The sequence below is a fragment of the Aminobacter aminovorans genome, from assembly GCF_900445235.1.
Lineage (GTDB): Bacteria > Pseudomonadota > Alphaproteobacteria > Rhizobiales > Rhizobiaceae > Aminobacter > Aminobacter aminovorans.
The window spans coordinates 2,872,103-2,926,053 of the sequence record NZ_UFSM01000001.1 but is presented as its reverse complement, the minus strand read 5'-3'; the positions used below and the strand labels follow the sequence as shown (position 1 = coordinate 2,926,053).

General features: G+C 62.0%; 61 protein-coding genes, 1 tRNA gene and 2 pseudogenes. 31 read left to right on the top strand and 33 right to left on the bottom strand.

What is annotated here, in order from left to right:
• Positions 1-25 precede the first annotated feature (25 nt).
• The 4 genes from DY201_RS14425 to rpiA form a co-directional block, all read right to left on the bottom strand.
• On the bottom strand, positions 26-1,399 hold the full coding sequence (locus DY201_RS14425; RefSeq protein ID WP_115731790.1) for a class II 3-deoxy-7-phosphoheptulonate synthase: 1,374 nt from the start codon (positions 1,397-1,399) through the stop codon (positions 26-28).
• 158 nt (positions 1,400-1,557) lie between these two features.
• Positions 1,558-2,952: a glutathione-disulfide reductase gene (gene gor / locus DY201_RS14420; protein ID WP_115731789.1), complete on the bottom strand. Its 1,395-nt coding sequence runs from the start codon at positions 2,950-2,952 to the stop codon at positions 1,558-1,560.
• Positions 2,953-3,131: 179 nt separating this feature from the next.
• A complete protein-coding gene (locus DY201_RS14415) occupies positions 3,132-3,689 on the bottom strand; it encodes a DUF2059 domain-containing protein (RefSeq protein ID WP_115731788.1) in 558 nt (185 codons plus the stop codon).
• An 18-nt stretch (positions 3,690-3,707) separates the two neighbouring features.
• Complete coding sequence (gene rpiA, locus DY201_RS14410; RefSeq protein WP_115731787.1) at positions 3,708-4,406, bottom strand: ribose-5-phosphate isomerase RpiA; 699 nt, start codon at positions 4,404-4,406, stop codon at positions 3,708-3,710.
• A 144-nt stretch (positions 4,407-4,550) separates the two neighbouring features.
• Between rpiA and DY201_RS14405 the strand changes: the two genes are divergently transcribed.
• From DY201_RS14405 to DY201_RS14395, 3 genes are all read left to right on the top strand, one after another.
• Complete coding sequence (locus DY201_RS14405) at positions 4,551-5,234, top strand: phosphoglycolate phosphatase (protein ID WP_115731786.1); 684 nt, start codon at positions 4,551-4,553, stop codon at positions 5,232-5,234.
• Positions 5,235-5,301: 67 nt separating this feature from the next.
• Positions 5,302-5,376: transfer RNA gene (locus DY201_RS14400), tRNA-Val, on the top strand.
• Between the two features lie 115 nt (positions 5,377-5,491).
• The gene (locus DY201_RS14395; protein ID WP_115731785.1) at positions 5,492-5,866 is read left to right on the top strand and encodes a thermonuclease family protein; all 375 of its coding nucleotides are present in this window, start codon (positions 5,492-5,494) and stop codon (positions 5,864-5,866) included.
• A 96-nt stretch (positions 5,867-5,962) separates the two neighbouring features.
• Here DY201_RS14395 and DY201_RS14390 read toward each other — a convergent pair whose 3' ends face one another.
• The 3 genes and pseudogenes from DY201_RS14390 to DY201_RS29495 form a co-directional block, all read right to left on the bottom strand.
• Positions 5,963-6,613: a BA14K family protein gene (locus DY201_RS14390; protein WP_165915873.1), complete on the bottom strand. Its 651-nt coding sequence runs from the start codon at positions 6,611-6,613 to the stop codon at positions 5,963-5,965.
• Positions 6,614-6,869: 256 nt separating this feature from the next.
• The gene (locus DY201_RS14385) at positions 6,870-7,103 is read right to left on the bottom strand and encodes a hypothetical protein (RefSeq protein ID WP_115731783.1); all 234 of its coding nucleotides are present in this window, start codon (positions 7,101-7,103) and stop codon (positions 6,870-6,872) included.
• Between the two features lie 398 nt (positions 7,104-7,501).
• Positions 7,502-8,146, bottom strand: a pseudogene (locus DY201_RS29495) (phosphatase PAP2 family protein).
• A 1,316-nt stretch (positions 8,147-9,462) separates the two neighbouring features.
• Here DY201_RS29495 and DY201_RS14365 point away from each other — a divergent pair.
• The 3 genes from DY201_RS14365 to DY201_RS14355 are packed head-to-tail and all read left to right on the top strand — an operon-like array spanning position 9,463 to position 12,181.
• Positions 9,463-11,358 (top strand): LTA synthase family protein, encoded by a 1,896-nt coding sequence (locus DY201_RS14365; protein WP_115731780.1) that lies wholly within the window; start codon positions 9,463-9,465, stop codon positions 11,356-11,358.
• 46 nt (positions 11,359-11,404) lie between these two features.
• Entirely contained in the window at positions 11,405-11,821 is a 417-nt protein-coding gene (locus DY201_RS14360; RefSeq protein ID WP_115731779.1) for a glycosyltransferase family 25 protein, read from the top strand.
• A gap of 57 nt (positions 11,822-11,878) precedes the next feature.
• A complete protein-coding gene (locus DY201_RS14355; protein WP_131922292.1) occupies positions 11,879-12,181 on the top strand; it encodes a hypothetical protein in 303 nt (100 codons plus the stop codon).
• 79 nt (positions 12,182-12,260) lie between these two features.
• Here DY201_RS14355 and DY201_RS14350 read toward each other — a convergent pair whose 3' ends face one another.
• On the bottom strand, positions 12,261-14,126 hold the full coding sequence (locus DY201_RS14350) for a L,D-transpeptidase family protein (protein ID WP_115733796.1): 1,866 nt from the start codon (positions 14,124-14,126) through the stop codon (positions 12,261-12,263).
• A 276-nt stretch (positions 14,127-14,402) separates the two neighbouring features.
• On the opposite strand from DY201_RS14350, the gene DY201_RS14345 reads away from it, so the two are divergent.
• From DY201_RS14345 to DY201_RS14335, 3 genes are all read left to right on the top strand, one after another.
• Positions 14,403-14,798 carry a rhodanese-like domain-containing protein gene (locus tag DY201_RS14345; protein WP_115731777.1) on the top strand — a complete coding sequence of 132 codons (396 nt, stop codon included), beginning with the start codon at positions 14,403-14,405 and terminating at the stop codon, positions 14,796-14,798.
• 71 nt (positions 14,799-14,869) lie between these two features.
• On the top strand, positions 14,870-15,673 hold the full coding sequence (locus DY201_RS14340; protein ID WP_115731776.1) for a MerR family transcriptional regulator: 804 nt from the start codon (positions 14,870-14,872) through the stop codon (positions 15,671-15,673).
• A 14-nt stretch (positions 15,674-15,687) separates the two neighbouring features.
• Positions 15,688-16,617, top strand: a complete 930-nt coding sequence (locus DY201_RS14335) for a hypothetical protein (protein ID WP_115731775.1) — start codon at positions 15,688-15,690, stop codon at positions 16,615-16,617.
• 24 nt (positions 16,618-16,641) lie between these two features.
• On the opposite strand, the gene DY201_RS14330 is transcribed toward DY201_RS14335, so the two are convergent.
• Positions 16,642-17,547, bottom strand: coding sequence for an alpha/beta hydrolase (locus DY201_RS14330; RefSeq protein ID WP_115731774.1), 906 nt, complete (start codon positions 17,545-17,547; stop codon positions 16,642-16,644).
• A 48-nt stretch (positions 17,548-17,595) separates the two neighbouring features.
• Between DY201_RS14330 and DY201_RS14325 the strand changes: the two genes are divergently transcribed.
• Complete coding sequence (locus DY201_RS14325; protein ID WP_115731773.1) at positions 17,596-18,045, top strand: MarR family winged helix-turn-helix transcriptional regulator; 450 nt, start codon at positions 17,596-17,598, stop codon at positions 18,043-18,045.
• 4 nt (positions 18,046-18,049) lie between these two features.
• Here the strand turns inward: DY201_RS14325 and DY201_RS14320 are convergent, their stop codons facing one another.
• From DY201_RS14320 to DY201_RS14310, 3 genes are all read right to left on the bottom strand, one after another.
• Positions 18,050-18,934: a protein-methionine-sulfoxide reductase heme-binding subunit MsrQ gene (locus DY201_RS14320; protein ID WP_115731772.1), complete on the bottom strand. Its 885-nt coding sequence runs from the start codon at positions 18,932-18,934 to the stop codon at positions 18,050-18,052.
• Between the two features lie 135 nt (positions 18,935-19,069).
• A complete protein-coding gene (locus DY201_RS14315) occupies positions 19,070-19,681 on the bottom strand; it encodes a pyridoxamine 5'-phosphate oxidase family protein (protein ID WP_115731771.1) in 612 nt (203 codons plus the stop codon).
• Between the two features lie 67 nt (positions 19,682-19,748).
• Positions 19,749-20,102, bottom strand: coding sequence for a gamma-butyrobetaine hydroxylase family protein (locus DY201_RS14310; protein WP_115731770.1), 354 nt, complete (start codon positions 20,100-20,102; stop codon positions 19,749-19,751).
• 207 nt (positions 20,103-20,309) lie between these two features.
• Between DY201_RS14310 and moaA the strand changes: the two genes are divergently transcribed.
• From moaA to DY201_RS14250, 12 genes and pseudogenes are all read left to right on the top strand, one after another.
• Complete coding sequence (moaA, locus tag DY201_RS14305; RefSeq protein ID WP_115731769.1) at positions 20,310-21,305, top strand: GTP 3',8-cyclase MoaA; 996 nt, start codon at positions 20,310-20,312, stop codon at positions 21,303-21,305.
• 80 nt (positions 21,306-21,385) lie between these two features.
• On the top strand, positions 21,386-22,372 hold the full coding sequence (locus DY201_RS14300) for a hypothetical protein (RefSeq protein ID WP_115731768.1): 987 nt from the start codon (positions 21,386-21,388) through the stop codon (positions 22,370-22,372).
• Positions 22,373-22,547 (top strand): annotated as a pseudogene (locus DY201_RS29490) (GTP 3',8-cyclase MoaA); the annotation flags it as partial.
• A 48-nt stretch (positions 22,548-22,595) separates the two neighbouring features.
• Positions 22,596-23,066: a hypothetical protein gene (locus DY201_RS14290; RefSeq protein ID WP_131922293.1), complete on the top strand. Its 471-nt coding sequence runs from the start codon at positions 22,596-22,598 to the stop codon at positions 23,064-23,066.
• 92 nt (positions 23,067-23,158) lie between these two features.
• Positions 23,159-24,079 (top strand): DMT family transporter, encoded by a 921-nt coding sequence (locus DY201_RS14285; protein ID WP_165915875.1) that lies wholly within the window; start codon positions 23,159-23,161, stop codon positions 24,077-24,079.
• 2 nt (positions 24,080-24,081) lie between these two features.
• The gene (gene mobA, locus DY201_RS14280; RefSeq protein ID WP_115731765.1) at positions 24,082-24,705 is read left to right on the top strand and encodes a molybdenum cofactor guanylyltransferase MobA; all 624 of its coding nucleotides are present in this window, start codon (positions 24,082-24,084) and stop codon (positions 24,703-24,705) included.
• Positions 24,705-25,217 carry a molybdopterin-guanine dinucleotide biosynthesis protein B gene (gene mobB / locus DY201_RS14275; RefSeq protein WP_115731764.1) on the top strand — a complete coding sequence of 171 codons (513 nt, stop codon included), beginning with the start codon at positions 24,705-24,707 and terminating at the stop codon, positions 25,215-25,217. The genes mobA and mobB overlap by 1 nt, the downstream gene beginning before the upstream one ends.
• 160 nt (positions 25,218-25,377) lie before the next feature.
• Positions 25,378-26,154 carry an ABC transporter substrate-binding protein gene (locus tag DY201_RS14270; protein ID WP_115731763.1) on the top strand — a complete coding sequence of 259 codons (777 nt, stop codon included), beginning with the start codon at positions 25,378-25,380 and terminating at the stop codon, positions 26,152-26,154.
• A gap of 133 nt (positions 26,155-26,287) precedes the next feature.
• Positions 26,288-27,001: an ABC transporter permease gene (locus DY201_RS14265; protein WP_115731762.1), complete on the top strand. Its 714-nt coding sequence runs from the start codon at positions 26,288-26,290 to the stop codon at positions 26,999-27,001.
• Entirely contained in the window at positions 26,998-27,828 is an 831-nt protein-coding gene (locus tag DY201_RS14260) for an ABC transporter permease (RefSeq protein WP_115731761.1), read from the top strand. Before DY201_RS14265 ends, DY201_RS14260 begins: the two co-directional genes overlap by 4 nt.
• A gap of 109 nt (positions 27,829-27,937) precedes the next feature.
• The gene (locus DY201_RS14255) at positions 27,938-28,807 is read left to right on the top strand and encodes an NAD(P)-dependent oxidoreductase (protein WP_115731760.1); all 870 of its coding nucleotides are present in this window, start codon (positions 27,938-27,940) and stop codon (positions 28,805-28,807) included.
• A 9-nt stretch (positions 28,808-28,816) separates the two neighbouring features.
• A complete protein-coding gene (locus DY201_RS14250; protein WP_115731759.1) occupies positions 28,817-29,515 on the top strand; it encodes a DNA alkylation repair protein in 699 nt (232 codons plus the stop codon).
• On the opposite strand, the gene DY201_RS14245 is transcribed toward DY201_RS14250, so the two are convergent.
• The 4 genes from DY201_RS14245 to DY201_RS14230 form a co-directional block, all read right to left on the bottom strand.
• Positions 29,516-30,007 carry an Lrp/AsnC family transcriptional regulator gene (locus DY201_RS14245; protein ID WP_067961212.1) on the bottom strand — a complete coding sequence of 164 codons (492 nt, stop codon included), beginning with the start codon at positions 30,005-30,007 and terminating at the stop codon, positions 29,516-29,518.
• Between the two features lie 108 nt (positions 30,008-30,115).
• Positions 30,116-30,733 (bottom strand): uracil-DNA glycosylase family protein, encoded by a 618-nt coding sequence (locus tag DY201_RS14240; protein ID WP_115731758.1) that lies wholly within the window; start codon positions 30,731-30,733, stop codon positions 30,116-30,118.
• Positions 30,734-30,735: 2 nt separating this feature from the next.
• Entirely contained in the window at positions 30,736-31,347 is a 612-nt protein-coding gene (locus tag DY201_RS14235; RefSeq protein WP_115733795.1) for a glutathione S-transferase, read from the bottom strand.
• Between the two features lie 47 nt (positions 31,348-31,394).
• Entirely contained in the window at positions 31,395-32,012 is a 618-nt protein-coding gene (locus DY201_RS14230) for a thermonuclease family protein (RefSeq protein ID WP_115731757.1), read from the bottom strand.
• Positions 32,013-32,089: 77 nt separating this feature from the next.
• Between DY201_RS14230 and DY201_RS14225 the strand changes: the two genes are divergently transcribed.
• Positions 32,090-33,604 carry a sensor histidine kinase gene (locus tag DY201_RS14225; RefSeq protein ID WP_115731756.1) on the top strand — a complete coding sequence of 505 codons (1,515 nt, stop codon included), beginning with the start codon at positions 32,090-32,092 and terminating at the stop codon, positions 33,602-33,604.
• Positions 33,605-33,764: 160 nt separating this feature from the next.
• On the opposite strand, the gene DY201_RS14220 is transcribed toward DY201_RS14225, so the two are convergent.
• Positions 33,765-34,760, bottom strand: a complete 996-nt coding sequence (locus tag DY201_RS14220) for a nicotinate-nucleotide--dimethylbenzimidazole phosphoribosyltransferase (protein WP_115731755.1) — start codon at positions 34,758-34,760, stop codon at positions 33,765-33,767.
• A gap of 186 nt (positions 34,761-34,946) precedes the next feature.
• On the opposite strand from DY201_RS14220, the gene DY201_RS14215 reads away from it, so the two are divergent.
• Together DY201_RS14215 and DY201_RS14210 are read left to right on the top strand one after the other, a co-directional pair.
• Positions 34,947-35,177: a DUF1289 domain-containing protein gene (locus DY201_RS14215; RefSeq protein ID WP_115733794.1), complete on the top strand. Its 231-nt coding sequence runs from the start codon at positions 34,947-34,949 to the stop codon at positions 35,175-35,177.
• A 15-nt stretch (positions 35,178-35,192) separates the two neighbouring features.
• Positions 35,193-35,894 (top strand): TIGR02281 family clan AA aspartic protease, encoded by a 702-nt coding sequence (locus DY201_RS14210; RefSeq protein ID WP_115731754.1) that lies wholly within the window; start codon positions 35,193-35,195, stop codon positions 35,892-35,894.
• A 4-nt stretch (positions 35,895-35,898) separates the two neighbouring features.
• Here DY201_RS14210 and DY201_RS14205 read toward each other — a convergent pair whose 3' ends face one another.
• The 3 genes from DY201_RS14205 to fmdA all read right to left on the bottom strand — a co-directional run bounded on the left by DY201_RS14205 (position 35,899) and on the right by fmdA (position 38,112).
• Positions 35,899-36,198, bottom strand: coding sequence for an FmdB family zinc ribbon protein (locus DY201_RS14205; RefSeq protein ID WP_115733793.1), 300 nt, complete (start codon positions 36,196-36,198; stop codon positions 35,899-35,901).
• A gap of 105 nt (positions 36,199-36,303) precedes the next feature.
• Entirely contained in the window at positions 36,304-36,816 is a 513-nt protein-coding gene (locus DY201_RS14200; protein ID WP_115731753.1) for an AmiS/UreI family transporter, read from the bottom strand.
• 69 nt (positions 36,817-36,885) lie between these two features.
• Positions 36,886-38,112 carry a formamidase gene (gene fmdA, locus DY201_RS14195; protein ID WP_115731752.1) on the bottom strand — a complete coding sequence of 409 codons (1,227 nt, stop codon included), beginning with the start codon at positions 38,110-38,112 and terminating at the stop codon, positions 36,886-36,888.
• 364 nt (positions 38,113-38,476) lie between these two features.
• Between fmdA and DY201_RS14190 the strand changes: the two genes are divergently transcribed.
• Positions 38,477-39,214 (top strand): response regulator, encoded by a 738-nt coding sequence (locus DY201_RS14190; protein ID WP_115731751.1) that lies wholly within the window; start codon positions 38,477-38,479, stop codon positions 39,212-39,214.
• Here DY201_RS14190 and DY201_RS14185 read toward each other — a convergent pair.
• From DY201_RS14185 to DY201_RS14170, 5 genes are all read right to left on the bottom strand, one after another.
• Positions 39,199-40,206 carry an ATP-binding protein gene (locus DY201_RS14185; RefSeq protein ID WP_245431999.1) on the bottom strand — a complete coding sequence of 336 codons (1,008 nt, stop codon included), beginning with the start codon at positions 40,204-40,206 and terminating at the stop codon, positions 39,199-39,201. The two genes, DY201_RS14190 and DY201_RS14185, sit on opposite strands and share 16 nt — an antisense overlap.
• A 22-nt stretch (positions 40,207-40,228) precedes the next feature.
• Positions 40,229-40,393 (bottom strand): hypothetical protein, encoded by a 165-nt coding sequence (locus DY201_RS29485; RefSeq protein WP_245431998.1) that lies wholly within the window; start codon positions 40,391-40,393, stop codon positions 40,229-40,231.
• A complete protein-coding gene (locus DY201_RS14180; RefSeq protein WP_115731750.1) occupies positions 40,390-43,023 on the bottom strand; it encodes an ATP-binding protein in 2,634 nt (877 codons plus the stop codon). The genes DY201_RS29485 and DY201_RS14180 overlap by 4 nt, the downstream gene beginning before the upstream one ends.
• A 269-nt stretch (positions 43,024-43,292) precedes the next feature.
• The gene (dusA, locus tag DY201_RS14175) at positions 43,293-44,249 is read right to left on the bottom strand and encodes a tRNA dihydrouridine(20/20a) synthase DusA (protein ID WP_425358729.1); all 957 of its coding nucleotides are present in this window, start codon (positions 44,247-44,249) and stop codon (positions 43,293-43,295) included.
• Positions 44,250-44,742: 493 nt separating this feature from the next.
• Positions 44,743-45,144: a c-type cytochrome gene (locus DY201_RS14170; RefSeq protein WP_115731748.1), complete on the bottom strand. Its 402-nt coding sequence runs from the start codon at positions 45,142-45,144 to the stop codon at positions 44,743-44,745.
• 176 nt (positions 45,145-45,320) lie between these two features.
• Between DY201_RS14170 and DY201_RS14165 the strand changes: the two genes are divergently transcribed.
• Both DY201_RS14165 and DY201_RS14160 read left to right on the top strand, forming a co-directional pair.
• A complete protein-coding gene (locus tag DY201_RS14165; protein WP_115731747.1) occupies positions 45,321-46,157 on the top strand; it encodes a universal stress protein in 837 nt (278 codons plus the stop codon).
• Positions 46,158-46,327: 170 nt separating this feature from the next.
• A complete protein-coding gene (locus DY201_RS14160) occupies positions 46,328-46,558 on the top strand; it encodes a hypothetical protein (protein WP_115733792.1) in 231 nt (76 codons plus the stop codon).
• Positions 46,559-46,847: 289 nt separating this feature from the next.
• Here DY201_RS14160 and DY201_RS14155 read toward each other — a convergent pair whose 3' ends face one another.
• The 3 genes from DY201_RS14155 to DY201_RS14145 all read right to left on the bottom strand — a co-directional run bounded on the left by DY201_RS14155 (position 46,848) and on the right by DY201_RS14145 (position 49,122).
• Complete coding sequence (locus tag DY201_RS14155; protein ID WP_115731746.1) at positions 46,848-47,513, bottom strand: phosphoribosyltransferase; 666 nt, start codon at positions 47,511-47,513, stop codon at positions 46,848-46,850.
• Positions 47,514-47,519: 6 nt separating this feature from the next.
• On the bottom strand, positions 47,520-48,038 hold the full coding sequence (locus DY201_RS14150; protein ID WP_245431997.1) for a DUF2267 domain-containing protein: 519 nt from the start codon (positions 48,036-48,038) through the stop codon (positions 47,520-47,522).
• 259 nt (positions 48,039-48,297) lie between these two features.
• On the bottom strand, positions 48,298-49,122 hold the full coding sequence (locus DY201_RS14145) for a universal stress protein (protein WP_115731745.1): 825 nt from the start codon (positions 49,120-49,122) through the stop codon (positions 48,298-48,300).
• 204 nt (positions 49,123-49,326) lie between these two features.
• Here DY201_RS14145 and DY201_RS14140 point away from each other — a divergent pair, with 204 nt between their 5' ends.
• Complete coding sequence (locus tag DY201_RS14140; RefSeq protein ID WP_115731744.1) at positions 49,327-49,758, top strand: potassium channel family protein; 432 nt, start codon at positions 49,327-49,329, stop codon at positions 49,756-49,758.
• 365 nt (positions 49,759-50,123) lie between these two features.
• Here DY201_RS14140 and DY201_RS14135 read toward each other — a convergent pair whose 3' ends face one another.
• Both DY201_RS14135 and DY201_RS14130 read right to left on the bottom strand, forming a co-directional pair.
• Positions 50,124-50,819: a VIT1/CCC1 transporter family protein gene (locus DY201_RS14135; protein ID WP_115731743.1), complete on the bottom strand. Its 696-nt coding sequence runs from the start codon at positions 50,817-50,819 to the stop codon at positions 50,124-50,126.
• A 4-nt stretch (positions 50,820-50,823) separates the two neighbouring features.
• Positions 50,824-51,342 carry a cytochrome b gene (locus DY201_RS14130; protein ID WP_115731742.1) on the bottom strand — a complete coding sequence of 173 codons (519 nt, stop codon included), beginning with the start codon at positions 51,340-51,342 and terminating at the stop codon, positions 50,824-50,826.
• A 76-nt stretch (positions 51,343-51,418) separates the two neighbouring features.
• Here DY201_RS14130 and DY201_RS29055 point away from each other — a divergent pair, with 76 nt between their 5' ends.
• Positions 51,419-51,739, top strand: coding sequence for a hypothetical protein (locus tag DY201_RS29055; protein WP_115731741.1), 321 nt, complete (start codon positions 51,419-51,421; stop codon positions 51,737-51,739).
• Between the two features lie 130 nt (positions 51,740-51,869).
• A complete protein-coding gene (locus DY201_RS14120) occupies positions 51,870-52,568 on the top strand; it encodes a CBS domain-containing protein (RefSeq protein ID WP_115731740.1) in 699 nt (232 codons plus the stop codon).
• Between the two features lie 113 nt (positions 52,569-52,681).
• On the opposite strand, the gene DY201_RS14115 is transcribed toward DY201_RS14120, so the two are convergent.
• The 3 genes from DY201_RS14115 to DY201_RS14105 form a co-directional block, all read right to left on the bottom strand.
• Positions 52,682-52,945: a DUF6455 family protein gene (locus DY201_RS14115; protein WP_115733790.1), complete on the bottom strand. Its 264-nt coding sequence runs from the start codon at positions 52,943-52,945 to the stop codon at positions 52,682-52,684.
• A 95-nt stretch (positions 52,946-53,040) separates the two neighbouring features.
• The gene (locus DY201_RS14110) at positions 53,041-53,517 is read right to left on the bottom strand and encodes an NUDIX hydrolase (protein WP_115731739.1); all 477 of its coding nucleotides are present in this window, start codon (positions 53,515-53,517) and stop codon (positions 53,041-53,043) included.
• Between the two features lie 66 nt (positions 53,518-53,583).
• A complete protein-coding gene (locus DY201_RS14105) occupies positions 53,584-53,925 on the bottom strand; it encodes a cation-transporting P-type ATPase (RefSeq protein WP_245432130.1) in 342 nt (113 codons plus the stop codon).
• Positions 53,926-53,951 lie beyond the last annotated feature (26 nt).

Below are 53,951 nucleotides of genomic sequence, written 5' to 3'. Positions count from 1 at the left end.
CTAGCTTGGGATCACGTCTCGCGGATCAGGCGTTGACGGCCTTCTTTGCCGGCGTCGGTGCACTCTTGCGCAGCAGTTCCGAAACCAGGAACGCCAGCTCGATCGCCTGGTCGGCGTTGAGGCGCGGATCGCAATGTGTGTGGTAGCGGTCCTGCAGTTCCTCGGCCGTGATGGCGCGGGCGCCGCCGGTGCACTCGGTGACGTTCTTACCGGTCATCTCGACATGGATGCCGCCCGGGTGCGAGCCCTCGGAACGGTGGATGTCGAAGAAGCTCTGCACTTCGCTCAGGATGCGATCGAACGGACGCGTCTTGTAGCCAGCTGCCGTGATCGTGTTGCCGTGCATCGGATCGCACGACCAGACGACCTTGCGGCCTTCCTTTTCGACGGCGCGGATCAGCTTCGGCAGATGTTCACCGACCTTGTCGTGGCCAAAGCGTGCGATCAGCGTCAGGCGACCAGCCTCGTTCTCCGGGTTCAGCAGGTCGATCAGCTTGAGCAGGTTGTCAGGCGTGATCGACGGGCCGCACTTGAGGCCGAGCGGGTTCTTCACGCCACGGCAGTACTCGACATGCGCGTGGTCGACCTGGCGGGTACGGTCGCCGATCCAGATCATGTGGCCCGAGGTCGCGTACCAGTCGCCCGAGGTCGAGTCGACGCGGGTCAGCGCCTGCTCGTAGCCGAGCAGCAGGGCTTCGTGGCTGGTATAGAAGTCGGTCTCGCGCAGCGCGTAGTTCGTCTCCGAGGTGATGCCGACGGCCTTCATGAAGTCCATCGTCTCGGTGATGCGGTTGGCCAGCGCCTCGTAGCGCTCGCCCTGCGGGCTGTTGGAGACGAAACCGAGCATCCACTGGTGCACGTTCTCGAGGCTGGCGTAGCCGCCCTGGGCGAAGGCGCGCAGAAGGTTCAGCGTCGCCGCCGACTGGCGGTAGGCCATTTCCTGGCGCGCCGGATCCGGAATGCGCGACTTCTCATCGAAGGCCGGGCCATTGATGATGTCGCCGCGGTAGCTCGGCAACGTCACGTCGCCCTTGGTCTCGTTGTCGGCCGAGCGCGGCTTGGCGAACTGGCCGGCGATGCGGCCGACCTTCACCACCGGCTGTGCGCCGGCGAAGGTCAGCACGACCGACATCTGCAGGAAGACGCGGAAGAAGTCGCGGATGTTGTCGGCGCCGTGCTCGGCGAAGCTCTCGGCACAGTCGCCACCCTGGAGCAGGAAGGCTTCGCCATTGGCAACGGCAGCAAGCTGCTTCTTCAGCTTGCGCGCCTCACCTGCAAAAACCAAGGGGGGAAAAGATGCGAGACGAGCTTCCGTTTCCACGAGCGCCGCAGCGTCCGGATAAGCCGGGACCTGCTGGATCGGCATGCTTCTCCAGGAATTCGGGGACCATTTCGTCATGTTCGCACCTAAAAAAGTTCGCTAACGGGCACCTCACCCGCGCCACAACCCGCCATTGCGGGAACGCGGCTCTTTACACGATGAGGAGCCCCTAATCTACCCCGGAACGCGCCTGAGATCGAACGTTTCCCTGCGGCAGGTTCCGAGTGGCGGCCGCGTCAGTTGTCGGCGCGCACGCCGTCCTTCACCAGATAGGTCGGCTTGTACATCGTCACCAGCTCTTCGGCTGCCGTGGGATGCACCGCCATGGTGCGATCGAAGTCGTCCTTGGTCAGCCCGGCCTTGAGCGTGATGCCCAGAAGCTGCGCCATTTCGCCGGCGTCGGGGCCAAGCACGTGAGCCCCCAGGACCAGGCGCGTTTCACCGTCGACGACCAGCTTCATCAGCATCTTTTCCTGCCGGCCCGACAGCGTATGGCGCATCGGCCTGAAGCTGGTGCGGTAGATTTCCAGATGCTTGAACCGCTTGGCGGCATCATCCTCGGAGAGGCCGACGGTGCCGATTTCGGGCTGCGAGAACACGGCGGTCGGGATGCATTCGTGATCCGGCTCGGTCGGGTTGTCCCTGAACGCGGTCTCGACGAAGCACATGGCCTCGTGGATGGCGACCGGGGTCAGCTGCACACGGTTGGTGACATCGCCAACGGCCCAGATGTTATCGACGCTTGTGCGCGACAGTCGGTCGACGACGATCGCACCCTGCTTGTCCATCTCGACACCCGCCGCTTGAAGACCGAGGTTCTCGGTGTTGGGCGTGCGGCCGATGGCCAGCAGCACCTGGTCGACGGTCAGCGTCTGGCCGGTGTTCAGTGCGACGTCGAGACGGCCGTCACTGCGCTTGCTGACCTCCTGCGAGACCGAATGCAGCAGGATCCTGATACCCTTCTGCTCCATCGTCTCATGCAGGGTGCGCCTGAGGTCCATGTCGAAGCGGCTGAGAATCTCCTTGCCGCGATAGACGAGCGTGGTTTCGACGCCGAGACCGTGGAAGATGTTGGCAAATTCGACGGCGATGTAGCCGCCGCCTTCGATCATGATGGCCTTGGGCAATGCGGCAAGGTCGAACACCTCGTTCGAATAGATGCAGTGCTCGTGTCCCGGCAGGGCCGGATGAGCGGCCGCCCGCCCACCTGTCGCAATCAGGATCTGATCCGCGGTGACGGTGCGGTTTTCATCAACGATGCGGATGGTGTGGCGGTCGATAAGTTCGGCGCGTGAATGGATCGTCTCGCCGCCGGAACCCTCGACGTTACGCTTGTAGATCGCCTCGAGCCGTGAAATCTCGCGCTCCTTGTTGGCAACCAGCGTCTTCCAGTCGAACTTGGCCTCGCCGACGGTCCAGCCATAGCCGGCGGCGTCCTCGAAATGCTCGGGAAACTGCGAGGCGTAGACATAGAGCTTCTTGGGCACGCAGCCGCGGATGACGCAGGTGCCGCCGAAACGGAACTCTTCGGCAAGTGCTACGCGCTTGCCGAGCGCTGCGGCAACGCGTGCTGCACGCACACCGCCCGAGCCGCCACCGATGACGAAGAGATCGTAGTCGTACTGGGCCATGGGCGTCCTTCCCTGCGGTAGAGCAGCGCGCTTGCGGCGCGCAACGATTGCTCTAAGTCCTTGAAACTGCGCACCGCGTTCGATGCGCCTGTGATGCGGTCACAGGTAGTGGCAGCGGCATCAAAAGAAAAGCCCGGCAAATGCCGGGCTTTTGCATCGTGACCGTTGGTCGCGGTGGATCAGTTGGCGGGCGCTGCCGGTGCAGCGGGGGCGGCGCCCTCGGCCGGAGCCTTGGTGCCGATGACGGCCTTGAGCTTTTCGCCGACCTGCTCGGCCAGATCACGCGCGATGCCGTTCTGCCAGATCTCGGCAGCCTTGACCAATTCGCGCGAGGCGATCGGGCCGCTCTCGATCAGCTTCTTGCCCGCTTCCGAATTGTAGAAGGCGGCAATGTCGTTGAGGTTCTGCTCGGAGAAGGCCTTCGCATATGCAAGCGCCGATTCCTTTTCGAGGTCGGCGCGACGTGCGGCCAGCGCCAGCGTCTTTTCGTCCACAGTCTGGGTGATCACTTCCTGCATGTCAGGGTTCTGTTGGATCAGCTGCTGCTTCAACGCGGCAGCAGCCTGCGGCAGGATCGAATCAAAGGAATCGGTCGCATGGATCGCCGAGATGGCGGCGTGCGCTGCCTTCAGGTGTGATTCCGCGATTTCCTGCGCCTGGGCCGAGAATGCGACGGCCGCGAATGCCGAAGCCGCCACCATGACGGAGAAGCGGCGAAGCCGGTTTGTCAAAATCATGATGAATAGAACTCCTGTTTAGCGTGCCGGATGAACGGTTCTGACCCCGTCCGCGCCGGCGATGACGGCAACGGTAGCCAAACCCAGAAAGAGACCGTGCTCCACGACGCCGGGAATGGCGTGCAGGGCATCTGAAAGCGCTCTTGTATCTGGAATGCGGCCAAAAGATGCATCGATAATGAAATGTCCACCGTCGGTCACGAAGGTCTCGCCGCCGGCTTTGCGCAGCACCAGAGGCCCGGAAAGCCCGAGCTTGCCGGCAGCTTTTGCGATGGCGATTTCGGTGGCCTTGAGACCGAACGGATTGACCTCGATCGGCAGCGGGAAACGCCCGAGCGTGTCGACAAGCTTGGTCTGGTCGGCGATGACGACCATGCGCGTCGACGCCGCAGCGACGATCTTTTCGCGCAGCAGCGCACCGCCGCCGCCCTTGACCAGCGTCAGCTCGGGATCGATCTCGTCGGCGCCGTCGATGGTGAGATCGAGCTCAGGAGTCTCGTCGAGCGTCGACAGCGGAACCGACAGCTCGCGGCAAAGGGCGGCGGTACGTTCCGAGGTCGGTACACCGATGATCTGCATGCCGGCCGAGACCTTCTCGGCCAGCAGCCTGACGAACTCCTCGGCCGTCGAACCGGTCCCGATGCCAAGGCGCATTCCGCTCTCGACATACCCCAAGGCAGCGCGCGCCGCCTCGATCTTCAAAGCCTTGGCATCCATGACTTGTTCGCAAAATCCTCGAATATCAGGCTTGGCTCCTAGCATTTTTGCCCGTTGGGTCAAAGGCTTTATGGCTCGGGCTTGCTTCGTGCCGGGTCCGGGGCTATCGGCTCTGGCAACGCACAACTCCACAAAGGCGGAGCCATGTCCAAGCCGATCATCGTTTTCGACCTCGACGGGACGCTCGTCGACACCGCCCCCGACCTGTTGGACAGTCTCAATCACACGCTGGTCGCCGGCGGCCTTGCCGAAGTCGACGACAGGGCATTCCGTCGCTTCGTCGGCCAGGGCGGCCGCATCATGATCGAGCGCGCCTACACCGCCCAGCAAAAGCAGCTGGCCGCTGTCGAGCATGACCGCCTGCACGACATTTTCCTCGATCACTACACGGTCAACATTCCGGGCCGCTCGCTGCCCTATCCCGGCGTGGTCGCCGCGATGGACCGTTTCACTGATGCCGGCTATCTGCTCGCCGTCTGTACCAACAAGTACGAAAACCTCGCCAAGGGCCTGATCCAGGCGCTCGGCCTCTCCGATCGCTTCGCAGCCATCACCGGCCCGGAGACCTTCGGCATGCGCAAGCCCGATCCGCGCCACCTCACCGAAACCATCGCCAAGGCCGGCGGCGACACGTCCCGCGCCGTCATGGTCGGCGATTCGGTCACCGACATCGACACGGCAAAGGCCGCCGGCATTCCGGTGGTTGCCGTCGACTTCGGCTATACCGACCGGCACGTCAGCGAATACGAGCCTTCGGTGGTGATCTCGCACTATGACGAACTGACGCTTGGCATGGCCCAGAAGCTGATAGACGCGGCAAGTCGCTAAAGCCGCCTTGACACCACTCCCGCCCCTCCCCTATATCGCCGTCACGTTCGGCCCTCGGGCCTCGGACGGGCGATTAGCTCAGCGGGAGAGCACACCCTTCACACGGGTGGGGTCATAGGTTCAATCCCTATATCGCCCACCATTTCTTTTCAAAGACTTAGCTGATTTTCGTTGCGACACCGTAATGGTTCACTTGAACCACTTGGCCGAGCAATTCGCGCTTTGTTCTTGTCCCGTTCTCGCGATACCGTCGCCCCATGATTTCCCTGCTAGCCGCCACCATCCTCTCCTGTTCCACCCTGTCCGCAGTTGATATCCGCTGCAACGGCCAGAACATGCGCCTGATCGGCGACGGCGTTCCGTTCAAGACAGGGATCGACACGCCCGAGATCGGCCGCGCCAAGTGCGAGCGTGAGCGGATGTTCGGAAGAGAGGCGAAGAAGCGCCTGGCCGAGCTTATCCAAGACCCCGGCTTGCGGATCGAGGACACCGGGCAGCGGGACAGTACCTCAGACCGCCGGCAGCTGGTGCGCATCAGGCTATCGGATGGACGGCTGGCCGAGAACGTGTTGCTGGCCGAGGGCTTTGCGATCATCTGGCGGCCAAAGGTCAAGCGGCCCTGGTGTGGATGATCAGCGGTGCGCATCTTTGGGCATCACGCACACACGAACCCCTTCGGGTCTACATCGTGGAACTGGTTGGTGATCCGGCGGGACAGGTTGGCTTTGTCACCGGCATTGCCTGCGAGCACCACCGTCGTATGGCTGGTAGGTGTTGTCCTCTGGTCGATATGAGCGATATCTGCTGAAGCAGTATTCCATGTGATCCGTGCTGACGTAATTCTGGTCGTCTGCATAGACCACCTCTACTCGTCCCTCAGACGGTCGATAGGTGGCTTGGTCGTGATCGTACCTATCCACGACATCGCTCGTACCGGAATATGGCGAGACGCAGTTGCGTCGACCACCGCCATAGGGCGTGTAGCTGTCATCATCGGCACGATAAGAACGGTAACGGTCCGAACACCACGCGATATGAGCGGCAATCGTTTCGGGCAGCATGACTGGTTGGCTGTCGGGCTCGGCGCTGACAACGGGTTTTTCCAAGGCGGCAACGGCAGGTTTACGTCCTGGGTCTACGGTTTGCGCAGCAGTTTGCGTGACAGATTGCGCTGGTACTGGACGCGCAGCCAGACGATCGAACGATTGGGCTGACGTGTCCACCTTGACAGGATGGTCGGTCCAGACATCGGTTTCAGTGGCCAAAGTGAGCTGCCGTTTCGGCTCCGCCTTGAAGAAGGCAGTAGCTGCAACCAGACCACTTAAGAACATGACCAGTGCAAAGCCAAGGCCACTCATGGCAATCAGCAGAGATCTCATATCGCGCTCCATCGGCGGCTGTCTTAAGGCACAAATGCACGACGTCGAACGTGGTTCCGCCGGAAAAAGGCGCGGGTTCCGATGTGGCGCTGGTGCTGCAGGGACAGTCCCGCAGAAAAGAGAGTTGCCTTGTCTTGCCACCCTTACCTCGGAGTCTCACTCACGAGGTGAGTTCGGGCAGGCCGTAGCAGTGGCGTAACTGGCTCCATGCTCTAGACATCAGGCTGGTTACAAGTCCGCTCAAGCGGATGGGAGGCTAGCTGTCGATCAAACCAGCACCGTTCATGTAGGCCCCTTCAGAGGTGCTGTGCTGCCGCTCAAACACCAGCGGCTCTCCGGTGCACTGCGCGACATCGAGGACGTAACTCAAGATATCTTCGAAGGCCACATTCTCCTGCGGGTTCTCGCTCTGAACGGTCTGCGCGATCTCAACCACGTTGATTGGGCTCGAGGATCTGGCGGCTGCGACGGCCGCCGATATGCTGTTCATCAAATCTCGGGGATCGAAGTGAATGCCTTCGAACTCGGTTGCAACGCATGGCCGAAGCCAACGCCGCCGCAAAGGCATTCTAAGCCGCGGCAAAGGAAGCCGGTTCTGCGGCAACACTACCCTTCAGATCCACCCTCACCTCAATACGCTTTGGGCACGCCCCCGAGGATCTGGCCATGGGCGACAGTCAATACCTCAATCACAAGCTGGAATGTCCCTTTTGCGGGGACCATTCGCCTGCGTATTCCTGATGACGTATAGGCGGATACTCCGATCTCTTGTGAGAATTGCGGCCGACATCTTGGCTTTGGGACGAGTTTCAATCCGACTTCGAACGGCAAGGTGCAACAACAGGTGTATTCCGCATCGACAAGGGCCGGATCGAGCGCCTAGCGTAGCTAGTTGAGGCCTGTTGGGCGCTCCGTCAAAGAAGCAGCGCGCTTCACGGGCTCCAGATAGTCAAAAATTGCCAACGCAACACACCAGGCCGCGAGCGTGATGACCACGCCAGCAATCATGTCGACAAGATTGTGGCCACCGTGGATCAAGATTGCAGGTGCCAGGAACACGTTCAGGACAAGCACGAAATAGCGCACAATGCGGTAGGGCCAGACCACGATCAGGGCCATCAGCCCCAACACCGTGTGAAACGATGGGAACCCGATCAAGCCTGTCACCTGAAGCGAATTGACCTCAAGCACGCCCTCCGCGTAGAGGCGCTAAAGCATGGCGCCATATTCCGATCCTACGACCGGTCCAACGATGCGGTCTATCTCAGGATCGAGCAGCCAGTAGGCCGACGCTCCGGCCGAAGGGAACATCGCCCAGGTGCAAACGACGACAATCGCCGCCATCGACATCGCCAAGGCGGCACCGTGTAGCCGCCTGCGGTCGAGAACCATCGCCAGGAACATCAAGGCGAAGTAGAGTTTTGCCAATGTCACGAGGTAGATCGCGCGCAAGATCGCGTTGAGGGTCGGATAGTTGGCAACCCAACTGGTCAACTCCGGCCAGGAATAGCCCAACCAGGCATCGGCCTCCACCAGCAGGGCGTCGATCGGAGTCGTTGAGCGCGGCAGCAACAACACATTGAACAACGCACAAAAGGTGGAAAACAGGACGACAAGCGCGATTGCATGCAGGACCAGTGCAAGGCGCTCGCTGTCACGCCAGCGACGATAAAACTGACCAAGTGCAACAAACAAGATTGCCAGAATTCCTGGCGCATAGAAGAATTCCGCCTGGACGATAATATTTATACTTTATATACTTGATGCTTAAATCACAGATTATTAAGCTGAAGTGACGCGCGGCTCCGTCGCTGCTGCTCGCAAAAGAGACGGACGCAACATTGCGCTAAGTCGACCGGCCAATCCCGGCGACACCTTGCGTGCAGCGTGACGAGCTCTGGAAAGCGTTGGATCTCCTGCACGCGGATAAATCTGCAACGCCGAGAGGCGCTGACAGCAAGGCTGCGGTGCGGCGCATAGAAAGCATTGCTCCCCGACAAATCGACATGCTGATCAGGGCAGCTTGAAGCCGCCGCCCATCATGAAGCCACGATGCACGAGATGATGCCGTCGATGATCAGGCGGACGGATCCAGTTGAGCGTTCCGTCGAGCCTGGCCGCCGCCGCGCCTGGCGGACTGGGAGCCTGAACCAAGGTGGCGCTACGGAAAAACCGCCCCCTCTGGTTCGGGCTCAGTCGGCGTCACAGGCTTTTCCCTGACCTGCCTCTCCGGCCGATCGCTGCCTTCTGCTGGCTTTGCCGCACGCCCGCAGTTATCGCTCTTTCGATAGGTGGCAGCGCCGCCCGTTTCGGTTTCGCACCGCCGCCTATCGGCCTGGCAGGCCGTCAACAGCATAAGTGACGAAAGGACGAGATTAATCTTCAGTACAGAAGGCATGCACTCCTCCAGACACACAGCGAACTCTCGCCGGCACCTTAGGCACAACACATTCCCACAAGATTACATTTTCAAATAATGTTCAAATAACATTTCGTAATACGCATAACAATATTTATCATTACATATTTACTCTCAACCATAACGCCGATCATATTTGTTATCCGAATACACAATTGAACAGCGGCAATGCCGCTCTCCCTTACACGTCCCGGATCACTGGCGACGAACACTACGCTAACTGCCCCGATCGGGAGACAAACGCAGCCTGCGGCAAGATGGGACCAGAATTCGTCGTTTCGCCGTTACGATATCCGTGTCATTTGCCGTGCGACGGCAACGAGTTCAACTTTCTGGACTAAACATCGAGCCCGGCCAATACATTGCCACGCTTGATTCGACTGACCTGAGAGATTCTGTTTTTTGATGCGATTTTCCAGACGACCTGCAGATGAAACTTACCGATAGTCTTTTGAAGCGAAGCTACGCGCTCTATTTCGTGGCTATCTACGTTTTATATCTCGCCCTCCTGCTGATTGCCCTGCGAGAGCGGAATCCGGCATTCGCCGTCGACGTCACCACAATCTTGCTGCCGGCGATCGAGCTCGCGTTCTTTTGCATGCTGGGACTTGTTGCCTGGCATGCCCAGCGCAGTGGCTGGGTGGCCTTGCCGGCATTGTTCGTCTCTCTCGCCGTGCCCCTGCTGGTGATGCTGATCTATCTGGTGCAGGGATTTTCCGCCTATCTGTCGGGGCACTACATCTCCGTTCTGGCGTTGGAAAACTACACCGACGGCAGCCAGTATGCGGCAAAGCCCCTGTTCTTCGTCATCGCAGTCCTTGGCTTCGGAAGCTGGATCTGCCTTTCGCTGTTCGCCCTCCAGGCGCGCAAGCAAGCGGCGCTCCACCGGCCCGGAAAGGGCTTCGTTTTCGCCGCGACACTTGCCTGCCTGCTCTTTGCCGGCATGTTCGACAGCTCTTCCTTCACCGAAAGAACCCTCGATCTCCGTCCGGATATGGCTCCGGCCACATCTCTTGCCCGCAAATTTCGCGAGCTGCGCAAGGCCCGCAACAACCTCTCTGACATGGCCGACACGCTGGATCGGCAAGGCATCAGCCTGCCGATCAACGAGCACTACCCTCTGTTGCGGGATCAGGCCTATTCCAGCCCTTTGTCGTTTGGCACAGCACAATCGGCGGCAGATAGCCCGAACGTCATCGTGATCTTTGCCGAAGGGCTGTCTGCCCGCTTTCTGGGAACCTATGGCGGCAAGCATCAGGGATTGATGCCGAACATCGACCGCTTTGCCGCGCATTCAATGCCTGTCTACAACTACTTCAGCCACACAGCGGCAACCTATCGAGGGATTCAGGGGCAGCTGGTTTCCGGATACCCCAGAAACGGTGGCGCTGAAAGCGGCGGCTGGGAGGCCGAAGGTGAGAACAACACCGCGCTGCTCACCAGCATCAACTACCGGACGATACCTGATATCCTGCAGGACCGCGGATACAAGACGGCGTTTCTGTCCTCGAGCTCTGAGGGCGCCAGTTTCAACGTCATGTTGAAGTCGCTTGGGTTTGAAACGGTCTACGCTGTCGAGACGCTGCCTGAATTGTTGGGTGGCAGACCCGCAGCACTCAGTGCCGGCACGTCTGACGCAGCCGACGCGGAGATATTTTCCGGCCTGAAAGGCTTCCTGGAGAAGCAGACCTCAAGCGGCGACAAGCAACCGTTCTTCGTCGCGACATACAATATCGGCACCCACGCGTTCCTGGATTCTGACAGCGCCGGCACGACCTACGGCAGCGGTGATAACCCCGTTCTGAGCAGGATGCACAATTTCGATGCGCAGCTGGGAAAATTCCTGGACTATTTTCAGAACTCGAGTTTCGCCGGCAACACGATCCTGATCATCACGGCCGATCACGCGACCTATCCTGAACCCGCCGTGGTCAAGGCCTTGCAAGGGGACGACTACCAAGCCTATTTCGTCGACCGGATCCCGTTGATCATTCATCACAAGGGAATGGCGCTACCGACGACCTTCGACGCTGACTATCGTACATCGGTCGATTTCGCCCCCACGCTGCTGCATTTGCTATCAGTTCAGAAAGTTAAAAACGCCTTCATCGGATTTTCGATTTTTGAGCAGGCACCCGCGCACCATATGCCGTTGGCCGCGATGGGAGACGAGTTCTATTACATCAGCCCGAAAGAGATTTCCAAGGCGCCAGCGGCAGGAGATGTGAGCGGGAAACACCTTGCCTATCAAAACTACGTAAGGATGTACTACTGGCTCGAAAGCCAAAATCGGGTGTTCCCGCCTGGAGAGACAGCATCGAATTGACCGACACCAACCGTTCTGCGATCAGCAGGCGAGCGGGGAAGATCCAATGCGGTGCTTCGTCATCAACCTTGATCGGGAGACTGGACGGCTGGCCTGGATGACCATGGCCTTCCGCCGGATGGGCTTGGCCTTCGAGCGCTTAAGCGCCATCGACAAGACCGCGCTTGATGACGACATCATCAACCGGCTTGTCCTAGGCGATCACCACAATTGGTCACCGGGCGAAATTGCCTGTTTCATAAGCCATATCGCCGTCTGGCGACGGATTGCCGAAGGCAGCGACGCGCATGCGGTCGTGCTCGAAGACGATGTCTATTTCAGCCGGGATGCCCCCGTTTTTCTGAGCGACGACGCGTGGATTCCTGCTGGTGTCGAGCTGATCAAGCTCGAAACGACGCTGAATCCCGTGTTGGTCGGGCGTCGCGGCCGCAAGATCAGGGCACACCGCCTGCTGCCGCTGTAGAGCTTCCACAATGGCGCGGCTGCCTATGTCATCTCCAGGCGTTTGGCCGCGCGATTGGTGACGCTGGCCAGCAAGATCGAGCGTCCGGTGGACGATTTTCTCTTCGACATGACCAGGCACGAGACGCCCTGCTGGCAACTGTCGCCCGCCATCGGCATCCAGGAAATGTTCCTGCCCGACCAGGAGATCACGCTGCCGAGCGATCTCGAGCCGGAACGACTGGCGACACCGCGCCTGCCGCGGCCGAAAGTGCGCCTGCCGGGATCCCAAAAGGCAATCCGCGAAATTCGGCGGCTGTTGTGGAGGATCCAGCACCTGCCCAGGCGCGTCACCATTCCGATGGGCGCGCAGGACAGGTAATCTGGTCAGGGCACGCGGATGCTCGGCTGAGCAGATGTTCGCTGACCCGGCCCCCGACCCTGTGCCTGCATGCAGCCGATCAGATGCTGGGTGCCCTCGCCGCATCGGTACGAGCCATGGCGTCCTTGAGCTTGGCGTCGCGATCATAGACGTCGCCGAAATACTCGACCTTGCCGTCGAGATCAGGCCAGGCGGTGAAATAGGCGACGTAGACCGGGATCTTGCGCGTCACCTTCTCGAAGGAATGGCCCTGCTTCAGCTTGGCCGCGATGTGATCGACGTCGGTGCCAAGCACGGCGGCCGCCATGCCGCGCGGGTCGGCCAGGCGGATGCAGCCATGGCTGAAGGCGCGGTTGTCGCGGTCGAACAGCGCCTTTTGCGGCGTGTCGTGCATGTAGATGGCGTGCTTGTTGGGGAACAGGATCTTGAGCTCGCCCAGCGCATTGGCCTCGCTCGGCGCCTGGCGCACGCTGTAGGGCACCTTCGAGCCGTACTGGCCCCAATTGATCGCCGACGACGGAATGCGCTGGCCGCGCGAATCGGTGACTTCATAGCCGGCGCGGTCGAGATAGCTGGGATCGTTGCGCAGGCGCGGCAACATCTCGTTGACGATGATCGACTGCGGCACGCCCCAGTACGGGTTGTAGTCGACCTGCTCGATCTCGTCCTGGAAGAAGCTGGTCTGGTTGGTGGTCTTTCCGATCACCGTCCGCATCTTGAGCTTTTCCATGCCGCCGTCGATGTAGCTTGCGGTATAGGCCGGCTGGTTGATGAAGACGCGCGGACTGCCGAGGTCGGATGGCAGCCAGCGCAGCTGTTCGAGCGCGACGACGACTTTGTCGAGGCGATCGGCCTTCGACGTGCCGGCAAGGGTTGCCACCGTGCGCGGGCCGACGACGCCGTCGGCCTTGAGCCCGGCACGCTTCTGCACCGCCTCAATGACCGGCACCAGTTCGGGCGTATAGGTTTCGCTGTTGCCGAGCCTGGCCAGCGTTTCGCCGAATTCGCCGCCCATCTCGTCGTCGAGATCGCGGGCGATGAGATGCAGCAGCTTGGGCAGCTCCGGGCTGGTCTCGCCGGGCTTCAGCAACAGCTTGGCGTCAACGACGATGTCGTTTTCCTCGCTCGCCTTGAGCGCCTCGAGTTCGACGCGCAACGCCTTGTATTCGGGATTCTGCGGATGGAATGCCTCAAGCAAGGCCCGCACCTCATCCGACTGGCTGAGGCTCTTCAGCATGCCGGCCATGTCGAGCGGCTTGGCGGCGAAATCATAGTAGCCGGAGATGCGGTTCGGATCGATCCGGCCGCCTTGCGCATCATGCACGTAGCGCAACACGCGTGCCGACATCGCCATCTCGAAACGGATGAGTGTCTTCATCCGGCCGACGGTGTCGTCAAGCGCATAGGCTGCCGGCGGCACGGAGACCGCATAGTCGGCCGGCATCAGCCCGTGGCTGGCGGCATCGCTCAACGTCCTGATCGCCTCTTCGGCGCGGCTGTTGGCGGTCTGGCCGGTGACCCAGATGAAATCGGGATTGGCCACATAGTAGTCGAGCAGCCCCTTGGCGATGTCCTTTTCGGCAACCAGGTCGAAGGCATCGAGCCCGGCAAGCGCTTCGCGGAACGCCGTACCGGCAAGCGACGGCTCCAGCGACACCGACTGCGTGCCGGCGATCAGCTTGGCAAAGTCGACGGTCACCATCGAGTCGGTCTTGTAGGTGTAATAGGACGGCGCGCTGATCTTGGCCGCCGCCACCGGCGCCCGCTTCTTCTGCACCGGAGCCGGCGGAAATTCGCCCTGCTGCTGGCGCGGGGCGCGGTTGCCGCCACCGAACAGGATGTCGAAGAAGTTCTGCGCACCCGCCTGCGGCGCGCCAAGCGCCACTGTTGCAGCAAGCACAGCCAGCGGAAGCGAGATCGGCCTGCTCAGGAGAGAAAATTTCATAAAGACACCATCCCTGCCCGGAAACTGCTCTGGAATCGCCATGCGCCGGTGGAAGAATTCCTGTCCACAAATGGCTGATGTAAGGCGCTGCTCTCTCGATTCATACCGATAACGTTAAGCTTTCATAAATTTCCCGGCAGCTGTTGCCGAACAGTTTCACATCATCGTGAGACAAGCCGGCAGGTGGCACAATTCATCGGCGATGACAGCCTCGCCGCTTCATGCGATCACTTGGCCTTGCAAGCTGAATTTGGGCCGAATTGACGCGAGGGCAAGGTGAAGAAGGGTTACAGGGAACTGCTCGACGAGGCCAATGCAGTGGTCGAGGTGGTGTCGCCCGAGGAAGCGGCAACCCTGCTCGACGACACCGATACCATCTTCGTCGACCTGCGCGATCCGCGCGAGGTCGAGCGCGAAGGCAGGATTTCGGGCGCCCAGCATTGCCCGCGCGGCATGCTCGAATTCTGGATCGACCCCGACAGCCCTTATCACAAGCCGTTCTTTTCCAGCGGCAAGAACTTCGTCTTCTTCTGCGCCGGCGGCTGGCGCTCGGCGCTCGCTGCCAAGACCGCGCAGGAGATGGGGCTGGAGCCGGTCCGGCACATCCTTGGCGGGTTCACTGCGTGGCGCGCGGCGGGCCTGCCTGTAGAGCCAGGCAACAGGAAAGGCTGATCAGCCGGGCAGAGACGACAGCAAATCGCGCGCTTGACCTCGCCCCTGGGGCCAGCCCTAGACACGGCGTCATGATCGATTCCTATCTCCTCGCCGGCCGTTTCGGGGCCGCCACGCGACTGTCGCCAAAGGCATTGCGGCTCTATGCCGAGCAAGGCCTGCTGGCGCCGGTCCACGTAGATCCACAGACCGGCTATCGCTACTATGCCTCTTCGCAGGCGCCAAGGGCGCGTCTGATCTCGCGGCTGCGCCGGCTGGGGCTGCCGATTACCCGCGTCACACAGCTGCTGGAGCTCACGCCGGAAGCACGCGTCGTCGAACTGCAAAGCTGGCTGAGCGCGCAGAACGACAGGCTTGCCGACCAGACCGAACTCGTGCGCGCGCTTTCCCGGCAAGCCGAAGGCGGCGAACCGGCATTGACGGCGACGATCGGCCTGCGTGAGGTACCGGCTGCAAAAGTCGTGTCGCGACAACGCCAGATCGGTGTGGAAGGGCTGGACGATTTCATCGCCGGGGCCGAAGCCGACATCCGGACGCACTTGCGCGCCTCGGGATCGGCTTGCGACGGATTGATGAGCGTGCATTTTCACGACCTTGTCAGCCGCGACAGCGAAGGTCTCGTCGAGGTCGCCATCGCCTGCGCGGGAAGGCTCGAGCCGGCAGGCGACCTGCTCATCAGACTGCAGCCGGCGCGGCGCGAGGTCTATCTGCCGGTGCCCATGGCCTATGAGAATTTTCCCCGCGTCATGCACGTCTACGACGCCCTTGAAGCGTGGCTCGACGCGCGGAGCGAGCTGAGCTGCGCCGGCAGCCCCTGCGAAACCCATCCCGGAACCCAAGGCGCCCGTTTCGACGTCGCCTATCCCCTCATCTGACAAGAGATCCAGACATGAAGCACTTTGCCTACACGGGCTCGGGCCCGTATTGCTATGCCAATTCCTTCGCCATGATGTTCTGCGCCGATGGACCGTCGACCGCCGTCATCGAGGTGGCCATTGGCGGCCCGTTCGGCATGCAGCTGATCGGCGGCACGTTGCCTTTCTTCGACCCCTATGGCTGGGACCCGGAGAAAGGTTTCGAAAACGCGCTTTCAACGCTTGGCTGGACATCTGATGTCACGCAAGGGGGCGAAGCCGAAGAGGCCCTGGCGCGCCTCAAGGCGGCATTGGCCGCCGGCCCGGTCTGGATCGGCCCAGTCGAGATGGGGCATCTCAGGCATCAGCCACGCATGCGCGGTCCGATCGAGGCCGATCATTACGTCGTGGCGCTCGAAGTCGACGACGAGAGCATCCTGATGCACGATCCACAGGGCTATCCCTATGCCCGCCTGCCCCTCGCCGACTTCATGGCCGCCTGGAGCGCAAGAACGCTGATCTACGGCACGCCCTATACGATGCGCACCGCCTTCAGGCGGATCGCCGACGTCGCCGAAGTGGACATGATCAGGGCGTCGATCCCTTCGGCGATACGCTGGCTGTCGATGGCGGGTGAGCACGACATGCCTAGGGGAAGCTCGGGCAACGCCACCGCCGCCGAAGCGCTGGCGCGGCTGATCGAGCGCGGTTGCGGCGACGATCTTCGTGGCCACATGATCCATTTCGCCGTCCGGGCAGGCGCTCGCCGCGCGACAGACGCCGCGACCTGCCTGGAACGCGCGGGATACGCCGAGGCGGCTCGGATTGCGGGACGGCAGGCCCGGCTCATCGGCGCGCTGCAATACCACCTTGTTGCGGGCAAGGATGGCGAGGCGGCGGCCTCGCTTCGCGAACTGGCGCCGACCTACGACATGCTGAGGGCCGCGCTGGAGGGCCAGGGCTGAGCCCTGGCGATCGGCGTGGCGCGCTTAGTGGACCGTGTCGAGTTCGCGCGCGGCCTGGAGAAAGCCAACTGCCTCGCCCACGACCTTGGCGCTCGATAGAATGCGCCGGTGACCGAGGCCGTCGGCCCAGAACAGCCTGACATGGCCGCCGGCGCCGGCCATGGCGCGCGCTTCGTTGGCCGACACTTCCCTGTCGTCGGGAGCGTGGATCACAAGCGTCGGAGTGGCCAGGCGCATCAGCAGCCTGGAACCGACGAACTGGCCGATCGGCGTGCCGGTCACACGCTGCACCTGCCCCGAGATCGAGCGCTGCGTCCTGGGGCCGAGGTTCAGATAGCGACCGAAATCGTCGAACAGCTTGGGCATCGAATCGGGCGCGGCCACCAGCACCAGCCGCTTGGCGGAAAGCGGCTCGAACCCCTTGACGGTTCCGGCTGCAGCGTTGACGGCAACCGCGCCGCCGAAGGAATGGCCGACGATCGCCTCGAACGGCCCGAACCACTGGCCGGCAAGGGTTGCCGCTTCGACGGCCTTTGCCATGTCGAGCGCGCGGCCGAGCGAGCCACCATGGCCCGGCAGGTCGAGCGAGATCACGCGCATGCCGGCATCCCTGTAGCCTTCGATCAGCGCCTGCATGTATTCGGTGCGCGAGCGCCAGCCATGGATGACGAGCACTGTTCCCCTGCTTGCGCCCTCAGGGCGAAACTCGTGCATCGCCACGCAGCTCTTTTGCGTCTTAATTCGATGATGGCGCGCCTCGGCCATGAAGCTCGACGCATTGCCGATGGCGCGCTTCTCACCTGATGTCAGGGAGCGTTGGCTCGGCGTTCGCCGGAAAAGCTCGAATGCCGCGCGACCGGCGAGACGGGGCGAAACCAGTTCGGCCGCACCGAACAGCCGCCGGATGACCTTGAGCCCGATTGATGCCATAGTGATTGTCCATCCATAAGTTCAATCATGAACAATAATAGTTCAATCATGAACAATAAGCAAGATTTGCCGTGGGATAACCCGCGGTTCCGCAATTGGGTTGCCGTGGCCAAGGCGTGCCACTCGATGGAGCGTGCCCTGGCGAGCGCGCTGCAGCCGCACGATCTCAAGCCGGCGCAGCTCGATGTCCTGATGAACCTCTATCGCCATCCCGGCATTTCGCAGCACGACCTGGCCCGCAAGCTGCTGGTCGGCCGCTCGAACATCACCATGCTGCTGCCGCAGCTGGAAAAGCGCGCGCTGGTCAGGCGGGAGGCCGACGCCAAGGACCGCCGGGTGATGCGGCTGACGCTGACCGAAGACGGCGGGGCGCTGTTGATGCGGGCCTTGAAAGCCTATGGCGCCTTGATCGAAAAGGCGATGAGCGCATCGACTCCCGAACAATGCGACCTGATCGGCGCGCACATGTTGCGCGTCGCCGATGCGCTGAAGGAGTAGCCGCTCAGGCTGCTGCCCTGGCGGCTCGCCTGCCCCGCGGCGCCTGCGCCTTGCCCATGGACCTGATCAAGCCGAGCACGGCTGCGGCAAGGCCCGTCGCCAGCACCCACCAGCCCGGCCGGATCGTGTAGGAAAACTGCAGGTTGGCCCACAGCACGCGGGCGGGCGGCACCCCGGTCGCCAGCCCGTACCAGGCCGCCTCGACAATCACCGTCGACAACGCAGCGATGACCGCGATCGCGATAAGCACCAGCGGCGACGTCAGGCTGAGCCCGCGCCAGTGCGCTAGCCGGTAGAACATCAAGAGCATGAAAAAGCCCGCCATCAGTGTCGGCTCATAGACATCGGCCTTGGACTGCATGAAGAAATGCAGCGCAGCCAGGATACCGATGCCATAGACGAACTTGTGCAGCCGGTTCCAGTTGCGACCAAGCTTCTTGATCGCCGCGTCGGTCGACGTCGCACCGAGAGCGACAAGCCCGAGCAGCGCGACGAAGCCGATGGTGAGATAGATGCGAAGCGCGATCTCGCTGACGACGCGCACCACGTCCCAGTTCTGGTCGAAGAAATAGAGCACGAGATGGCCGAGCGCATAGGCGAGCGCTGCGATACCGAGCATGCGACGGATGAGGATCAGCTTTGGCCATTGGCCGATGCGGCGCAGCGGCGTCACTGCCAGCGACATCAACAGGAAGCGGATCGCCCAATCGCCGGTTTCATGGATGGCGGCGGTGAAGGGCCGTGGCCCGAGCAGCGTGCCGGCGCCGGCGCCTTGCGGAAAGCCTTTCACCGCGTAGTAGCCAAGCAGCAATGCCGGCACCAACGTTCCGGCAAAGGCCAAAGCCTTGAGCGGCGAGAGTTTTCCGGCGCGGTCAGTCCAGGGCGTCATTCCAAAAAGCTCCAGCAGTTTTGCCGGTATACGTCGATAACGCCCGCTGAGTTACACCAACGCAATCACTTTGTTTTGAGCCCGGTTGCCGCGCTGACGGCCCAAAACGCTGCCTCGGGGCGCCCGTTCAACGATCTACCACATCGACTTGCTGGCGCGCTCCGGCCATTCGCGATCATAGGTTTCGCCATCGATGCCGGCGCGGCTGGTGACCGCAAGGATCTGTCCCGGCGTCGGCAGCGTCTTCGGATCGACATGACGCTCGGGGTTCCACAGTTCCGACCGCACGATCGCGCGCGCGCACTGGAAATAGACGGCATCGACGTCGATCACCGTCACCGAACGCGCCGGCTTGCCTTCGACTGCAAAGGACCCACACAGCTCCGCGTCGACGCTGATATGGGCACGACCATTGACGCGCAGCGTCGTGCCGGAACCCGGCACCAGAAACAGCAGCGCGACGCGCGGATCGCGGATGATGTTCCTCAGCGAGTCGGCGCGGTTGTTGCCGCGGCGGTCCGGCATCATCAGCGTGCGTGGATCATGGATGCGGACGAAGCCGGCGAGATCGCCGCGCGGCGAGCAGTCGAGCCCCTCCGGTCCGCTTGTCGCCAGCGAGACGAAGGGTGAGGCTTCGATGAAGGCGGCATATTCGGGAATGACGTGATCGAGCTCCTTCACCAGCGAGGTTTCGCCGGGAACGCCATACAGCGCCTCGAGCTGTTCCACCGTTGAAATGAGCGACATCGTCCGTACCCTCTTCCTGCTTCGATGCTGCTGCGCTTAGCCGGCCAATATGAACGGCAAAAGACAGTCAGCGGTCGCGGCTCAATCCATTTTGCGCCAGCTCGTCGAGATATTCCTGCCAGCGCTTGTCCTTGTCGTGTCCGAGCGTATGCAGATAGTTCCAGGTGAAGATGCCGGTGTCGTGGAAATCGTCGAAGGTGATGCGTACGGCATAATTGCCGACCGGCTCGACCTTGAGGATGGCGACCTCTTTCTTGCCAGGCACCGTCACCCGCTGCTCAGGCGAATGGCCCTGCACCTCGGCGGAGGGCGAAAGCACGCGCAGCAACTCGGCCGAAAGCTCGAACGGGCGATGGTCCGGAAACGTCACCGTCAACAGCTTGCGGTCCTTGGAGACCCTCAATTCCTTCGGTGCCGTCATGATCCGCCCTGCCGTTGTGAGATGCCATTCACTACTGCGCTTCGGACGTCGCGGAAAGCGCTAAGACAGCGCCAGGACGGCAAAGCTGGCAGAGTCACTCCGAGGCAACAAACTTTCATCTTGATTGACATGCACAAGCGTACAACATAGCCGTATAATGACAGTGCCGGCCAAGGCACCACGGAACGGGAAACGGAAGCGCAGACCATGGATATGATCGATCCTTTCGGTCGCTCGATCAGTTATCTGCGCGTGTCGGTTACCGACCGCTGCGACTTCCGTTGCACCTATTGCATGGCCGAAGACATGGCCTTCCTGCCAAAGAAGGACCTGTTGTCGCTCGAAGAACTCGACCGGCTTTGCTCGGTCTTCGTCGAAAAGGGCGTCAAGAAGCTGCGCCTGACCGGTGGCGAACCTTTGGTGCGCAAGAACGTCATGCACCTCATTCGCCAGCTGTCGCGCCATCTCGACAGCGGCGCACTGGAAGAGCTGACGCTGACCACCAATGGCTCGCAGCTGTCGCGCTTCGCTGCCGAACTGGCCGATTGCGGCGTCAAGCGCATCAATGTTTCGCTCGACACGCTCGATCCCGACAAGTTCCACGCCATCACGCGCTGGGGCCATCTCGCCAAGGTGATGGAAGGCATTGATGCCGCCCAGGCGGCCGGCCTGCACATCAAGATCAACGCGGTTGCCCTCAAGGGCTTCAACGACACCGAGATCCCTGAAATCCTGCGCTGGGCCAATGGCCGTGGCATGGACCTGACGGTCATCGAGACGATGCCTATGGGCGAGATCGATGCCGACCGCACCGACCAGTATCTGCCGCTGTCACTGCTGAGAGCCAATCTCGAGCGGCAATTCACGTTGACCGACATCCCGTTCAAGACAGGCGGACCGGCGCGTTACGTCGATGTCGCTGAAACCGGCGGAAAGCTGGGCTTTATCACGCCGATGACGCATAATTTCTGCGAGAGCTGCAATCGCGTGCGCCTGACCTGCACCGGCACGCTATATATGTGCCTCGGCCAGGAGGACGCGGCCGACCTCAGGGCGCCGCTGCGCGCCTCCGAAGGCAACGAACTCTTGTCCAATGCCATCGACGAGGCGATCGGACGCAAGCCGAAGGGCCACGATTTCATCATCGACCGCCGCACCAATCGACCGTCCGTCTCCCGACACATGAGCGTGACAGGCGGCTGAACGATATCGACCTTCGTCACCCGACAACGTCCTCGTGAGGCTATGAGCATGCTTACCGGCTCGCCGCGACGTTCTCCGCAATGACGTCGGCGAAGCGTGTCGCACGCAAGCTGCAAGCGCTGTGGCGCCATGTGTTTCCGCGCGCGCCGGCGCGCCGCGTCGAAACCGTCGGCCGTGCGCGGCTTGCATACGATCCGCAGTATCCGGCGTTCGTGCGGGAGTACTATTTGTACTGTGTCGCATTGTTCCGCGAAACGCTGGCCGTGCGCGACGCGCCGGTCAATCTCGTGTTCGGCGCCTCCGAGGTCGACTGCGGCAATGCGAACCGCACGCGGCGCATCGATGTCCAGTGGGAACACACGCTGGTCATGCCGGGCGGACGCGACAGCGACGGCGCGCCGACCGGTGCCGTGCCATTGCCGGACGGCCAAGGGCACTATCTCGCCCGCGTTGTGAACCGCGCGGTGGTCGAATCGGCCGACGTGATCGTCGACTACAGCCGGCCGAATGTCGAAAACCTGCGTCGCGCCGGCGGCTTCGACGCGTATCTGGCCAAGACGATCGTGCTCGCGCCGCTGCTGTATGACACCGACGTCACCCCGGGCACGCGGCGGCGCGACGCGATCACGCTGTTTGGGGACGTCGCGCAACCGCGCCGCGCGGCGTTTCTTGAAGCGGCCCACACGGCGCGCCTGTCGCTGCTCAATGTCAGCGGTGTCTACGCGGGCGCGCCGTTGTGCAGGCTGTACCGCGACACGCGCGTGCTCGTGAACGTGCATCAGACCGGCCAGCACCACACGTTCGAGGAATTGCGCGTATTGCCGGCGCTGCTGTGCGGTGTCGTCGTCGTCAGCGAAGACGTGCCGCTGCGCGAGTCGATCGCGTATCATCCGTTCGTGGTGTGGGCGCGCTACGGCGAACTCGCCGACACGGTGCGCGCGGTGCTCGCCGACTACGCGGCCTATCGCGAACGGATCTTCGGAGACGGGCGATTCGAGGCGGTCGTCGAGCGAATGAGGCAGGACAATCGCGATGCGGTGAAGACCACGCTGCAGCGGTTGCGGTAGCGTCGCGACGCGGCCGACCTCAGGGCGCCGCTGCGCGCCTCCGAAGGCAACGAGCTTTCGTCCAATGCCACTGACGAGGCGATCGGGCGCAAGCCCATGGGCCACGATTTCATCATCGACCGCCGCCACCAATCGCCCGTCCGTCTCGCGCCATATGAGTGTGACAGGCGGCTAAGTTGCAGCTATCGTCGCCACCCGACAACGTCCTCGTGAGGTAATGGGCATGGCTTACCGGTTCGCCAGGACGTTCTCCGCAATGGTGCTGGCGATGGTGCTGGCCGCGCCTGCACTTGCCAAGCCATTTATCTACACCAATGCCCGCTTCGGCACGTCGGTGACGTTTCCGCATGAAATCTTCGTCAGCAAGGCCGAACCGCCCGAGAACGGCGACGGCATGACATTCCTGGCGTCGGATGGGGCGAGCCTCGCGATCTACGGTTCCAACAACGCGCTCGAGCAGACGCCCAGGCAGCTTGCCGACATGAGTTCCGAGGGCGTGGAGGTCACCTACCGCAAGCTGGGCAAGGACTGGATCGTACTGTCGGGCCACGACGGCAACGACATATTCTACCACCGGCTCGAATTTGGCAGGGGCGGCGTCATTCATGCCTTCCTGCTCAAATACCCAGTGTCGTCCAAGGCCAAATACGACCCGTTGGTGAGCGCCATCGCCGAGAGCCTCAACGGCCCGTGAGGCCAATCGACATGTCTGGTCCATCCGATTGGCATTGCTGTTTCACGCACCGGTGCTAAAGCCGTAAGCAACAGCAGCAACGGAAAGCCGACGTGCCACTTTCCTCGAATATTCGCGGCGCCACCTTCATGGTCGTCGCGATGGCAGCCTTTACCTTCAACGACACGCTCAGCAAGCTCGCCGCCCAGACGATCAATCCGGGCCAGCTGATGCTGGTGCGCGGGCTGTTCGCCACCACGCTGATCAGCCTTCTCGCCTGGCAGCAGGGTGCCTTGAAGGGCTACCGGAACTACTGGCATCCGATGGTGTTCCTGCGCCTTGTCGGCGAGGTTGGCGGCACGGTTTGCTTCCTCGCCGCCCTGCCCCATCTACCGTTGGGCAATATCTCGGCCGTGCTGCAGGCGCTGCCCTTGGCGGTAACCATGGGGGCAGCCCTTTTCCTCGGCGAGGCCGTCGGCTGGCGCCGCTGGCTGGCCATCGCCTCCGGTTTCGGCGGCGTCCTGATCATCGTCCGGCCGGGGTTCGAAGGCTTCAACGCGTTTTCGCTGCTGGCCCTGCTTTCGGTCGCCTTCTGCGCCGTGCGCGATCTGGCAACGCGCAAAATCCCTGGGCACATCCCGTCGCTTTTCGTCTCGACCACCACCACTGTCATCATCACCGTCACCGGGGCGCTGACCATCGTGCCGTTCGGCGGCTGGGTGCCCATGTCGGTCAATCTTGTCGCATTCCTTGCCGGCGCCGCGGTGCTGGTGCTTTTCGGCTACCAGTTCGTCATCATGGCGATGCGCGAAGGCGAAATTTCCTTCATCGCGCCGTTCCGCTACACCGCCCTGATCTGGGCGCTCTCGCTCAGCGTCTTCGTCTTCGGCGATATCCCCGACCTGGCCATGATCACGGGTGCTGCCGTCATCGTTGCTTCCGGCCTCTATTCGCTCTATCGCGAACGCGTTGTCGGCAAGGGCCGGCCGGCAGCCGAAAGCACCAGCGCTTCGATGGCACCCGACGGGATCTAGGCATGGCGGAGCAGATTGCAGGGTTGATCCTCGCCGGCGGCCGCTCCAGCCGGATGGGCGGCGCAGACAAGACGCTTCTGGCGCTTGCCGGCCGTCCCCTGACCGGCCTGGTGCTCGATCGCCTGCGCCCGCAGGTCGGTCGGATCGCCATCAACACCAATGCCGACCCCGCCGGTTTCGTCGGCTTCGGCGTCGACATCATCAGAGACACGATTGCAGGTTATCAGGGACCGCTGGCGGGAATCCTGGCCGGCATGGCGTGGGCGGCAGTCGAGCCGGACATCACGCACATCCTCAGCGTTGCCGGCGACACGCCCTTCTTCCCCGAAGATCTCGGCAAGCGACTGGCCGCGCACGCGGTCGCCGGACGCGTCGTTGCAGCCGCTTCGAACAGGCGCGTGCACCCGACATTTGCGCTGTGGCCGGTTTCGCTGCGCGAGGCGCTTGCAGGGTTTCTGGAAAGCGGCGATACCCGCAGAGTGATGACTTTTCTTGAGCAGGCAGGCCTCGACGTGGTGGATTTTCCGGTGACGCAACGTGGTTCCGTTGAAGTCGACCCGTTCTTCAACATCAACACGCCCGACGACCTTGCCCAGGCTGCGCGTATCATCGACGAGGCAGACTGATGACGCATCGCGTTTTCGGCATCACCGGCTGGAAGAACTCCGGCAAGACGACTTTGACCGAACGCCTGGTGACGGAACTGGTCAGACGCGGCTGGAGGGTCTCGACCATCAAGCATGCCCACCACGATTTCGACATAGACAAGCCGGGCGCTGACAGCTTTCGCCATCGCGAGGCTGGGGCCACGGAAGTCGCCATCGTGTCGGGGCGGCGCTGGGCGTTGATGCACGAGCTGCGCAACGAAACCGAGCCCACGCTCGACGAGGTTCTCGAGAGAATCGCTCCTTGCGATCTGGTGCTGGTCGAAGGCTACAAGCGCGAGCACCATCTCAAGATCGAGGCACGCCGGCTCGCGGCCAAGGACCGCTCGCCATTGACATCGAACGACCCTTCGATCGTTGCCGTCGCCGCCGACCATCCGGTCGAAGGCGAGCAGGTTCCGGTGTTCGGCATCGACGACATCACGGTGATCGCCGACTTCGTCGAAGCGCGCACCGGCCTCGCCGCGCAGTGACGCTGCGTCACCGCGCTTGCCCGATCGCCCGCTCGCAAATCCCCTTTTCGCGATTGATTTTTAACTGAAAACAGTGGGAGTATCGCCGCCAGCGGCGGAGTTCATCCGCTCAACGGCCGCCATGGACGGGAACCGGCCGAAGCGAACAGAGAGGAACATCATGGGTATTTCCAAGCGTATTGCCCTGGCTGCGACCGCGGCCCTGGCGCTCACCATCTGTATGGCGCAGGCGCAGGAAAAGACGATCAAGATCGCCACCGAAGGCGCATACCCTCCCTACAATAACCTGACATCCGACGGTAAGCTCGTCGGCTTCGACGTCGACATCGCCAATGCGCTTTGCGAGGAGATGAAGGTCAAGTGCGAGATCGTCGCCCAGGAATGGGACGGCATGATCCCCGCGCTCCAGGCCGGCAAGTTCGACGCCATCATCGCCCAGATGTCGATCACGCCTGAGCGCAAGGAAAAGATCGACTTCTCCAAGAAGTACATCAACACGCCAGCCGTGATCGCCGCCGCCAAGGACAGCGACATCAAGGGCGTGACCAAGGAAGACCTCGCCGGCAAGACCATCGGCGTCCAGGGCTCGACCATTCACTACAACTACGCCGAGAAGGTCTTCACCGACAGCACGATCAAGTCCTATCCGACCGCTGACGAATACAAGCTCGACATGGCCAACGGCCGCCTCGACGCGGTCAGCGATGACGCCGTGACGATGGGCGCCTGGCTGGAAACGCCAGATGGCGCATGCTGCAAGATTGTCGGCACCATCCCGAACATGCCCGAGATCCACGGCGATGGCGCCGGCGTCGGCGTGCGCAAGGGCGACGCGCTCGCGGATCAGTTCTCTGCCGCCATCGATGCTATCCGCGCCAACGGAAAGTACAAGGAAATCAACGACAAGTACTTCAAGTTCGACGCCTACGGCAGCTGAGCCGTCAATGCTGTGAAAACTGCACAAGCGGCGGGACAAGTTCCCGCCGTTTGGCTAACATGAGCACAATGACAAGCCGTCGACAAAGACGGTGGCACTCCCGCCAAGGGAGGCCAATGGGGGCAGCATACCGATGCAAAGCGTGTGGACGCTTCTGAGTTTCGGGCCTGACGGATGGGGTGACGATCTCGCGCGTGGCGTGCTCGTCACAGTTTCGCTTGCCCTTGTGACATTGCCGCTGGGCCTGCTGATCGGCTTTCTGGTCGCATTGGCCAAGCAGTCCGGCGAACCTTCGATGCGGCTCGCCGGCAACATCTACACCACCATCTTCCGCGGCCTGCCGGAACTGCTGACGCTGTTTCTGGTGTTCTACGGCGCCCAGATCGGCATCCAGCAGGCTGTGCGGCTGGTGCGGCCGGAGGCGGTTGTCGAGATCAACAGCTTCGTCGCCGGCATGGTTGCTCTCGGCGTCGTCTTCTCGTCCTACGCCAGCGAGGTTTTCCTCTCGGCCTTCCGCGCCATTCCGCGTGGCCAGTATGAAGGCGGTTATTCCGTCGGCCTGTCGCCGCGCCAGACGATGCGACTGGTGATCCTGCCGCAGCTCATCCGCATCGCCCTGCCCGGTCTCTCCAACCTGTGGCTGATCCTGCTCAAGGACACGGCCCTGGTTTCGGCCATCGGCCTGACCGACATCGTGCGCCAGAGCAGCATTGCCGCGCGCGTCACCAAGCAGGCATTCATGTTCTTCGGCGTCGCCTGCCTCATCTATCTCGCGCTCGCCATCATCTCTTCCTTCGGCATCGGCGCCATCGAGCGCTGGGTCGGCAAGCGGGCGGCACAGCGATGAGCGCGACCGACGGAACCACTGTGAAAGTGCAACGGCCCGCAGCGCCACCGCGCGGATGGTCGCGTGAACGCATCCTGGGCTGGGTCCTTGTCTGTCTCTGGATCCTGCTCGGCGCCGGCCTGGTCACCTATCTGTTCAGCGCCTGGAATCCGGAGCTTTTCGCCAAATATGCGCCGTCCTACCTGTCAGGCCTCTATGTCACGCTGACGCTGGTGGCGATATCCATCGTCCTCGGCGCCATCCTGTCGGTTCCGATCTGTTATGCCCGCATGTCGAAGAACCGCGTTCTGAACGCGATTTCCTACGCTTATGTCTATTTCTTCCGTGGCACGCCGCTGCTCGCCCAGACCTTCCTGATCTATTACGGCTTCGGCTCGTTCCGGCCACAGCTCGAGGCCATCGGCCTGTGGGGTTTCTTCCGTGAAGCCTGGTACTGCGCCGTCTTCGCCTTTGCCCTCAACACCGCCGCCTATCAGGCCGAGATCATGCGCGGGGCGATCGAGAGCGTCGGCAAGGGCCAGTGGGAGGCGGCGTCCGCCCTTGGCCTGTCGAAGCTACAGACGCTCTACAAGATCATCTTGCCGCAGGCCCTGATCGTGGCGCTGAGGCCGTATGGCAACGAGATCATCCTGATGATCAAGGGCTCGGCCATCGTGGCCATCATCACGGTCTATGACCTGATGGGCGAGACGCGCCGCGCCTTTTCGCGCACCTTCGACTTCCAGACCTATCTTTGGGCCGCCCTGCTCTATCTGTCGCTGGTCGAAATCCTGCGCCATCTGGTGGACTGGATCGAAAGGCGTATCACCCGCCATCTGCACCGCTGATCTCATCTGCTAGTCTCGGGCGCTGGTCCAACCATCATCGGCTTGACGAATCCGTTCCATCGCATAGACCACGGACACCAGAGCATTTTGCACTTCGAAAGGGTGAGCCATGGCATCGGTCGCGTTCCTTGGTCTAGGCGTTATGGGCTATCCCATGGCCGGACATCTCAAGAACAAGGGCGGCCACAACGTCACCGTCTACAACCGCACCACAGCGAAGGCCGAGAAATGGGCTGCCCAGCATGGCGGCGCCTTTGCCGCGACGCCCGCCGAAGCCGCCGATGGCAAGGACTTCGTCTTTGCCTGTGTCGGCAATGACGACGACCTGCGCGAAGTCACGACCGGCGCCAGGGGCGCATTCGGCTCGATGAAGAAGGGCGCCATATTCGTCGACAACACCACCGCCTCGGCCGAGGTGGCACGCGAGCTCGACACCGCCGCCAAGGCAGGCGGCTTCCACTTTCTCGACGCCCCGGTCTCGGGCGGCCAGGCCGGCGCCGAAAACGGCGTCCTGACCGTCATGGTCGGCGGCGAGCAGGAACCCTTCGAGCGCGCCCGCCCTGTCATCGGTTCCTTTGCCCGCATGGTTGGCCTGATGGGGCCTGCAGGCGCCGGCCAGCTAACCAAGATGATCAACCAGATCTGCATCGCCGGCCTCGTCCAGGGCCTCGCCGAGGGCATCCATTTCGGCAAGAAGGCCGGCCTCGACATCGAAAAGGTCGTCGACGTCATCTCCAAGGGTGCCGCCGGCTCCTGGCAGATGGAAAACCGCCACAAGACGATGAATGCCGGCAAGTATGATTTCGGCTTCGCCGTCGACTGGATGCGCAAGGATCTCGGCATTTGCCTTGAAGAGGCCGACCGCAACGGCGCCAAGCTGCCGGTGACCGCCCTGGTCGACCAGTTCTACAAGGACGTGCAGGGCATGGGCGGCAAGCGCTGGGATACCTCGTCCCTGCTCGCCCGCCTCGAGAAATAGAGCGGCACAATGGCGCTGTCGTCGGCTTCGACTGTCGATGAAATCATCGCGCATCTGCGCACGCTGGCCTCGCAAGAGAACCTAGCCGGCATGGCCCGATTCGGCATCGCCACCGACCGCGCACTCGGCATCCCCAACGCCGTTACCAACCCCATCGCCCGCCTGCTCAAGCGCGATCACGCCCGCGCTCTGGGCCTATGGGCGACAGGCATTCGCGAAGCGCGCATCCTGTCGGCAGCGACCGACGAGCCGACAAAGGTGACGCGCGCCCAGATCGACGCGATGGCCGCCCAGTTCGACAGCTGGGAGATCGTCGATCACGCAGCTCATCTCATCTGCGCTGCAAATCTGGCTCACGAGATCATCCCGGCCTATGCCGCCGACGAGCGCGAATTCGTCCGCCGCGCGGCCTTCTCGACGATCGCGACCGCTGCGGTGCACCTCAAGAAGGAGCCGGACGAGACCTTCCTCGGCTGGCTCAGGCTTGTCGAGGCACAGGCGGGTGACAGCAGAAACTTCGTCAAGAAAGCCGTAAACTGGGCGCTACGCCAGACCGGCAAGCGCTCGCCTGCCCTCCACGCACCCGCCTTGCGGCTGGCGGAGAAACTGGCGACGTCAACAGACAAGACGGCGAAATGGATCGGCAAGGACGCCGTGCGCGAACTCACCGATCCCAGGATTGTCGAACGCCTGAGCGCGAAAGCCTGATCAGGCTGCCGACGCGCCGCTCTCCTTGTCGAGGATCATGTAGTCGAGCGGCATTTCGGTCGTGTATTTGATCTGCTCCATGGCGAAAGACGACGACACGTCACGGATCTCGATCTTGGCGATCAGGCGCTTGTAGAAGGCGTCATAGGCGCCGATATCGGGGACCACGACACGCAGGAGATAGTCGACGTCGCCGCTCATGCGGTAGAACTCGATGACCTCCGGAAACTCCTGGATCACCTCTGAGAAGCGGCGCAGCCATTCATGGCTGTGCGAATTCGTGCGGATCGCCACGAACACGGTGACCCGCGCATTGATCTTTTCCGGATCGAGCAGCGCCACGCGGCGCTTGATGACGCCCTCTTCTTCGAGCTTCTGGATACGGCGCCAGCACGGCGTAGTGGACAAGCCGACTTTCTTGGCGACGTCAGCCACGGCCAAGGTCGCGTCCTCCTGGAGGAGGCGGAGGATTTTCCGGTCAAGGCGGTCCATATCTGGGCTCCGTTAGAAAAGGTTCGCCATAATCCTGTCATTTGCGCCATCATACAAGAAAGGAATTCTCCCAACACCCTGTATATTCGGTATCGTATTCCATACCGCCTAGGGAAGGCGACGTTGGATTTCCGCCTTAAGAAAAGGCAGCAATTCCATTTCGAACCAGGGATTCCGCTTGATCCAGCCGGTGTTGCGCCAGGACGGATGCGGTAAAGGCAGCACATGCGGCGAAGACGAACGCGCCCAGACAGCCCGCCAGTCGGCGACGGTGTCGGTCAAGGATGCCCCGCGCGCCGCGCCCATGTGCCAGCGCTGCGCGTACTGGCCGATCGCCAGCACGAGATCGATCTGCGGCATCAGTTGCATCAGCCGGCCCCGCCAGGCCATTGCGCATTCCCTTCGCGGCGGCAGATCGCCGCCCTTGGCATCCTGGCCGGGGAAGCAAAAGCCCATCGGCACGATGGCAAAGGCATCCGGATCATAGAAGGTCTCCGACGGCACGCCCAGCCAATCGCGCAGGCGGTCGCCAGATGCGTCGGTGAAAGGCGCTCCGCTCAGATGGACCCTGGTGCCCGGCGCCTGCCCGGCAACGAGGATGCGCGCAGTGGAAGACGGCACCACCACCGGCCGTGGCTCATGCGGCAAGGGCTTGCCCAATGGCTGCTCGACGCAGATGCGGCAAGCCTTGATCTCGGCGACGAGGCTGTCGAGTTTGGCCGACATGATCAGGCGGCAGCGCTCGGGCGTGCCGCCAGCGCCCGATACCAGCGCTGCACATGGGTAAACGCCTCCGGCATCACGATCTTCGCCGGCTTCATGAAGTCGATGGCGCACAACCCGGTTATGTCAGCGATGGAATAGTCGGCCCCGGCGGCGAATTCGCGCGCGGCGAGTTCCTTGTCGAGCAAGGCCAGGAACTCGATGGCCTTCGGCCGGTTGACCTCCCCCCATTCGGGCACCTGGGGGATTTCCCACTCCTTCATCGCCGGATGGGTATGGCGGAAGGCGAAGGCCACCGGCTGGAACAGGTTCTGCTCGATCCGCCTTTGCCACATCTCGACCTTGGCCTTGCCGAGCGCACTGCTGCCGAACAAGGCCGGCTCCGGATGAAGCTCCTCGAAATAGCGGCAGATGGCGACCGTTTCGGTGAGGATGGTGCCGTCGTCGAGTTCAAGCACCGGCAGTCGCTGCAGCGGATTGCGCGAGGAGACATCAGCTTTCTTGTGTTCCATCGCTCCCATGTCGACGGAAACCCGGGGCACATCGATGCCTTTTTCGGCCAGGAACACGCGCACGCGCCTGGGGTTCGGCGCCCGTCCCCCGTCAAATAGCTTCATTTCTGCCTCCTCAGACTTGTACTGATCCTGCAAGCATAAGCCGCAAGCTACGAGAACCGAAAGATTTCCCGCAGCCAGTTGAGCATGCGCCCATAGCTGCCATGCTCGATTTCAACCATGTCGCCATGCATGTTGCGCCAATCGCGCGGACGGTCGAAGTCGCCGGCCCACAGGCCCTTTCGGCCCAGCCGCGCTGTGGCTTCCTCCGCTTCATAGCCACCATAGGCAACAGCCCAGCCGGCTTCCACCTGCGAACGGTTGAGATCGGTTCCGGCAGCCGTGCATTCGCCAAGCAGGCGGCCGTAACGGTCGCGCTCCCAGCCGGCGCAACGCACCTGGCGGCCACTGACAAGTTTGGAGAGCGCCTCGCGCGAACGGCGGCCACAGGGATAGCCAGCGCCGTCCTTCCGGCAAATCTGGGAATATTCCGGCGCATCGATGCCGCGCAGGCGGATACGCTCGCCACCGAGCGTGATCGAATCACCGTCATTGACGACGGCGACCCCTTCCGTCCTGCGCGTTTCCACCCGGTCGAGGCGCGCCGAAACCAGGATCAGCAGCCCGAGCACGGCAAACGCCAGCGCATAGTCGAGAATCTTGCGCCAACGACTGCGCGGACGCCTGAAATACCGCTGCCGCGGCCTGCCCGACCACGAACGGCTCATATGGCAAACAATCCCTTAATCATTCGGACGTAGCGTGCAGACTTGAAGATAAGCGCGCGCGAAAACTGAATTATCACATGCCGTTGCAACGCTCTAACACGGCGGACAAGATCATTGTGGACCGCAGGAAACGCCATCGCAACAGCGATGTCGCTCGTGCTGTGCGCAAGACACGCGATCAATTGGCCCAGCAGCCGGGCGGCCTGGCTTTCGACCGCGAACTGCTGAAGCTGCACGCTCGTTCGATCAGGGCCAATTCGGCAACCCTGCCGCTGCTCGTCGTCATCTTCGCCGGCATCGGGTTTTTGCTCGGCGCGGACGATGCCATCCTCAAATGGTCGCTGGTCGCGATGATGGGTTATGTCGGGTTGGCCTTGCTTGCCCGCCGCGCCGACGAGGCAGCGCCTGCGGCGATGACGCCGTCGGCCATCCGGCGCAATTTCTTCATTGGCCATTTCGTCACCGGCCTCGCCTGGGCCTATCTCGCCGCCATGACCTGTGCGGCCTGCGAACCCGGCCTGCTGTCGGTCGTCAAAGGCGTCTTCCTGCTCGTCGCCATGGCCGCGACCGCAATCGTCGCGTCGTCGCTGCGCGGCGCGCTGGCCGCCACTTTCGTCGTTCCCGTCGCCGCCTATGCCGCCTTCGGCGTCAAGCTGTCCGAGCCGCTTGGCATCGTCATGGTCGCGCTGCTGGTCGCTGCCTTGCCCTTCTTTTCGCTCGTCGCCGGGATCAAGAAGCGGTCAGCGCTGCTGCTGATGGCCGCACGGTCCGAAATGGACGCGCTGATTGCCGAACTGGAGACGGCAAAATCGATGTCGGACGAGGCCCGCCGCCGCGCCGAAGACGCCAATCTCGCCAAGTCGCGATTCCTGGCCACGATGAGCCATGAGTTGCGCACGCCACTCAATGCCATCCTCGGCTTCTCGGAAGTGATGGCCAGCGAAGTGCTCGGCCCGATCAACAGCCCGACCTATCGCGAATATTCCCGCGACATCCACCAGTCGGGCCAGCACCTGCTCGACCTCATCAACGAGATCCTCGACCTGTCGCGCATCGAGGCCGGCCGCTATCAGCTCAACGAAGAGCCGCTGATGTTGCTCCAGGTGGTCGAGGATTGCTGCCACATGATGGAGCTCAAGGCACGCAACAAGGATCTCAAGATCGTCGAGCAGTTCGAGCCGACGCTGCCGCGCCTGCTCGGCGACGAACGCGCCATCCGACAGATCACGCTCAATCTTCTGTCCAACGCCATCAAATTCTCGCCGACGGGCAGCGAAATCCGCGTCCGTGTCGGCTGGACCGCCGGCGGCGGTCAGTACATCTCGGTCAAGGACAAGGGCCCGGGCATTCCCGCCGACGAGATCCCCGTCGTGCTTTCGGCGTTCGGCCAGGGCTCGATCGCCATCAAGAGCGCCGAACAGGGAACCGGCCTTGGCCTGCCCATCGTCCAGGGCCTGCTTGCGCTGCATGGCGGTGAGTTCGAATTGCGCTCGAAGCTGCGCGAAGGCACCGAGGCCATCGCGGTCTTCCCGCCGGCCCGGGTCATCGACGACCTGCCTTCGCTGGCGCGCAGCACCGCCGGCCGCCGCTAAGCAACTCCAAGGAAGGTGCGACGCGGTTTTCCCTAGGAATTGCGCAATGCAAAATAGGGCAAATCAGAGAAAAGCGTGAAGCTGTTTCCCCTGGGGAATCGCGCGGAAACAAGAAGCTGGAGCGGTTCCGCTGTTCGAAGAAACGCGGAAATGCGCGATATCACCGGATAGCCGCTGCCATTCCCGAGCTGATCTGCGCCGCCGTCCTGACCAAGCCTGCGGCAAGCCCCGCACCAACCGCCTCGCCATGGTCGATGCCAAGCCCGAGCAAGGGCCGCGCGCCGAGCTTGGCCAGCAGGCGGGCATGGCCCGGCTCGGTCGAGACATGCGAAAACATGCAATGGTCGAGCGCCGTCCGGTCGACGGCGAAAAGCACGGCGGCTGCAGCGGTCGTGGCGAAGCCGTCGAGCAGCACCGGAATCTTTTCCATGCGCGCCGCAAGGATGGCACCGGCGATGGCCGCGAATTCACGCCCGCCGACCCGACGCAAAGCGTCGAACGGGTCCTTGATGTGAGGGCCATGCAGCGCCAGCGCGCGGTCGACCATTTCGGCTTTGCGCGCCTGCATGGCGGCATCGGCCCCGGAACCCGGCCCGACCCAGTCGGCGCCCTTGCCGCCGAACAGTGCCGCGCAAAGGGCCGCGGCAACCGTCGTGTTGGCAACGCCGAGGTCGCCGATGCAGAACAGATCGCTGCCGCCGGCAATCGCCTCCATGCCGAAAGCCATGGTGGCGGCGCAGCCGCGTTCGTCCAGCGCCGGCTCGACGGTGATGTCCGATGTCGGCAGGTGCAGCGCCAGATCGAGTACCTTCAGCCCGAGATCGTTGGCAAGGCAGATCTGGTTGATCGCAGCACCGCCGGCAGCGCACAGCTCGACGCGCTGGGCCGTCGCTTCCATCGCCCGCGGCGACACGCCCTGTGCGGCGACACCGTGATTGCCGGCGAAGATCGCGACCATCGGCTTGAGCACCGAGGGTGGCGCGCGGCCCGTCCAGCGCGCCAGCCAGGCCGCGATGTCCTCGATGCGGCCAAGCGAGCCTTTCGGCTTGTCTGTCTTGGCAAACAGCGCCCAGACCTTGCCGGCCTGGGCGACATCGCCCTCGGGCAGATGCGCAAACAGGTTGCGGAAATCGTCAAAGGGGGAAGCGCTGGTCATGGGTGCTGCCTGCCGTTCGTCATGGTCATGCGCGGCATAGCCGCCTCGACGATCGAAAACAATCGCGAGATCGCATCCAGGCGGCGAGACGTGACGTCGCGGGATAGCGCTTGCAATGACGCGCAGGCTACATCATCTGTGGCGGGCCGGTGTTAAACATCGGTGCGAGGCCCCATGGACGCCACGATGACGGCAATAGAAACCCCTTGCATCATGCTGTGCTCGATCGACGATGCGACGGGCTATTGCTTCGGTTGCGGCCGTACCCGCGACGAGGTTGGCGCCTGGTACAAGATGACGCCGGAGGCGCGCCGCGCCGTCATGGCCACCTTGCCCGCCCGCCTCGAGACCATCGAGCGCAAGCCGCGCCGCGAAACGCGCCGCGCGCGGATGGCCCGAGAAAATGCGTCCAGCTGAGGATACCAGACAGAGATGAGCCGGCTTTACTGGGTCGTCATTGCCGTGCTCGGCGGCGGGCTGTTGCTCTTGCTGCTCAACCATTCGTCGGGCGAAACGCTCGGCCTCAACAATGACAGCTTCGGCCAGTTGATCTACGCCGGCGCGCTGTTGCTGGTCATCGGCGCCGGCGTCCTGCGCCGTGGCACGCGCTTCGGTGACACGGTGCGCAGCCTGGCAATGTGGGTGGTGATCGTTCTGGTGTTTGTCGCCGGCTATCAGTACCGATACGAACTGCAGGACGTCGCCAGCCGTGTCACCGCCGGCCTCGTGCCGGGAAGCCCGATGTCGGCGCTGGATGGCGATGGCCGCGCGACCGTCACCCTGGACAAACTGACCAACGGACATTTCGGCGCGCGGATGCAAGTCAACGGCCAGACCATCGATGTCATGGTCGACACGGGCGCCACAACCACCGTCCTGACCGTGGCCGATGCCCGCCGCGCCGGCTTCGATCTCGAAAGCCTGAGCTTCACCGTGCCGGTCTCGACTGCCAACGGCATTGCGCATGCGGCACGGGTCACGGCGGCGAGCGTCCAGCTCGGCACCATCGAACGCAGGAACCTGCCGATGCTCGTTGCCGACCAGGGGCTCGAGCAGAGCCTGCTCGGCATGAACTTCATCGGCTCGTTGTCGGGCTTCGACGTGCGCGGCGACAGGATGATCCTGCGCGACTAGGGCTCTAGTGGCCGATCGACCATTTCTTGCGTGTCGGCACAGGCTTGTTGCCGATCTTGCACAAGGCGCAGCCACAACCGGCAAGATGCGCCTTCTTCACCACTTTTGGTTCGGTGCCGCTGGCCTCCGACCGGGCCAATGCGCGGCGCAACTTGCCGTTCATCAGGCTCAGGCGTGGTGCGGCCACGTCGCGCTTGCTTTGCTCCTCGCATTGCGGACAGGCGCACGCCCGAAGCGCGTCCTGCATCGGCACCCATTCTTCAAACGGTCCGCAATCGTCGCAAACATAATTGTAGAGCGGCATGACCAGCCTCCAGAAAGCATCCATTGAAACGATATGGCGGGCAAAACAGCCCTCGCCCGCCCGCAAGCGGCCAAGCGCGCCAACGCCTGGCCGGAAAAGCCGGCGTCAGAGCTTGCCGTCGAGCAGCAGGAAGCCCGGCAGCCAGCCGGTGACGATGCCGGCAAGCAGCGTGACCACCGCCGTCAGCCGCAGGATCGGCCGCTGCAGCGCCAGCAGCAGGAAATACAGGAACCACAGCACGCCCCAGATCACCCAGTTGGACGCGAGCCAGAAATCGGTCGACGTCTGGGCGGTGGAAAGTCCTTGTACCGCGACCGGGATGGTGGTGATGGCGACGAACAGGCTGAACCAGCCGAGGCCGCGCCCGTCGACCTTCACCACCCTGTTGTAAGCCACCCAAAAATAGGTCGCCGAAAACAGGATCGTCAGCGCCGCCCCCCTGATCGAGGCAGTATCGGCAGCGGGTCCGAACGCCCAGGCGAGCGACGCGCACAGCGTGACGACACCCGAGACCACGTTGATGACGACGATTTCCCGGTCTTCGATCTTTCCGAGAAGCCAAAGTCCGTTCAGAAAAAGGACGGCCCCGACATAAAGCAAAGCAAATCCAAGCAGCATGAATCCCTCCCAGGAGAGCGCCGGCCAGGTCCGGCCTGACCGTCGCTTCATTGTTGTTGCGCAGCCTGATCAGCTCGTCTTGGCGACGTCGGCCTTGAAGTCCTGCTTCTTGGGCCCGAGCGCATTGGGATTGATGTCGAAGTCGAAGATCGCCGTAGGAATGGCCAGGGTGGCGCAGACATTGGGGATGTCGACGATGCCGGCGATGCGCCCCTCGACCGGCGCGGTGCCGAGGATCATGTAGGCCTGCTCGCCGGAATAGCCGAACTTCTTGAGGTATTCGATGGCATTCAGGCAGGCCCGGCGATAGGCGACGTGAGCGTCGAGGTAATATTGCTCGCCGGTATGCTCATCGACCGAGATGCCCTCGAAGATGAGGTAGTCGTCGAAGTGCGGATCGATCGGGCTTGGCTTGAAGATCGGGTTGATGACGCCGTATTTCGCCATGCCGCCCTTGATGACGTCGACGCTGATGTCGACCCAGCCAGCCATTTCGATGGCGCCGCAGAAGGTGATCTCGCCGTCGCCCTGCGAGAAATGGATGTCGCCCATCGAGAGCCCGCCGCCCTTCACATAGACAGGAAAGTAGACCTTCGAACCGCGCGACAGGTTCTTGATGTCGCAGTTGCCGCCATGTTCGCGCGGCGGAACCGTGCGCCAGGCTTCGGCCGCGGCCTTCCTGGCTGCATCGCCCTTCATCTGGCCCATCAGCGCCGTGTCGGCATATGGCAGGGCCGCCAGCGGCGGCACGCGGCCGGGGTCGGTCGCCACCAGTTCGGCTTCACGCCGGTTGGCTTCGGCAAGCAGCTTGTGGTCAGGCAGGCAGCCGATCAGTCCGGGATGGATGATGCCGGGGTAGCGCACGCCAGGAATGTGGCGCGACGTCGTATAGATGCCGTGGAAATCCCAGCAGGACTTGCTTGCCTCCGGATAATGCTCGGTCAGGAAGCCACCGCCGTTTTCCTTGGCGAACAGGCCGTTGAAGCCCCATTCCGAATCGGGCTTGGCGCCAAGATCAAGAATGTCGACAACCAGCAGGTCGCCGGGTTCGGCGCCGTCGACGCCGAACGGGCCACTGAGATAGTGGACGCGCGTCAGGTCGACGTCGCGGACGTCATTGGCGCTGTTGTTGTTGCCGATCTGGCCTCCCGTCCAGTCGTGGCATTCCACCCGGTAGGTGTGTCCGGGCTTGAGGTGATCGACCATCGGAATATCAGGATGCCATCGATTATGCGTCTTGATGGCATGATCTTCGGGCGCCTTGTTCAGATCGACTGAGAATACTGTCTGTGGCATGCGGCTGTTCCTCCTCATTGCCGGCGTGCAGGAGGGTGGCTTGCGCGCCGTCCCCGTTGCTGCGCCGGGCAGCGCGACGCCGCCCGGCATCACCGTGCGTCGCCAAGCTAGGAGCGGCATGTAATCGCCATGCATCGGAAAGCGGGCCGTATTGTAATTTTTTGTAACCAAACGGATGGCAGCAGGCATGGGCCGCGCAAGGCGACCCATCAATTTCAGCTAGAATTTTCAGTGTATTAGACAGACATTCCCGCGCAGGAAGGATGTCGATCTGCCCGCACCCGCGGGTCGGCGGCGCCGACCGCGACCAATGGCCATCTTCCCTTCTCGACCGGGCCCATGAATTGCGATTATCGTAGCTGCCATGTCAGTTGCCGAGCCAAGATCACGCATTCTCATTGTCGATGACGATCGTCGGCTGTGCAGCTTTCTGGAAAAATTCCTGACCAGCGAAAGTTACGCCATCGTCAGCGCCCATGACGGGCGTTCGATGCGGCGTGCGCTGGCCGACGAGGCCTTCGATCTCGTCATCCTCGACCTTGGCTTTCCCGTCGGCGAGGACGGCGTAACGCTGGCGCGCAGCATGCGCTCGCAATACGACCTGCCGCTGATCGTGCTGTCGGGCAAGAACAGCACGATCGACAAGGTCGTCTGCCTCGAACTCGGGGCCGACGACTACATCACCAAGCCTTTCGAACCGCGCGAACTCCTGGCGCGGGTGCGCACGGTGATGCGGCGTTTTGCCAAGCGCATCAACCTGCCCGAGCAGGCAGAAGTGGATCGCTCGGCCGCCGTCTGTTTCGATGGCTGGCAGCTCGATCCCGCACGCTACAAGCTGTCGTCGCCGAACGGCGAGAATGTGCGGCTCACCAGCCAGGAGTTCCAGATCCTGTCGGCGCTGGTCGAACGGCGCGGCCGCATCCTGTCGCGCGAGCAGATCCTCGACATCGTCGCCAACCGCAACTGGACGCCCTATGACCGCAGCATCGACGTGCTGATCGGCAAGATACGCCGCAAGTTGCGGGACAATGCGCGCGACACCCAATTCATCAAGACCATTCGCGGCGTCGGCTACATGTTCGCCCCTCAGGGCAGGGACTGAACTGCCCGCGGCAGATAGAGATTGATCCGGGTGCCCTCGTCCGGCGTGCTGGAGATGCCCAGGCGCCCGCCCGACTGGCGGACGAAGCCATCGACCATCGGCAGGCCGAGGCCACTGCCCTTTCCCGCTGCCTTGGTGGTGAACAGCGGTTCCAGCGCCCGGCGACGCACCGCCACCGGCATGCCGTGGCCGGTGTCGATGACCGAAATGACGACATACTGACCGGGCAACAGACCCGAGGCGACGCGGGCGTCATCGGGCCGGACGACAAAATTGCAGGCTTCGAACCGAAGCAGGCCGCCATCCGACATTGCATCGCGCGCGTTGAGCGCGAGGTTGAGCAGGCTGGTTTCCAATTGTGCCGGCTGAACCTCGACCTCATGCAGATCGTCCGCCAGTTCCAGCGACAACCCGATCTTGTCGTCCAGCGTGCGACGCAAGACACGCATCAGGTCGGGCAGCGCCTCACCCAGATCGACACGGGCCGTGTCACCGCCCTCGCGGCGGCCGAAATTGAGCAGGCGCGAGGTTAGCTCCGTCCCTGCCTTCACCGCCTCCAGCGCATCGTCGACCATCTGCGCCAGCTGAGGCTCGGTCCGCACATGCTCCTGCAGCCAGCGCAGATTGCCGAGCAGGACGGCCAGGATGTTGTTGAAGTCGTGCGCGATGCCGCCGGTCAGCTGTCCCATCGCCTCGATGCGCTGCATCTGGCCGAGCCGCTCGGCGACCAGGCGCTTTTCCTCCATCAGGCGCGTGCGCTCGAAGCATCGCTCCAGCGTCGCCAACAGATCGGCACTGTGGAACGGCTTGCACAGATAGTCGTAGGCGCCGGCCTGCAACGCCTCCACCGCCGTCTCGACCGAGGCATAGGCTGTGACCATCAGGCAGATGAGATCGGGGCTTTGCTGGCGAAACGCCCTGACCAGTTCGACCCCGTTGCCGACGCCCAACCGCACGTCGACAAGGGCCACCGCCGGCAGGTGCAAGGCCAAGGCGCGCTGGGCTGACGGCGGATCATGCGCGATGATAGCCTTCGAGCTCGAGCAATCCGGCTAGGCTTGCGGCAAAATCCTCGTCGTCGTCGACGATGAGGACGCGCTTCTTCTCGGTCGGCTCGGCTGCATGCGGAATGACGTCGTCGCCGATGAAATCGGTCTGCAGATCGGTCTGGTCGGTCATGACGAACCAGCGCCCGCGCGCGGCAATACGATCGAGACGCGCGTGCCGGCGCCCTGCTCGCTGTCGATCAGCACCGAGCCGCCATGCTGCTCTACGATGCGCTTGACCAGCGGCATGCCCAATCCGACGCCGAACGCCTTGGTGCTAAACAGCGGCTCGAACACCCGCGCCGCTGTCTCGCGCGACATGCCGGTCCCATTGTCGGCAACGCAGATGATGGCGTTGTTGCCCTCACAGCGGGTCGAGACGACGATTGCCGCGTCATCCGCCATCTCGCAGGCCTGCAGCGCATTGGCCAGGACGTTGGAAAAGGCCTGCCGCAACCGCTCGCCGTCGGCCGATATCCTGCATCCCGCGGCAAGTTCCAGCTGTATCGGTCGCGCAGCCTCCTGTTCGGCGACATGCTGGGCCACCCATCGGTCGATCAGGATCGGCGTGACGACCAGGGCGTGCTTGCGCGAAAAATCGAGCAGGTCTTCGATGATCCGCACGCAGCGCCAGGCGTTTCGCTGCAGCCGTTCCAATTCCGAGAGAACCGGTGCCTCGGCGCTCTTCAGCGAGCGGCGCAACACGTCGGCCGACGTCACCAACGTACCAAGCGGATTGCGCAGTTCGTGGCTGACGGTCGCCGTGATCTGGCCGATGGCGGCGAGGCGCTCGTTGCTCGCCAGGTCTCGCTGCGTCTGCCGCAGCTTTTCCAGCGAGGCGACAAGATCGCGCTCGGCAAGTTCCCTGCTCTCCTGCGACAGCACGATCCACCAAGCGCCGATACCGAGCAGCGGCAGCAGCGCGAGAAAGACCCTGAGAAGCAGCTGGCCGCTTGCCAGATGCGGCTGCTCCGACCCGGGCTCGATCAGGCGATAAGTCAGCAGAAACACGCCGCCCGATATCACCGCGAGCGCAAACAGCACACCCGCCACCTTGAGCAGGCGCTGGCCCATGCGCGGGGCGATCTTGTCGCGAATATGCGGCAGCGCCTGCCCGAAATAGCGCGAGCGCGACGTCTGCAGCTCGCCTCCCGGCGACTTGCAGACATCGTGGCAATGCGAATCCAGGCTGCAGCACAGCGAGCAGATCGGCTGCTCGTAGAAGGTGCAATGCACCATGTCGGAGCCTTCATAGGTCACGCCGCAGATGGCGCAAAGATTGGCATCCGACGTGGCCGCCGGCAAGTCGACGGGCTGGCGCGCCAGATAATACCGTCCCTTGGTGGCGATACCGATGGCCACAGCGGAGCCGAGTGCCGTGACAAAGGCGATCGGCGCGGCATACGCCTGCACCATGACGCCGAAAATGCCGGAAAAGCATAGCAAGGCAACGAACGACGCCAGCGCCATCGAACCGCAGCCCACGGGGTTGAAATTGTAGAGATAAGCGCGCTTGAACTCGGGGAATGCCGGGCTGACCCCGATCGGCTTGAGGATGGCGAGATCGGCGAAGATCGAGCCGATCCAGGCAGCGGCGATGATCGAATAGACCGCCAGCACCAGTTCCAGCGTCTGGAAGATGCCGAGCAGCATCAGAAGCAGCGAGATCAGGATGTTGAACACCAGCCAGACGACCCGGCCGGGGTGGTAATGCGTGACGCGCGAGAAGAAATTGGACCAGGCCAGCGAACCGGCATAGGCATTGGTGACGTTGATCTTGACCTGCGAGATCAGCACGAAAACAGCGGCCAGGGCGAGCACGACGCGCGGGTCGGCGCTGACATATTCATAGGCGATGATGTACATGTGGATGGGTTCGAGCGCCGTGGAGCGCGACAGCCCGGCCTGAATGGCGAGCACCGCGAGCAGGCTGCCGCACAGGATCTTGAAGCCGCCGACGACGATCCAGCCCGGCCCTGCGGCAATCACCGCCGCCCACCAGCGGAAACGGTTCTCACGCGTCTTGTCGGGCAGGAAGCGCAGATAGTCGACCTGTTCGCCGATCTGGATCGACAGCGCGCACAGAACGCCAATGGCCGAGCCGAAGGCCAGGAAGTTGAACCCCTCGCCGACCACGTCGCTGCCGACGAAAGCCGCCCACTCGTTCAGCGTGTCGGGATGGGCAAACAGGATGTAGGCGAAGGGTGCCAGATGGATGGCGATCCAGATCGGCTGCGACAGCAGCTGCAGCTTGCTGATCAGCGTCACGCCCATGAAGGTGATGGGGATGATGACCACCGAGGAGATGACATAACCCAGCACCAGCGGCACATCGGCGAACAGGTGGAGCGCCTGCGCCATGATCACGCCTTCGAGGGCAAAAAAGATGAAGGTGAATGTCGCGTAGATCAGCGAGGTGATCGTCGAGCCGATATAGCCAAAGCCCGCGCCGCGCGTCAGCAGGTCCATGTCGATGTTGTGGCGGCTGGAATAATAGGCGATCGGCAGGCTCGTCACGAAAACGAACAGGCAGGTCACCAGGATCGCCGGAAAGGCGTTGGCGAAGCCGTAGCTCAGCGTGATCGCGCCGCCGATGGCCTCAAGGGCGAGAAATGAAATGCCGCCGAGTGCCGTGTTGGCAATGACGAATGGCGACCAACGGCGAAACGACCGGGCCGCGTATCGGAGCGAATAATCCTCCAGCGTCTCGTTGGCGATCCAGGAGTGGTAAGATCGCAAGGCCGGCAGTTGCGGCGTTTCCATCACGCAAAGCCTTCACGCGCCATAGCTCCGCCCGGCAATCGGCACATGAAAAACGCCCCTCCTCGAACATGCCCCCCGCCAAATGATCACACAAACCAAATGGCGTGGCCAGCCCGTCCGGCAATGTCGGAGCGGCCATCGCAACAACGGGCTGCATGGCGCTGCGACACGCCGCGGCGAAAATCGGCGTCATCGCGCGGTCCGGCTGGCCGGACAAAGCGAAGCGATCCTGAACCTGCCCTCGGCGGACTAGGCAAACGCCGTCGAGACTATGCCGCTTCGCTGCGGCTCATGAGATCGACCGCAGCGAAGGCGTCGCGCAGGACCTGCGGCCCGGCACCCGGCTTGTTGGCGTCGGTAGACAGGATCTGGCGATAGCGCCGCGCGCCGGCGAGGCCATGGAACAGCCCGACCATGTGGCGGCTGACATGGCCCAGGCGGCCACCGCCGGCGATATGCCTGCCGGCATAGTCGGCCATGACCTCGATCAGCTCGGCAAAGTCGAAATCCTGCGCCGGCTCGTCCTGCAGCATGGCGTCCACGCCGGTCAACACACCGGGCGTGTGATAGGCGGCACGCCCAAGCATCACGCCGTCGACCTGTTGGAGATGCGCGCGCGTTTCCTCGAGCGTCAGGATACCGCCATTGATGCCGATGAACCGATCGGGCATGCGGGCCTTCAGGCGATAGACGCGCCCATAGTCGAGCGGCGGGATGTCGCGGTTTTCCTTGGGGCTCAGCCCTTCCAGCCAGGCCTTGCGCGCATGCACCCACAGCGCATCCGCACCGGCGGCAAAGACGCCATCGGCAAGCACGTCGAGCGCCGGCTCGGGATCCTGATCGTCGACGCCGATACGGCATTTCACCGTGACCGGTATCTTCACCGCGTCCTTCATCGCCGCAACCCCATCGGCGACGAGATCAGGCGTCTTCATCAGGCAAGCGCCGAAGGTGCCGGACTGGACGCGATCCGAAGGACAGCCGACATTGAGATTGATCTCGTCATAACCGAATGCCTCGCCGATGCGCGCGGCCTCGGCCAGCTTGGCAGGATCGGAACCGCCCAGCTGCAAGGCAACCGGATGCTCGCAGGCATCAAAACCAAGCAGCCGCTCCCGCGCGCCATGGATGACGGCGTCGGCCACCACCATCTCTGTGTAAAGCAGCGCCTTGCGCGTCAGCTGGCGGTGGAAGAACCGGCAATGCCTGTCCGTCCAATCCATCATAGGTGCAACAGATAATATTAACCTGTTGTAATCGTTGTTTTTTTTCTCGTATTCGGTCATTCTGGCCGCTGTGATGTTATGCGCATTTCCGGCGGATTTCCGGGGGTTTGGTAGCATTGCCTGCCCCAAGGGTACAACTTTGTTGTACCGACGCCACCCATGCTGCACTCACGGGGTTGGCGCATCGGGTCGATCAACGAACGCAAGCACAAGGACGGGACGTTCGCCTCTCTAGCGCAGATCGTCATAAAGCGCGATGGCAAGATTGTTCACCGGGACAACAGGACATTCGACCGGGGGCCAGCCGGCAGCGGCTTGGCTGGAGAAGCGCGAAACGGAACTGGCCAAGCCGAAGGGCGGCCGAAGAGAAATCCGCATAAGGCAGTCTGACGGCTCGCTTCATCTTGAAAGTGCGATCACCCGTCGTCGGTGATCATTGCGTTTCCTTTGATCCATTCGCCATCGAGAAACCCCGCCGCGCGATGGTCACCCACTACTTCTGCAGCGTTTCAATGTACCTGGCGAGTTGGCGAACCCTCTCCTGGGTCACAGCGGCGCCGTCTTCGGCGCCGAACAAACGTGCGTCGCTTAAGCTGAACTCGCGCCCCCAGACAGGCATATCGCGCTCGCCGTGGCCGGGTACGATGTAGCGACCGTCTATTATCGCCAGCACCAGCTGATAGGGAAACTCATCGCCGTTTCGCTCCGAGAGCAGTGACAAGTCGGAAGGGGCGGTTCGCAGCTCCGTAGCCAAGGGTCCGTCACCCTTCCCGCGGACGCCATGACAGAGTGCGCATGAATTGATGAACTCGCTTTCGCCGTAGCCCATCTCTTGGGCGGCGATTGGCCATGAGCTTGTTGCCATAAGGATAGCGGCCGCGATCAAACGATTCATTTCGGCTCCCTCGCGAATAGGGACAGAGCCTAGCTGATCGACCAGGCCAATCTTTGATCCCTGTCAAACCTGTCGTCAGATGCCATCCACGATTTGACGCAGCGCAAGGAATGCCCCCGCCGGTTGGCGATATCGATAGCTGCTCAACTATCCAATCAGGCGAGAGGAACCACGCCATGACCTTCAAGACCATTCTAACGGTAACCGGAACGCATCGCGGCGACGACGACATCAAGCTGGCGACCGGGCTATGTGAAGAAGTCGGCGCTCACCTATCCGTGCTTGCGGTGGCACTCGCCGCTCCTCCCCCGATCGGCGACTACGCGGCTCCGATCTCCGATGCCTGGATGGAAGAGCGTCGCGCCGACCTCGAACGGCTCGAAAAACGCACCGCCGCAGTTTCGCACCTGCTAGCGCGTTCAGCGATATCGGCCGATGTTACCAGCGCCTATGCCGAGATTGGCTGGGCCGATGAAATCATCGGTCGGCGGGCACGCTACGCCGACCTGACCGTCATTGGACCCGAACTGCTGTTGAACGGCACCCTCAAAGACAAGACCATTGAAGGCGCCCTTTTTTCGTCGGGCAAACCAATGCTGCTGGCTCCTGAAGGCGTGAGGCCAACCCTGCGTCCAAGGAAGGTGATGGTTGCCTGGGATTCGCGCATCGAAGCCTCCCGCGCGGTTCGTGAGGCAATCGACTTGCTGACGGCGGCTGATGATGTGCGCCTGGTTCTTGTCGATCCTGTTGAAGGAGAAAGCCACCAAGGTGCTGAACCCGGTGCCGACGTCGCGACCTACCTTGCCCGCCACGGTGCGAAAGTCACGGTCGAGCGGCTTCCCGGTTCGGGCAAAAGCGTTGCCGAGGTGCTGAAGCGACATGCCGCGGATATGTCGGCAGACCTCGTCGTGATGGGTGCTTACGGCCATTCGCGCCTACGCGAAAGGTTATTTGGCGGCGTTACCAAGTCGATATTCAATGACCTTTCGATGCCCGTGTTGATGGCGCACTGAATGGCCAGCTAATCCAGACTTGCTCTCGGCATCCACCATTGATGCAGATCAAGGCCGCCATCGCGGACGCGTGATTTCTAGAATGGAAGCGAACACACCCGGAATAGGATTCCAGGGCATTCTTAGGTTTGAACCTCCGTAGGACAACCGTCGCGTCGTGAGGGGTGGAAATGAAATATCGAGAAGTGCAGGAGCGCCTTCGTGCCGTAGGCATTGTAGTCAGCAAGCGGGCTGGGGTTATCCGCCTCAATTACTTCGGAGGATTCGAACAAAGTGCCCTCTATGCCATAGACCTGCAAGAGGCGCTGAACGTCGGCCTCAAGATGGCGGAAGCTGAGCATGTACCAACCGGTTGGTTGGAAGATGATCCCAGTTTTCCAGACAAGGCATCGCACGGATAGACCGATGAAGGCATTCGCGCGTCGAGCGGACGCTACATATCAGGATTGGCAAACCAGTCATCTCACCTTCCGATCTATTGGGGTCTCTCCTCAATTCCATCCGGCAGTAAGATCGAGCTGGAGCGAATATCGCCGGGCGAGAGAAGCCCACATCGAGACGACCATTACTTCGGCGATTGCGACCACCGTCGATAGGAGAGCACCTGGTCTCCGGGCATGATGCTGCAGAGCTGACCTTCACATGCGGCAACTGGGATCGATGGAGCTCAGGCGTTTGTCGAAGCGGATCTCATTTTGACGGATGCCGGAGCCTTCTCTCCTCGGCCGCGCACCTAAGAACCTCAATCACGTCATCATCCGTCAGCTGTGGAAAGCTAAGGTAATGGTGCCCAAGCGCCAGGAAGCGGCCTGGCTTGCTCAGGCAGACGACTTTGTCCGCTTCTTCTTCAATGGTGGCGAGCGCATCAGACGACGCAACTGGAAGTGCCACGACGATCTGCAGCGGACCTCGACGCTTGATCGCGCGCAATGCCACCTTCATCGTCGTTCCAGTTGCGGCACCGTCGTCGACAAGAACCGCCGTCCTGCCCACGAGAGATCGCGGTACAGTGGTGCCGCGAAAGAGCTGCCTTCGCCGTTCCAATTCGGGGCGTTCCAACTTGATCAGCGCTGCCAGTTCGTCATCACTGAGCGAATACGCTTCAACGTTCTCTCGATTGATGATGACGTCCGGCGGGTTACCATCCACAATTGCCGCTACCGCAAGTTCAGGGTTCGTTGGGGCTCCAACCTTGCGAACTATGAGAATGTCGAGAGGCGCATCCAGTGCCTTTGCAACTGCCGCAGCTACGGGCAAGCCCCCACGCGGAAGCGCCAGAACTACCGGCTTGCGCAGCTGACTGGCGAGCAATTCACGTCCAAGCTTTTCGCCCGCTTCGGGTCTATCGCGGAACATCGGCCGTTATTCCGGCCACAAGCGCCGCAGCGACTTGCGCATCGAATTCCTGACCTGAACGATCTCGCCATGCGAAAGGTGTCGATCAAGGAGACTGAAAACAGCGCTTATGGCCTCATCAAGATTAATGCTCGAATCGTGGCCAAAGGTTTCTGCAACCCGCAAAACGAACTCGCGCTTTTCACGCGCCACAGCCGGCGATGTGGCCGGGTTCCATCCCTCGAAGTATATCCCTCGGATCAGCTCTGGCAGTTGCGATGAAAGGTCCGCAGACTCTTCGGACGACAGCCAGTCGCGCAACGTCGGCAAGACAGCTTTCAACAGCCGATGAGCGCGGTGCTCAGGCCATCCAAGATCAGCTGCCAACTCATTTGCCCATTGCTGAGCCTGTTCGGCGGCATGCAGGAAATTCGAACTTGAAGCGTGGCTCATCGTCTTCACTCCTTGTGTCAAGGAACAATGCGCTCTCCATGACCAGGCTTCATTGAGCAAGATCAATCCGCGATTGGCCGCGTCGGATTTCATATCCGACTCCCACATGTCATCGGTCGCAACGCGCCATAGCTATCGGATAGGTGCTCGTATGCGCCGGTACGCAAGGGCCCTGAACACCTGTCCGGCGTCAGCCTTGGCTTTGGGAGAGGACCTTCGCTCAGGTTCTCGCAACTCGCGGCCATCGTGCCGAATATCTACGGAAGTGCGCAAATGCGGGAAACATGAGCGTATGGCCGAGGAGACATCGAAACCAGTCAAAAATCAGGCATCATGCACCTGGATGGTGTGCTCAATTCGACATCAATCGGCTGATCGAGGAACACCGAAGCAGGGAGCGCGTGACCCCACCGAAGGCCCATTCCCTGATACGATTGTGACCGTACGCCCCCGAAACGATCAAATCGGCCCCGATCTCCGTGGCAATTTGCACCAAGGTTTCGGACTCATCCGCTCCCCCCACGTCGATGGTATCTGCGGTTGCCCTTATGCCGTGGCGACCCAGGAAACTGACCACATCGTCGGCGCTCTGCCGAGCCGCTGCAATATTGTTGCTTTCAAGGGTCGCGACACGCACCCGGGAGGCAGAAGACAAAAACGGCAAGGCATCCACAACTGCGCGACGGGACTCGCGCGTATCCTTCCAGGCGACGAGAACTCCCTCAGCCTTGACCGGTTGGAAGTCGACAGGCGCCAGCAGCACTGGCCTGCCGATCGAGAGAAGTAGAGTTCCAGGATCTGCCGTGCGGCAGCCGTCCGTCGGCCCAGGCCTTGGGTAGTTCAGGACAATCAAGTCGGCCGCACGCGCATTGATCGCTAGCAACTGGGTGGGGTTGCCAAGCTCGCCTCGCCACGTGATCCGACGGTCGCCATCCAACTGACGGAAGAAATCCTCCTTAACCTTGATGAGCTTGTCTTCAATCTCATCAACCTGGCGCCGCATCTCGTCCGCGATTGCCATGTCGCTATCGCCCACCGGCATCACATACCGGGGCTCTGCCGCGCAAAAGCCTATCAGGTCCGTATCGAACTTCAGGGCGATCGACTTTGCGAAAGCGACACCAGGACCGACGGGACGATCGATATCGAGTTGAAGCATGATGGTGTTGAAGCTCATGAGGGTGCTCCTTGTTGAGGAGACAATGCACCTTCAGGACAACAGCGCTTTGACGTGTGTCAAAGATTGCAGAGGAAACCTGCCACTCAGCCCGCGTCGGATACCTGTGGGCAGCAAGATTGGGCGGGAACATTCAGGCCTGTGCCCGCCAAAAGATTGATCTCGCACAAGGACCAAGGACCTTGGGTGGCTAATGATCCAGGTATGATCCTCAATCTGCTCATCGGCACCATCGTCATAAGTCTGTCGGTCCTGGTCCATACCTTTGGTCTGATCACCATTACGCATGCGATGAGATACCTTGTCGCACGGTTTCGCATGCACGGTCGCCGCAGCCGCATCGTCGCAATGATCAGCGTGGTGATGGGGCTCTTCGTCGTCATGACAACCGAGGTCTGGCTCTGGGCCGGCCTGTACTGGTTGCTTGATATCTTTGAGGATTTCGAAACCGCCCTGTATTTCTCTACCATCACCTTTTCGACGGTCGGCTATGGCGACATCGTGCCCGCCCACGCATGGCGCGTGCTGGCGGCTCTAGAAGGCGTCAACGGATTTCTTCTGATCGGCTGGTCGACCGCCTATCTGATCGCGGCTGGAACTCGGATCGGTCCGTTCAAGACAGGCGAGCATTTCTGACCGAATCAAGGCTCCCCGGCTGCCGGCAGCGCCATCACAGCATCCTGACGAGGGCCTGCAAGCTGCGAACCGCCGGATTCCAAGTTCCTCGTTCTACGCTCCAGCCCCCTCCGTTCAGTCGATGACGCCCCAGCTCTTCGAACTCAATCGTCGTCGAAAGGCAGCATTCCACTATGCCGCGCCCGACTATCGCATCGTCCCGTCCGATTGCGTTTCGGCGCGCGCCTCGCCCTGGACAGTTTCAAGGTGAAGTCCGCGATCTGCGAAGCCTCTTCATTAACCCGGCTCTGACCACCTGCGTTACCCTGCCCCCTCAGGGCCGCATTGTCTGCGCAAGAGGAAAGGACCAAAGTCGGACAACCAAATCAGATGGCAGTGCCAACCATGGCGCCGATCCCGGCTGTAAGCGCCATTGCAAGCGCACCCCAGAACGTGACACGAACCGTTGCTCTCAGCACATTGGCACCGCCGGCTTTCGCGCCGATAGCACCCAGTACTGCCAGGAACAGGAGTGAAGCGACAGACACGATTGCGGCGAGCCATGATGCCGGTGAAACAAGCACCATCGCCAATGGCATGGCCGCTCCGACCGAAAATGCAGCCGCAGAGGCCAGCGCGGCCTGGATCGGTCTGGCCGTCGTCACCTCCGAAATGCCGAGTTCGTCGCGAGCGTGGGCGCCGAGTGCGTCCTTGGCCATCAACTGGTCGGCAACCTGCAAAGCCAGATTTGGCTCCACGCCACGCGCGACATAGATGCCTGCAAGTTCCTGTCGCTCGAAGTCTGGCTGTGTCACCAACTCCCGTTTCTCGCGGGCAAGGTCGGCCTGTTCGGTATCGGACTGCGAACTGACCGAGACATACTCGCCGGCTGCCATCGACATCGCTCCAGCGACCAGTCCGGCTACGCCGGCCACCAGAACGTCGGCGGCGGCGGCATGGGCTGCCGCCACGCCAACGATCAGGCTGGCCGTCGACACGATGCCGTCATTGGCGCCCAGCACGGCGGCGCGCAGCCAGCCGACGCGGGATACAAGATGGTTTTCAGTGTGAAGGCGGCTCATGACATCACGGCGCGCGCCGTCCAGCAGGTCGCAACATTCTGACAAGCACGTCCGATTTTACATAGAAATGCTGCCACAACGCGGCCGCTGCATGGAGGCCGACGACAACGATGATCACCGGCTTGGCTAGTTCATGAAGCTCTCCCATGGCGCCAAAACCAAAGTACCATGCCAGCCCCCCTGTGATCGGCATGCCGAAAATGAACAGGTAAAGCACGAGATGGGCGGAAGCTGCGATCCGCTTCAGCAGGACGCTTTCATCGGGAGGCGCCGCCGGCACACCGTCCCGCAGACGGACTGCAAACCGCCAGATCGCCAGCACCAGAACCGCCAAACCGACATAGACATGAATATTCGCGTTGAAGATGTCGCCAGCTACCGGCTCAGTACCGCGCGAGAACGCCCTGTAAGCCGGCTTGATATCTTCACCAATGATGAGCTGCAGGACGATCAGCGCTGCGATCACCCAATGCAGCAGAATTTGCATTGCAGTGTACCCGGTCGGCTCATTGGCTACAGTCATGTCGGCTACCCCGCTTGAGAGAGCCCTCTTAACCCAGGCCTGATGCGAATATCTTGATCTATGACAAATTGACCTGATGTCGTCTACGAGCTTTGACGGGCCGCAACGCGCTGACAGCCAGTTGTCAGCCTGGCCGTGGGATATTGCCTCCGAAGCTGATCAGAGATCGCTCTGCAAGATTCAACATGGAAGCAAAATTGCGATGAAACAGATTGCCTTGTCACTGTTCGTAATCGCCGCCTCCGGCGCTTACGTCTGGGATCACGCCGGCAAGAGCCCGGCAAACGACATGATTGGGGAAACGCTGCCGGCCGACGCGGCCGAGGCGCCTTTGTCACAGCCAAAAGATCAGGCGTCCGTTGCGACTTTGCCCGCGCCCGCCGCAGTCGCTGGTTGATTGGCACACGTCCCGTCAATGGCGAGCCCAGCTTTGGACCATTTGCCTCGAGGGGAAATGATTCAGATCAATGCGCTTCTTGCGTGCCAGTCTAAGAAGCCGGAGGATTGGAAAGACCTCGGAGGCGAACATGCGAGCCGAATCCATAATGAGCAAGCCCGTGGTCGGCATAGACCCGTGCGCATCGATCGCCGAAGCGGCCGGGTTGATGCTGTCAAGAAAGATAAGTGGCCTTCCCGTCATTCTCGGCGACGGCACCTTGGTGGGGATCGTCAGCGAGGGCGACTTCCTGCGTCGGGGAGAATTGGGCACAGAGCGCAAGCGCTCGCGTTGGCTGGAGTTTCTCGTCACCCCAGGAAAGGCCGCCGCTGAATATATCCACGCCAATGGGCGACGGATCGAGGAGGTGATGTCGCAAGATGTCGTTACGGCGTCTCCTGCCGCGTCGCTCTCGGAGGTCGTCGAGCTCATGACGCGTCACCATGTCAAACGCATTCCCGTCGTCGACGCTGGGAAAGTCATCGGCATCATCACCCGCTCTGATCTTCTGCGAGCACTGCTCAACGTCCTTCCGGATGCAGCCCCTGACGCCATCGATGACGAACAGATCCGGCAGCATATCGTAGCCGATCTTACGAAACAGAAATGGGTCGGCAAAGACCTGATCAATGTGACGGTGCACAACGGCATCGTCCGACTGAGCGGCGCCATCTTCGACGAACGCGAGCGCCAAGCCGCCATCATCGCCGCAGAAAACGTCGGCGGCGTCAAAGCTGTCAAGGACGATCTCTTCTGCGCCGATCCCATATCGGTCGTCCTTGTCTCATAGCGGAGGCGAGAAAAGTCAGGCCACCACAACGACGCACCTTGCAACACTCGGTTTGTGTTGACACTGGTCCAACGGAGCACGACATCGTCAAGAACGGGTGCTTGGTATTATCGTTAGCCGGCCGAATGTTTCAGTCGAGCGATCAGATCGCTGTTGCGGCAATAGTGCGGCGGGTTGTCCGCTTGCTGATGTTCGTCGAGCCAGGTCGCGCATTCATCCTGGTGCTCGCAGGAACGGCAGCGATCCACCGCCCTGCTGGTGACAGCCGTATGGTCGGGCACCGATTTCAATTGTTTGTCGACGCCGAGCTTCTGCATCATGCGGCGCATCAATGCGGTCCTGGCGTCGACTGAAATCAGGTAATCGAAAAAGGTCATGCTGATCACTCCTGCTACATCGGCCAACATTGTCATGTTGGCGGCGGCAATCGTTGATCTCGATCAACAGAAGGCGTCGTTGCCGACCGTTGAGCCTAAACGGGGGGCCTTGGGAGCTGAGCTGACGTGACAAGGCTGTCGAGAAAAGGCCGTTGGCCGACTACCAACTTGTCCCGGGCCAAGGCTAGATCCAGCCATTCACCGCGGTCGACCTCGGCAAACAATTGTACTCGGCCGCTGCGGGGTGGCCACTCCATATCAAACAGATTGCTGCGCAACGTTGCGGTGTCGAAATCACCCTCGAGCGCGAATGCGGTGATGAGTTTGCCTCCTCGCTGACGCAACTCCCCCAGCTTCAGCAGAGGCCCTTTGAGCTCCCAGCCTGTCTCCTCCGTGAATTCGCGCCGCGCCGCTGCTTCAGGCTCCTCGCTAGGGTCATACTCACCCTTGGCAATCGACCAGGCGCCAAGATCGCGGCTTTGCCAGAATGGGCCGCCTGGATGGACAAGCAGCACCTGCAGACCCTTACTCGATCTACGATAGGGCAATATCCCCGCGCTTCTTTTCATCAACGCTCCAAGCCTCCCCACGCGGCCTACGCTCTCGGGTAGACCGAATTAACTCGGGCGCTCTGTCGATCAACTGCCCCCGCCCTCTTTTGGTGCGACTGGCGCTCTCCTGCCCGAAGATCGCGCCGATGATCGCAGCTGGCCCTCTCCGACGATAGCCGATACGCTGGCCGCGAAAATGAGGATCAGGACCAGTGGGCTACGGAACTGGCGGGCAAACACTGCCAGCGGTGACGCGCTTGCCTTCGACGCCGGTGTGTTTCGGCTGAATTTTCCAAGCCGCGCTGCTGCCTCTGAAGCGGCCAGCCCCGTGGCGCATGTCTCCAGGCACCGCAAGACGTCGCTAGCTGCGATCGACCAATACGCGCCATCGTCAGGCGAGGCGAATTGCTGGTCAGCTTCTCCTGTCATCGACAAGCCGTTAAGCGGCTCATGCC

Excerpts from the sequence above, each read along its gene's own strand:
- DY201_RS14145 (WP_115731745.1), bottom strand. The coding sequence starts at position 49,122 with ATGAGCTTCAACACCATCATGCTTCAACTCGATATCGATCGTCCCGTC.
- DY201_RS14225 (WP_115731756.1), top strand. The coding sequence starts at position 32,090 with ATGCCGTTGCAACGCTCTAACACGGCGGACAAGATCATTGTGGACCGC.
- DY201_RS14205 (WP_115733793.1), bottom strand. The coding sequence starts at position 36,198 with ATGCCGCTCTACAATTATGTTTGCGACGATTGCGGACCGTTTGAAGAA.
- DY201_RS29485 (WP_245431998.1), bottom strand. The coding sequence starts at position 40,393 with ATGACCGACCAGACCGATCTGCAGACCGATTTCATCGGCGACGACGTC.
- DY201_RS14325 (WP_115731773.1), top strand. The coding sequence starts at position 17,596 with ATGAACAATAAGCAAGATTTGCCGTGGGATAACCCGCGGTTCCGCAAT.
- DY201_RS14215 (WP_115733794.1), top strand. The coding sequence starts at position 34,947 with ATGACGGCAATAGAAACCCCTTGCATCATGCTGTGCTCGATCGACGAT.
- DY201_RS14260 (WP_115731761.1), top strand. The coding sequence starts at position 26,998 with ATGAGCGCGACCGACGGAACCACTGTGAAAGTGCAACGGCCCGCAGCG.
- gor (WP_115731789.1), bottom strand. The coding sequence starts at position 2,952 with ATGGCCCAGTACGACTACGATCTCTTCGTCATCGGTGGCGGCTCGGGC.
- DY201_RS14190 (WP_115731751.1), top strand. The coding sequence starts at position 38,477 with ATGTCAGTTGCCGAGCCAAGATCACGCATTCTCATTGTCGATGACGAT.
- DY201_RS14350 (WP_115733796.1), bottom strand. The coding sequence starts at position 14,126 with ATGAAATTTTCTCTCCTGAGCAGGCCGATCTCGCTTCCGCTGGCTGTG.
- DY201_RS14310 (WP_115731770.1), bottom strand. The coding sequence starts at position 20,102 with ATGACGGCACCGAAGGAATTGAGGGTCTCCAAGGACCGCAAGCTGTTG.
- DY201_RS14425 (WP_115731790.1), bottom strand. The coding sequence starts at position 1,399 with ATGACGAAATGGTCCCCGAATTCCTGGAGAAGCATGCCGATCCAGCAG.
- DY201_RS14320 (WP_115731772.1), bottom strand. The coding sequence starts at position 18,934 with ATGACGCCCTGGACTGACCGCGCCGGAAAACTCTCGCCGCTCAAGGCT.
- DY201_RS14255 (WP_115731760.1), top strand. The coding sequence starts at position 27,938 with ATGGCATCGGTCGCGTTCCTTGGTCTAGGCGTTATGGGCTATCCCATG.
- DY201_RS14385 (WP_115731783.1), bottom strand. The coding sequence starts at position 7,103 with ATGAACAGCATATCGGCGGCCGTCGCAGCCGCCAGATCCTCGAGCCCA.
- DY201_RS14135 (WP_115731743.1), bottom strand. The coding sequence starts at position 50,819 with ATGAGCCGCCTTCACACTGAAAACCATCTTGTATCCCGCGTCGGCTGG.
- DY201_RS14270 (WP_115731763.1), top strand. The coding sequence starts at position 25,378 with ATGGGTATTTCCAAGCGTATTGCCCTGGCTGCGACCGCGGCCCTGGCG.
- DY201_RS14250 (WP_115731759.1), top strand. The coding sequence starts at position 28,817 with ATGGCGCTGTCGTCGGCTTCGACTGTCGATGAAATCATCGCGCATCTG.
- DY201_RS14265 (WP_115731762.1), top strand. The coding sequence starts at position 26,288 with ATGCAAAGCGTGTGGACGCTTCTGAGTTTCGGGCCTGACGGATGGGGT.
- DY201_RS14290 (WP_131922293.1), top strand. The coding sequence starts at position 22,596 with ATGGCTTACCGGTTCGCCAGGACGTTCTCCGCAATGGTGCTGGCGATG.
- DY201_RS14415 (WP_115731788.1), bottom strand. The coding sequence starts at position 3,689 with ATGATTTTGACAAACCGGCTTCGCCGCTTCTCCGTCATGGTGGCGGCT.
- mobB (WP_115731764.1), top strand. The coding sequence starts at position 24,705 with ATGACGCATCGCGTTTTCGGCATCACCGGCTGGAAGAACTCCGGCAAG.
- DY201_RS14155 (WP_115731746.1), bottom strand. The coding sequence starts at position 47,513 with ATGTTCCGCGATAGACCCGAAGCGGGCGAAAAGCTTGGACGTGAATTG.
- DY201_RS14160 (WP_115733792.1), top strand. The coding sequence starts at position 46,328 with ATGAAATATCGAGAAGTGCAGGAGCGCCTTCGTGCCGTAGGCATTGTA.
- DY201_RS14220 (WP_115731755.1), bottom strand. The coding sequence starts at position 34,760 with ATGACCAGCGCTTCCCCCTTTGACGATTTCCGCAACCTGTTTGCGCAT.
- dusA (WP_425358729.1), bottom strand. The coding sequence starts at position 44,249 with ATGATGGATTGGACGGACAGGCATTGCCGGTTCTTCCACCGCCAGCTG.
- DY201_RS14140 (WP_115731744.1), top strand. The coding sequence starts at position 49,327 with ATGATCCTCAATCTGCTCATCGGCACCATCGTCATAAGTCTGTCGGTC.
- DY201_RS14330 (WP_115731774.1), bottom strand. The coding sequence starts at position 17,547 with ATGGCATCAATCGGGCTCAAGGTCATCCGGCGGCTGTTCGGTGCGGCC.
- DY201_RS14180 (WP_115731750.1), bottom strand. The coding sequence starts at position 43,023 with ATGGAAACGCCGCAACTGCCGGCCTTGCGATCTTACCACTCCTGGATC.
- DY201_RS14170 (WP_115731748.1), bottom strand. The coding sequence starts at position 45,144 with ATGAATCGTTTGATCGCGGCCGCTATCCTTATGGCAACAAGCTCATGG.
- DY201_RS14240 (WP_115731758.1), bottom strand. The coding sequence starts at position 30,733 with ATGTCGGCCAAACTCGACAGCCTCGTCGCCGAGATCAAGGCTTGCCGC.
- DY201_RS14235 (WP_115733795.1), bottom strand. The coding sequence starts at position 31,347 with ATGAAGCTATTTGACGGGGGACGGGCGCCGAACCCCAGGCGCGTGCGC.
- DY201_RS14150 (WP_245431997.1), bottom strand. The coding sequence starts at position 48,038 with ATGAAATCCGACGCGGCCAATCGCGGATTGATCTTGCTCAATGAAGCC.
- DY201_RS14390 (WP_165915873.1), bottom strand. The coding sequence starts at position 6,613 with ATGAGATCTCTGCTGATTGCCATGAGTGGCCTTGGCTTTGCACTGGTC.
- DY201_RS14210 (WP_115731754.1), top strand. The coding sequence starts at position 35,193 with ATGAGCCGGCTTTACTGGGTCGTCATTGCCGTGCTCGGCGGCGGGCTG.
- DY201_RS14405 (WP_115731786.1), top strand. The coding sequence starts at position 4,551 with ATGTCCAAGCCGATCATCGTTTTCGACCTCGACGGGACGCTCGTCGAC.
- DY201_RS14365 (WP_115731780.1), top strand. The coding sequence starts at position 9,463 with ATGAAACTTACCGATAGTCTTTTGAAGCGAAGCTACGCGCTCTATTTC.
- DY201_RS14105 (WP_245432130.1), bottom strand. The coding sequence starts at position 53,925 with ATGACAGGAGAAGCTGACCAGCAATTCGCCTCGCCTGACGATGGCGCG.
- DY201_RS14360 (WP_115731779.1), top strand. The coding sequence starts at position 11,405 with ATGCGGTGCTTCGTCATCAACCTTGATCGGGAGACTGGACGGCTGGCC.
- DY201_RS14130 (WP_115731742.1), bottom strand. The coding sequence starts at position 51,342 with ATGACTGTAGCCAATGAGCCGACCGGGTACACTGCAATGCAAATTCTG.
- mobA (WP_115731765.1), top strand. The coding sequence starts at position 24,082 with ATGGCGGAGCAGATTGCAGGGTTGATCCTCGCCGGCGGCCGCTCCAGC.
- DY201_RS14165 (WP_115731747.1), top strand. The coding sequence starts at position 45,321 with ATGACCTTCAAGACCATTCTAACGGTAACCGGAACGCATCGCGGCGAC.
- DY201_RS14200 (WP_115731753.1), bottom strand. The coding sequence starts at position 36,816 with ATGCTGCTTGGATTTGCTTTGCTTTATGTCGGGGCCGTCCTTTTTCTG.
- DY201_RS14315 (WP_115731771.1), bottom strand. The coding sequence starts at position 19,681 with ATGTCGCTCATTTCAACGGTGGAACAGCTCGAGGCGCTGTATGGCGTT.
- fmdA (WP_115731752.1), bottom strand. The coding sequence starts at position 38,112 with ATGCCACAGACAGTATTCTCAGTCGATCTGAACAAGGCGCCCGAAGAT.
- DY201_RS14340 (WP_115731776.1), top strand. The coding sequence starts at position 14,870 with ATGATCGATTCCTATCTCCTCGCCGGCCGTTTCGGGGCCGCCACGCGA.
- DY201_RS14395 (WP_115731785.1), top strand. The coding sequence starts at position 5,492 with ATGATTTCCCTGCTAGCCGCCACCATCCTCTCCTGTTCCACCCTGTCC.
- DY201_RS29055 (WP_115731741.1), top strand. The coding sequence starts at position 51,419 with ATGTCGTCTACGAGCTTTGACGGGCCGCAACGCGCTGACAGCCAGTTG.
- DY201_RS14300 (WP_115731768.1), top strand. The coding sequence starts at position 21,386 with ATGACGTCGGCGAAGCGTGTCGCACGCAAGCTGCAAGCGCTGTGGCGC.
- DY201_RS14120 (WP_115731740.1), top strand. The coding sequence starts at position 51,870 with ATGCGAGCCGAATCCATAATGAGCAAGCCCGTGGTCGGCATAGACCCG.
- DY201_RS14245 (WP_067961212.1), bottom strand. The coding sequence starts at position 30,007 with ATGGACCGCCTTGACCGGAAAATCCTCCGCCTCCTCCAGGAGGACGCG.
- moaA (WP_115731769.1), top strand. The coding sequence starts at position 20,310 with ATGGATATGATCGATCCTTTCGGTCGCTCGATCAGTTATCTGCGCGTG.
- DY201_RS14230 (WP_115731757.1), bottom strand. The coding sequence starts at position 32,012 with ATGAGCCGTTCGTGGTCGGGCAGGCCGCGGCAGCGGTATTTCAGGCGT.
- DY201_RS14335 (WP_115731775.1), top strand. The coding sequence starts at position 15,688 with ATGAAGCACTTTGCCTACACGGGCTCGGGCCCGTATTGCTATGCCAAT.
- DY201_RS14115 (WP_115733790.1), bottom strand. The coding sequence starts at position 52,945 with ATGACCTTTTTCGATTACCTGATTTCAGTCGACGCCAGGACCGCATTG.
- rpiA (WP_115731787.1), bottom strand. The coding sequence starts at position 4,406 with ATGGATGCCAAGGCTTTGAAGATCGAGGCGGCGCGCGCTGCCTTGGGG.